Raw genomic sequence first — 57,671 nt, 5'->3', positions numbered from 1 at the left:
GAAAATACAGTTCCAACTCATTTTTAAAGTCAATATGCGCGAGCTCTGCCAGTCTAGCTTGTTGCTCTAACCTATCGATCTGCATTTTCTGCTGGTAAGGTGCGATGGTTTTATCTGGGCTGCTGTCTAGCGCCAAAAATACACAAGTAAGCAACTCGTCAAATTGACCCAATTCTTCATCACAGTTGACATAACTAGCCCTTGCACTGACCTCTATAATACAGTTACCAACATTGAAAGGTTTTAGCGTACTCTCGATTATTTCTGCACATAATTGTTCGTGAAGATGCTGCTGGTGAGCTAGGCTACACACAAATACAAAATGCAATCCACCTAGATGCGCTAATCGCTCAACATCATTGCCCATCGCGATGGGCATAATATCGTGGCATTGTAAATGTTGTTTCATGCGATTTGCGGATTGCGCGAGCAACAAGTCACCAAACTCACGACCAAGGTGAAAATTAACTTGTTGAAACCCTTCAAGCCTCACCATCACCAACATGGCTGTCCCAGGCTCACGCGCCCGATACTCATTAAATGCTTCTCGAATACCTGCTCTATCCGGTAGCCCCAATATATCCGCATTAGAGTCTAAATTAGACTCCATCGGGGCTCTGTCATCTAATCGCGGCCCTTCAAGAAATAATTCGCTGATAAACACAGGAAGCAGAGTTAAAACCACATAAACACTTGGTAAATGCCACCAAAAATGGCTGACCGTCAACAATGTCGCAGCAACTGCACACAGCGCACAGATCACAATATGACGGCCTTGACCCAATTTATCGCTTTGCCATATATGCAATAGTAAAATGGCAACTAAAACGTAAAGTGCGATATCGCCCATAGAGGCGAGTATAGCCAGTCCTGCCGCACCAAGTAGCGCGTGAAGAATACGATTGACAGCAAAGTGTGAACGGGCGATGGCAACTAAGCTCAAGCTCACCACCACCCCCGCATAAAATGCCACCGCCAGCGGAGAGTACATGACGGTATGCAGTGAGAGATCAGCTAGTTTCGTTGCTCCCCAAGTTGGAAATACCCAGCACATATTGAGCAATATAAAGAGATATTTTATCAACGAAAATTTAGCCATTACACGACCACTACTGACCTTTAATATTGAGTAAGTCTACCCGATATCCACAGATTTAACAGATCGTTTACGCCAAACTGGTAACTTAATTCAGCGGGATGTTGGATTTGCCACATCGCAATATCTGCTTTCGCGCCGACTTTCAGCACTCCTCTGTCGGAAAGCCCAAGCGCTTTTGCAGCATGTCTCGTGACACCTAACAACGACTCTTCTGGTGTCATTTTAAATAGAGTACACGCCATATTTAGCATTAGACGCAGCGAGCACAGAGGCGCAGTGCCGGGGTTAAAATCACTGGCGATTGCAATCGGAACCTGATGCTTTCGCAGCAATTCTACAGGTGGGTGTTGCGTCTCTCTTAGGAAGTAAAACGCACCAGGTAAGATCACAGCCACAGTGCCAGACTTAGCCATTGCCATCACGCCGCGCTCATCTAGGTATTCGATATGATCCGCTGACAGCCCACCAAATTCAGCAACTAACTCACTGCCATGTTGATTTGAGAGTTGCTCTGCATGGCATTTAACTTTTAAACCCAATTCCGTTGCACGTTCAAAAACACGTTTTGTTTGAGCGTGACTGAATCCGACATTTTCACAAAAAACATCAACTGCATCAGCCAAGCCTCGCTGTGCAACTAGCGGTAACATTTCGTCACACACTAGATCGATATAGCCATCACTATTGCCCTTATATTCAGGCGGTAATGCGTGTGCGCCTAAAAAGGTGCTTTGAATTTGAATTGGGTGATGGTCATCCAATATCTGGTTTACTTCGAGTAATTTAAGCTCGCTTTCTGTATCTAGACCATAACCGGACTTGCTCTCTACGGTTGTCACTCCCTCTTTTAGCAACGCATTTAGACGCTGTTTTGCAACAACAAAAAGCTCTTCTTTAGAGGCCTGCCTCGTTGCCTTAACCGTAGTGGCAATACCTCCACCTTGCTCAGCAATTTGCTGATAAGACACCCCATTTAAACGCTTTTCAAACTCCTCCGCACGTGAACCAGCAAATAAAATATGGGTATGACAATCGATCAATCCAGGCGTCAACCAGGCTCCTTTTGCCGACGTAACTGGCGTTGCAAGTGCATCGAACTCAGGCATTTCAGATTCTTTGCCTAACCAAAAAATGGTGTCGCCCTTTATCATTATCGCGGCATTTTCTATGATGCCATAAGCGCCTGTGACTTGGTCGTCCATTGTGGCTATATTTGCATCAGTTATTACTAAATCTACTTCAATCACTGTCTACACTCAGTTGGAGAAAATTGATACAAGTTTAGCAAGATTACTTGTATATACAAGATAGCTATGCCACCTTTATAAAAAGCTTTTATTACACGGTAGCAGACAGTGACAGAACAACCTAAGTTTGCACAAATTAAACAACACATTATTGATCAAATTCGCGCTGGAACTTGGCAAGAGCATCAACGTGTACCGTCTGAAAATGAGTTATCTGATCAATTTAAAGTAAGCCGTATGACCGCTAGGCGAGCGCTGAGCGAGTTAACCGAAGATGGCGTGCTCACCCGCAGTCAAGGGTTGGGGACGTTTGTTGCGAGTCTTAAATCTCAATCTTCACTGTTAGAGATCCGTAATATCGCAGATGAGGTGGAAGAGCGTGGTGGCAACTACAGTTGTGTTGTTTTATCACTGGAGTCAATGTCTGCTATCGCACCAATTGCAATCGCGTTGGGTGTAGAGATAGACAGTCAAGTCTATCGCAGTGTTATTGTACATCACGAAAATGAAGAGCCTATTCAAGTCGAAGAACGTTTCGTCAATCCGGCACTTGCGCCAGAATATTTACAACAGAACTTTACCACTTTGACGCCCCATGAATATTTGACCCATGTTGCCCCGCTCACTGAGGCTCGCCATACCGTTGAGGCCATTATGCCCAATGAAGAAGTCTGCCAATGGCTGAACATGTTTAACGAAGAGCCATGCCTACAGATGATCAGAAGAACATGGTCCTCTCAAGGCATCGTCAGCTTTGCACGACTTATATCGCCTGGCAGTAAGTACCGCCTTGGTGGTCACCTCACGTTCAAAAAGTAAGAGGCGCTCAAATCATATTGCGGTACTGAAAACCCAGCTCAGTGATCGCTGCGCCATCGATCACTCTAGACACAACCTCGTCGCTGGCAAAGTTGGGAAGTTCACTACCATAGGCCTCACAATGGTTTTGATAGTATTGCTGCTTGGTCGGGTGAGATGGATGGCACAAATTGTAAATTGACTGAGCTGTATGCCAATTTGTCAAAATGCACATGATCCCTTCTACCACATCTTGTTGATGCACCATATTGACCGTAGCATTGGAAGAGCTTGATAAATGTTTACCGGCAATAAAACGTCCCGGCTCTCTGCCTGGACCGACGAGGCCAGCCAAACGTATTACTTTGCCTTGTTGTGCCAGCACCATTTGCTCTGCGTTTTGTAAAATCTGTTGCCGTTTTGAATCTTGTGCTGCCAGTGGCGAATGTTCATCATAAGTACCCGCTTCAGTCCCATACACAGCTGTTGATGAGCACAGTAAAAACCCTTTGCCCTGCATTGATTTTGCCGCTTCAAGTGCGCACGTTAAAGTCTCTAAATATTGACTGTCGCTTTGGCGCATGCGCGGGGGAATGGCACACACCCAATACGCATCAGATAGCGTAAGAGAATGATGAAGTTTAGTATCAGTCACACAGAACGCTTGAATATCCTCTGATACATCAGCCTGCCTTCGCGTCGCTTGGACACTCCAACCGCAAGATTTAGCGCTGTGTGCTAGGGCATTGCCTAACCACCCAGCCCCTAAAACGATCAACTTATTATTCATCATATTTTCTTAATTTTACCTATAATGGGTCATAATGTTAGTACAGCATGATGAAAAACGCTATCGGCATTTCCTCAGCTTTAGGTTATAAATTTGCAACTGCAATTTGATGATTCTTTACTATTTTTTTATTTTTGTTGGAGCGATATGATAAATGCTCATGTCTCACCTTGCTCATACTCCGTGTAAATTAGGTAGATCTATCAATTGAGATATGGTTTTATTATGTTAGCGCTGTCCCAATAAAAAGAATATGTCATGTTTGAAAACTTATCTCTTCGTAAAAAAATTCTCATCTTAATCGGCGGCACAATCTCTGTGCTACTTATACTGGCTTCTACTTATTTTGTTAATCATATCGCAACAATATCGCGTCAAGGTATCGAGCGCGAAGCACAGAGTTATATTTACTCTGAAAAGTTGTCTATGGAATCTTTTTTCGCCCAATACGGCAAAGTAGTTGGCACATTCGTAACCAATCCGCACAACGTGAATTGGTTTGACAATTATTCTGTTAGGGAACAAAGCCTCACAGGAGATAAAGGCTACAGCGAAGTAAATGAAGACTTTCAGCGCATCAGCCAAAGCGATGAAAACATTCTTTCTGCTTTCATGGCTTCTGCTAGAACTGGTGAATATTTCAAAGAAAATGAGCGTACGTCCAATTTCGCCGATGGACGCCCTTATTACGCCTATAAACGCCCTTGGTGGCAAGACGCTTTGAACCACGGCAAGCTCTATGTCGGTGCGCTCTCTGTTGATATCAACACAGGGGATGTCTCTGCCGTCGTACAACAACCTATTTATAATAAGCAAGGTGAATTAGTCGCGGTAGGCGGCGTAGATTTACAAATAAATAAAATTAGCGCCATGGTCGAAGATATTCAGTTCGACGGTGAAGGCTACGGCTTTTTACTAGATAATGAATTAAAAGTCGTTCATCTATCAAAGCGTACTGGCCATAATTTGTCTACAACTGACGCAGGGCCACGAGGTAAAGAAGGATTAGCAGGCCTTGAGCAACAATTCCAAGATACCAGTGGTTTTACTGAATTAACCCGCCTAATTGACCGACAGGACGATGGCACAGCTACGGTAACCCTGCAGGGCCAAGAGTACTACGTGGTGTTCAACAGTGTAAAACTAGATACCCCTGTACTTGACTGGCATGTTGGTATTTTGATCCCGGTAAGCCTCATTGACGAGCCGGTCAATGAGGCCGTCATGAGCACGGTAACTGCGGTGATTGTGATTTTATCTATCATTGTCGCGATGATTTTACTCGCCACGCAAATGATCACACGCCCTATCATCACCCTAACTGACACAATGCGTGACATTGCATCGGGTGAAGGTGACTTAACGCGTCGTATCAATATTTCAAGTCAGGATGAAGTGGGTCAATTGGCCATGCATATGAACACCTTTATCGACAAGTTACGTGCCATGATGATTGATACCGCTGCGCAAGCCGAACAATTAAGTGGTGCATCAGCTCAACTGCGTGATGTCTCTAACAATACCAATGCCGAGATACAGCAAGAAAAAGAACAGGTCGATAGTGTCTCAGCAGCGGTGACCGAGATGGCTGCAACCGTTACCGAAATCTCTCGCAATGCCCATGAGACGAACCGCGCTTCAGATCTTGTACAATCCATGACAAATGATGGCGCACAGCGCTCTAGTCAAGCACAAGAAGTGATGACTGAACTGGCTAGCCACATTGGCGACGCAGCAAAAGTAGTGGCAGGGCTAGAGCAAGAAACCAGTAATATTGGCGCTGTTATTGATGTCATTAACGGCATTGCAGAGCAAACCAACTTACTTGCCTTAAACGCCGCGATTGAGGCTGCCCGTGCCGGAGAACAAGGTCGAGGCTTTGCTGTGGTTGCCGATGAAGTGAGAAGTCTTGCCAGCAGAACACAGGAATCGACAGATGATATTCGCAATATGATCTCACGACTGCAGCAAATTGCGCAACAAGCCTCAACCATGATGCAGCAAGGTCAAGAACGTGCACAAAGCTCTGTGGAACAGACACAAGAAGTGTTAGATGCACTACGCAATATCACAGATTCGGTTAATACTGTACAGGACCAGAGTCATCAAATTGCAACCTCTACGGAAGAACAGACAGTGGTAGCTGAAGACATCAACAATAGCCTTAACGCCATCAATGATCTCGTGAATAGCACTGCCAACCACGCGCACCTATTAGCAGATGAGGCAAGAGACTTAAATGACTTAGCCAAAGCACTTAATGCCACAGTAAATCAATTTAAACTTTAATCTCCAAAAAGTTTTGGTACGACATAACATGTGTCGTACCAAAACCACTTAAATTTTTCTCATATTGCAACACTTCAAACTTGCTCAATTAGCAAGCAAAAACAACTTGTTATCTCATCTATTGCAACGAGTATCATTAGTTATCAGCAGCTAAGAAATTAGATGTGACTATTGATCACAATCAAACAATTTCACTCACAAGCCTTTACTTGGGTATTTTTTTTCGCCAAATTAATAATAAAATATTAGAAAAGCAGTATATTTAAAAGAACTATTTTTTACCTTTATGCAATTAAACTCATAGCTCGTGCGAGCATGTAGGGTGTTATATGATAAAAAACTGGCGTTTAAGCCAACAACTTAACGGCGCCTTCGGCGTAATGATATTGATGATAATCGTACTCTCTATTACGGCTTTTTGGGGATTGAGCAGCGGATTCAATAATTTTGTCGAATACCGTACCAAAGCAAGAGACAGTAATTTGGCTGGACGGATTCAGGCGAATTTACTAGAGGTAAGGTTACAAGCCATTAAATACTTAAAGCATCAAAGCGATGCAAATATTGCCCAATTTGACCAGCGATTAGAACTACTAGAAACGCTGCTCGATAAAGCCCAAGCCCAATATTCTGACACCTCCCAACTCAGCATCATCACTGATAGCCAAAAACAAATAGAACGATATGAACGCAGCTTTAGACAAGTTATCACTTTATATGAGCGTCGCCACCAAATAGTTAACAGTACTTTGAATAAACATGGACCTGAGCTGGACAATCAATTGCGCACCATGATGGATAATGCGCAGTCCATTGAGGAAGTAAATAAAATCAGTGCGCTACGAAGCTTGTTACAACAAGGCCGTTTATCAACAAACCAGTTTTTAGTGGCCAATGCTGAGCGGGATTACCAGGTGGCGAAAGACACACTAAATTCGTTAAACGCGCAAGCAACACAACTATTGCAACAATCTCAAACAAGTCAATATCAGCGGTTTATAGCCCCCTTAGAAGCGTATCAAGCTGGGCTAGAAGAGGTTTATCAGGTCATCATCAAACGTAATACGGAAATAACACAGTCACTGGATAAAATTGGCCCAGACGTCGCAGCCCAAGTTGAAAATATCAAGTTAGATATCAAAGCATCACAAGATGAGTTAGGACCAATAGTGCAAGCAGCCAGCGCCAATGCCAAGTTTATTGTCATCACACTCGCATTGCTTATCATTGTATGTGGCGTATTTTTTAGCTGGTTTATTAGCCGAATTATCAAGCTACCAATTGGCGGGGAACCACGAGAAATCGAAGCTATGGCAAGAAAGATTGCCACAGGCGACCTAACTGTTCACTTCGATCAAAGCCAAACCAATAGCGGTATATACCAAGCGATGTCAGAAATGGTGTCGAATCTTCGGACATTTATCGAACAGATCCATCAGTCCACAGATACGCTGACTGCGACAGCGCACAATATGAGTGCCATCACGACACAGGCAATGCAAGGTGCTGAGCAACAAATGGCGCAGTTAGAGAATACCGATAGAGCAATGGATGAAATGGCTCAGACCGTTTCAAATATCACCCAAAGCACCCAATCTGCAGCGGATACAGCGACAGCCGCAGAAGAATCTTCGCAACATGGGCTGAATGCCGTTGCACAAACAACAACCTCAATCACCACATTAAAAGCAGACATTGACAATGTCAGCCAAACCATTTCAAAACTTGCAGAAGAAACTCAATCGGTAGGATCTATCCTTGATGTCATCCGTGGCATTGCAGATCAAACCAACTTACTTGCACTCAATGCTGCCATTGAAGCGGCCAGAGCCGGAGAACAAGGCCGCGGATTTGCGGTAGTGGCTGATGAGGTACGCAGCCTAGCAAGTCGCACGCAGCAAAGTACAGAAGAAATTCAAGCCATGATCTCTAGGCTTCAACAAGAAGCACAGCGCTCAGTAGAACTCATGGCAAGTAATGTCGACAATGCTGAAACCACAGCTGATCAAATTCACCAAGCAGGACAAACTTTGCAACAAGTATCAGACTCAGTCATCGCGATCCGTGATATGAGTATCCAAATAGCCAGTGCCACCGAACAGCAAAATGCCGTAACACAGCAGGTCTCCCAAGGGGTTCGCGATGTCACTGGGACAGCAAAGGAAACGGCGCAAGGCGCAGAAAAAGCGTCCACTGATGCTACTGTACTCGCCACACTGGCCGAAGATCTCGCTGCCACAGCCAAACGTTACCAACTTTAACGCACTTTTAGGCAATACGAGGCCTTCTGTATTGCCTAATAATCACCCCATTGCGTCAGATCAAACTCTGCTAATTTAGTAACACCTATACTGAACAAGTGTAATATTTTTTGAGTGCGATCGTGATTAAACTACCTCATTGGGAAGATTCCCTGATCCAGAAGTATAATATTTCTGGTCCAAGATATACCTCTTACCCCACCGCTTTATCATTGACCTCCGGATATGATCAAACTGCATTGACCAACGCCATTGCCAATTCATCTAACCGTGCGTTGTCGCTGTATATCCATATCCCCTTTTGTCATCAGCTATGTTACTACTGTGGCTGCAATAAGATTATTACCCGCCACCAGTCCAAAGCCGATGTTTATCTTGATCATTTAGTCCAAGAAATCGAGGCGCAAGCACCATTGTTTAAGGATTATCATGTCGAGCAACTACACCTAGGTGGTGGTACACCGACATTTTTAACCGCAGCTCAAATGGTGCGGCTCATTTCAGCCCTCGAGCAGCACTTTGAATTTACCCATCTTGCACAACGCAGCATTGAAATAGACCCGCGCTCTCTGGCTGATGGCATGTTAGTGTCGCTAAAAGAGATGGGGTTCAACCGCGTATCATTTGGTGTTCAAGACTTTAATGACGAAGTACAAGCTGCTGTTAATCGCCCGCAGCAACTTGACGAAGTACTCACGGTTTTGCAGCAAGCGCGCGCTCTGGGCTTTAAATCCATTAATATGGACATGATATACGGCTTGCCACATCAAACCCCGGAGACTTATAAGGCAACCATAGAGCAACTAATCGATCTGGCACCAGATCGTGTTTCTCTCTTTAACTATGCTCACCTGCCAGATAGATTTGCAGCCCAGCGAAAGCTCAAAGAGCAAGATATGCCAACGCCAGATCAAAAACTGACGATCTTCAAGGCGACTCTTGAACGTATGACACACGCGGGATATCAATACATTGGGATGGACCATTTTGCAAAACACGATGATGAGCTAGCAATTGCACAGCGCGAGGGTCAATTGCACCGAAACTTTCAAGGGTATACCACCCATGGTAACTGTGATTTATTAGGCTTGGGTGTGTCATCCATTTCGCAGATTGGCAATGCCATATTACAAAACGAGAAAGAGTTAAGACCCTATTATCATGCTGTCTCAGAACAAGGTAATGCAATTTGTAAAGGGATATCACTGACCCAAGACGACCTCATTCGAGCGGCAGTTATAAAGCAGCTAATCTGCCATTTTGAACTAGACAAATCATCTATTAGTGAGCAGTTCAATCTCGATTTCGATGAGTATTTTGAGCATGCATGTATCGCACTTGCGCCATTGGAAAAAGATGGCCTTGTTATCAACGATCAGAGCACCATCACAGTGACAGCCAAAGGCACATTATTTATCCGGATCATCTGCATGTGTTTTGACGCTTACTTACAACAACAGATTAAAAATACCCGCTTTTCACGTGTCATTTAGACTAACGCAGCCCGCCCTACTCAGTGCGGGCTTTACTGCTCTTCTGCTATTTAGATAGAAACTAATCTGTTTAATTGACAGTATTCATCGCACACTTGCTTTTATTCGGCTAAAACATAACAAGGCTACTGGCAGTCTGCTGTGTTGTGTTTGAAAATCCTTTCTCATTCCACCTTGGCGTACTCTCTTATCGGAACTATTTACGTTACCTTAGCTTATATTAAACCTTCTCGTTTTGCTCATTTTAGATATTTATCAAGGGATTGTTTCAACAGAGATTCGTTATTTGAGAGTTCACCTGGGCAGGGTCTACCAGAAGATGAAGGGAGTCCAGCTTGAGCCATCTCTGATGTATCTTCAAACAAATAACACTTACCCTTCCATTTCACTAGACGCCTGCCTTGGCTACGATAGATCTCTTCTGTTTCTCCAGAAAAAAATTGAGTGTGTGCTTGGGGTGTGTTCATTCGCTCTATCGGTGCGCCTGACTGTGTATCAAATTGCTTGGAACCAAAATAAGCCTCTTGCTCTTTCTGTTGAAGCTGCTGAAGACCTTTGTGCGGGTTAAACTTGAACACTTTTACTTTGTTTAAAGCATTTACATTTTGATTATTCTCTGGTTGAAGCGCTTCATACGCTTGCACCGCTTCCGAATGCTCTGGAGATTTTTCAATAGCGTTATACTTAGGCTCGCCCTCAGAACTTTTAGGCAGCTCATCTGATATGGGTTCACTTACTTTATCTTCACTTGAGTGAGTATCAACGGCCTCGACAGCAGGTTGATGCAGTTCATCCATTGACACCACATATACTTTGAGTGACTTTTCTTGATTTACTATGGGTAATGGTGGTGTTACTGAATACAGTATATAGCCAATTACACCATGTATTGTCAGCGACCCCAGCACAGCCACCTGTATAGAGCGCATTCCATATCTTCCTTTAATTTATTGCCTTTGGTGCTTGGAGGGGCTTTTTCGATGAAAGTTCAAAGTCTAAATAAAGAGAATCAGCAGAGGTATAAGGTGGGCATAAAAAACAAAAACCCCGACCAAGGCCGGGGTTTTAATAAGTAAACTTAATTAAAAATTAAGCTTTCTTAGGACGTTCAATCACGTCAACTAGCGTCCAAGATTTTTTCTTAGAGATTGGCGCACATTCGCGAATAGTCACGACGTCACCTGCTAGTGCTGTGTTGTTCTCATCATGTGCGTGCAACTTAGTTGTACGCTTGATGAATTTACCGTAGATCGGGTGTTTAACCTGACGCTCGATAGCAACAACGATTGACTTGTCCATTTTGTCGCTAACTACACGACCTTGAAGAGTACGGATCTTATCGCTCATTATGCACCTGCCTTCTGGTTAATAACCGTTTTAACACGCGCAATACTGCGACGTACTTTTCTCAGCTCGTGAGTTTGAGCTAGCTGACCAGTGCTCGCTTGCATGCGCAGGTTGAACTGCTCACGAAGAAGCTCTAGAAGTTCAGCTTTAAGCTCTTCTACGCTTTTGTCTTTTAATTCGCTAGCTTTCATTACATTACCGTCCGAGTTACAAATGTTGTTTTGAAAGGTAATTTACGAGCAGCTAGGTCGAATGCTTCACGAGCAAGCTCTTCTGAAACACCTTCCATCTCGTAAAGTACTTTACCAGGCTGAATTTCAGCAACCCAGTATTCAACAGAACCTTTACCTTTACCCATACGAACTTCAAGCGGTTTCTCTGTAATTGGCTTATCTGGGAATACACGAATCCAGATTTTACCTTGACGCTTGATATGACGCGTCATAGCACGACGAGCTGCTTCGATTTGACGAGCAGTCATACGGCCACGGCCAGTCGCTTTCAAGCCGAAAGAACCGAAGCTAACTTTGTTACCGCTAGTAGCAAGACCACGGTTGCGGCCTTTGTGTACCTTGCGGAATTTTGTACGTTTTGGCTGTAACATTAGTCGCTACCTCTTACTTAGCACTTTTCTTAGCTTTCTTCGGTGCACGTTTAGCTGGCTTCTCTTGCTCTTGTTTCAGTGGAAGACCACCGATAACTTCGCCTTTGAAGATCCAAACTTTAACACCGATGATGCCGTAAGTAGTCAAAGCTTCTGAAGTAGCGTAATCGATATCAGCACGTAGAGTGTGTAGAGGTACACGACCTTCACGGTACCACTCAGAACGTGCGATTTCAGCGCCGCCTAGACGACCACTAACTTCAACCTTGATACCTTTAGCACCTAGACGCATTGCATTTTGAACTGCGCGCTTCATAGCACGACGGAACATAACACGACGCTCTAGCTGTGAAGAGATACCGTCAGCAACTAATTGTGCATCTAGCTCAGGCTTACGTACTTCTGCAATGTTGATTTGTGCAGGTACACCAGCAAGCTTAGTTACAGCTTGGCGAAGCTTTTCAACATCTTCACCTTTTTTACCGATAACAACACCAGGACGAGCTGTGTGAATTGTTACACGGATCGATTTAGCTGGACGCTCGATAACGATTTTAGACACAGAAGCGTTTTTCAATTCCTTAGTAAGGTATTGACGCACTTTGTGATCGCCAAAAAGCTGCTCAGAGAAATCTTTTGTATTCGCGTACCAAGTAGATACCCAAGGCTTTGAGATACCTAGGCGAATACCAGTAGGATGAACTTTTTGTCCCATTACTTATATCTCCTAGCTATCTGAAACCACAACAGTGATGTGGCTTGAACGCTTAAGGATGCGGTCTGCGCGTCCTTTAGCACGTGGCATAATACGCTTCATTGTAGGACCTTCGTCTACAAATACTTTAGCCACTTTAAGCTCATCAATGTCAGCACCTTCGTTGTGCTCCGCATTCGCGATAGCAGACTCAAGTACTTTTTTAACCAATACAGCCGCTTTCTTTGGGCTATACGCTAGGATTTCTAGCGCGCGATCAACCGGAAGTCCGCGGATCTGATCAGCAACTAGACGTGCTTTTTGCGCCGAACCAGAGGCGAATTTGTGTTTAGCTAATGCTTCCATCATACCCTCCGATTAACGCTTTTTAGCTTTCTTATCCGCAGCGTGACCGCGGTAAGTACGTGTAGGTGCAAATTCACCTAGTTTGTGACCGATCATTTCGTCTGTAACGAATACAGGTACGTGCTGACGACCATTATGGACAGCGATGGTCAATCCGATCATGTTAGGGATGATCATTGAACGACGGCTCCAAGTCTTGATAGGCTTCTTGTCACCGCTTTCCAACGCCTTCTCTACCTTCTTCAGCAAGTGTAGGTCAATGAATGGACCCTTCTTGAGAGAACGTGGCATGGCAATTCCTCAACTATTACTTAGTACGACGACGTACGATAAATTTATCAGTACGCTTGTTCTTACGTGTCTTAGCACCTTTAGTAGGCTTACCCCATGGAGACACAGGGTGACGACCACCAGATGTACGACCTTCACCACCACCGTGTGGGTGGTCAATCGGGTTCATGGCAACACCACGAACTGTAGGACGGATACCACGCCAACGGTTAGCACCAGCTTTACCTAGTGAACGTAGCATGTGTTCAGCGTTACCTACTTCACCGATAGTTGCGCGACAATCCGCTTCAACTTTACGCATTTCACCTGAACGTAGACGTAGAGTCACGTACTGGCCTTCACGCGCTAGGATCTGTACATATGCACCAGCAGAACGTGCAATCTGAGCACCTTTACCAGGCTTAAGCTCAACATTGTGTACTGTAGTACCTACTGGGATGTTACGCATTGGTAATGTGTTACCAGCTTTGATTGGTGCATCAACACCAGACTGGATTGCATCACCTGCTTTAACACCTTTAGGTGCGATGATGTAACGACGCTCACCGTCTGCATATAATACAAGAGCGATGTTTGCGCTACGGTTTGGATCATACTCTAGACGCTCAACAACAGCTGGAATGCCGTCTTTAGTGCGTTTAAAGTCGATTACACGATAGTGATGCTTGTGACCACCACCGATGTGACGAACCGTGATACGACCGTTGTTGTTACGACCACCTGATTTAGAGTTCTTCTCTAGTAGCGGAGCGTATGGCTTACCCTTATGTAGATCAGGGTTAACCACTTTAACGACGTGACGACGACCCGCAGAAGTTGGTTTACACTTTTGAAGTGCCATAATTCTAACTCCCCTTATTACTCGGCGCCGCCGACAAAGTCTAGCTCGCTGCCTTCTTTAAGAGTAACGTAGGCTTTCTTCCAGTCTGAACGACGGCCGAAACGCATGCCTGTACGCTTTGTTTTACCCTTAACATTTAGAGTGCGAACACCAGTTACTTCTACTTCAAAAAGCTTTTCAACAGCTGCTTTAACTTCAGCTTTGTTTGCATCTTTTGCTACTTTGAACACAATAGTGTTGTTCGCTTCAGCAGAGATAGTGCTTTTCTCAGAGATGTGTGGAGCAAGAATTACTTTTAAAAGACGTTCTTCACTGATCATGCTAATGACTCCTCAAGTTGCTTCACAGCACCTGCAGTAATTAGAACCTTATCGAAAGCGATTAGGCTTACTGGGTCGATGCCAGCTACGTCACGAGTATCAACCTTGTACAGGTTACGAGATGAAAGGAATAGATTCTCATCTACTTCTTCAGTCACGATTAATACGTCTTTCAGCTCAAGCTCTTTAAGCTTAGCTACTAGCTCTTTAGTCTTAGGTGCTTCTAAACCGAAGTTTTCAACAACAACAAGACGCTCTTGACGAACTAGTTCAGATAAGATGCTCTTGATCGCACCGCGATACATCTTACGGTTAACTTTTTGGCTGTGATCTTGCGGCTTAGCTGCAAAGCTCACACCACCGCTGCGCCAGATTGGGCTGCGGATTGTACCAGCACGTGCACGGCCAGTACCTTTTTGGCGGAATGGTTTCTTACCACCACCACGTACTTCAGAACGCGTCTTCTGAGCTTTAGTACCTTGACGAGCACCTGCTGCGTAAGCAACAACTACTTGGTGTACTAATGCTTCGTTAAACTCACGTCCAAAAGTAGCTTCGGAAACTTCAAGCGCACCAGCGCCTTTAATTGCTAATTCCATCACTAAATCTCCAGGACTTATGCTTTAACAGCAGGTTTAACGATAACGTCGCCGCCGATAGCGCCAGGTACTGCACCTTTAACTAAAAGCAGGTTACGCTCAGCGTCAACACGAACTAGTTCAAGGTTCTGTGTCGTAGAACGAACATTACCCATTTGACCGGCCATTTTCTTACCTTTGAAAACTTTACCAGGAGACTGGTTTTGACCGATTGAACCAGGAGCACGGTGAGATAGAGAGTTACCGTGTGTAGCGTCTTGCATGCTGAAGTTCCAGCGCTTAACACCACCTTGGAAACCTTTACCTTTTGAAGTACCAGTAACGTCTACTTTTTTCACTTCAGTGAAAAGTTCAACAGTTAGTTCTGAACCTACTTCAAACTCACCTTCTCCGCCGTTAAGACGGAATTCCCACAGGCCACGACCCGCTTCAACGCCAGCTTTAGCGAAGTGACCCGCTGCTGGTTTGTTTACACGGCTTGCTTTTTTCTCGCCTGCAGTAACTTGAAGCGCGTTATAACCGTCTGTAGCGTCAGATTTGATCTGAGTTACACGGTTAGGCGTCGCTTCGATAACTGTCACAGGGATAGATACACCATCTTCAGTGAAGATACGTGTCATACCCACTTTACGACCGACTAGACCTAATGCCATTTTCCTAAAACCTCTCTAATCTTTCGATTAACCCAGGCTGATTTGAACATCAACACCAGCAGCAAGGTCTAGGCGCATTAGAGCGTCTACAGTCTTGTCAGTTGGTTCTACGATGTCGATCAGACGTTTATGGGTGCGGATTTCATACTGATCACGCGCGTCTTTGTTTACGTGCGGAGAGATCAATACAGTGAAACGCTCAAAACGTGTAGGTAGTGGGATTGGACCACGTACCTGAGCACCAGTGCGCTTCGCAGTTTCCACGATTTCCGCCGTTGATTGGTCAATCAAACGGTGGTCAAAAGCTTTTAGGCGAATACGAATGCGTTGATTTGACATTCTTAAACCTCAATTAAAAGAGCATTTAAAAAGAGCATAAAAAAACCGCCGAAACTATCTTAAAATACCTAAGAAGTCGGTTGTTCTTTTATTTCTACCATCGAACTCCAAATCGGAGTTCCTGTTTAATAGCCTGAAATCCAGACTTTCATTTATACTTTCAGCGGCCAGAAGCCGAGAAAGTTCGCACATTATAATGATACTGGTGATAAATGCAACAACTAAATGCAATAAATTTGCCTCACCTAACTAACAGTCTGACTCTCTAATATAAGGTAACTCTATTGCTTCGAATTATTGTCACAGCTTAAAGAAATAAAGGGTCACTACGTCCTAATTAATAAATGTGTTCTACTGTGCATCTACTATACTAATCAACACATTGGCTACACAGGACTTATGCTAATCAGCAACCCTGCCAATACACAAAGGTAGCAAACATCTGGGGACGGAGCACACTGGACAATGGTCAGTCCAGTTAATCCTTGATATTCTATTGCAAAAATTACTATTTGGTACTGCGTATGCGCTTTATATCCCAAAGTCTCAACGTGCTTGCACGCTGGACTAATTGGCTTTTAGTTAAAAGTAAACTGTTGCCAGAAAACCCGGTCGAGCAATTCGATTTAGATCCAAACCTGCCAACTTTTTATGTCACGAGATTAAACTCACATTCAGATCTCGCAGCCATTGATCGCATGTGCCAAAAACTGGGGCTGCCTAGTCCAATGCAAATGCAAAAAATTGGTAATTCAGAAGTCCCGCGTTTTATCGCGATGCAAAATCCTACGCCACTTTTTTCAAAGTCAGCAAAACCCAGTAACGCGCTGCAATTAAGTAAAGAAATTTTTCACGCTTTGAAAGCGAACCCGGAAACACAAGCACAAATATTGCCTGTATCGGTGTTTTGGGGTCGAGATCCCGGTAAAGAAAAACCGGGGTTGGCAACATTATTAGGCCACTCTCTTACACCGAGTTGGTTGCGAAAAGCACTGGTCGTTTTGTTCTCAGGTCGTGACAATCTAGTGCGATTTTCAGCACCCATCGCCATCGAACAGCTGATGAACGACAAAGCCGATGTCGAAGAATTGCCACAAAAATTACTGCGCGTTGCTCGGGTTCACTTCCGCCGCCAGCAACTCGCTGCCACAGGCCCTAAACTGCCGTCACGCGAAGCGCTGTTTAATTCAATTCTCGCAGCCCCGAGTATTAAAAAAGCCATTGCCGAAGAGGCCAAAGCCAAAGGTTTAAGCCACCACGAGGCAAGACTCAATGCTCAGGAGTTACTTGACGAAATCGCCGCAAACTATTCCGATGCTATGGTGCGCGTCGCAGATCGAGTACTCACCTGGCTATGGAATAAACTATATAACGGCATTGATGTAAAAAATGCAGATGAAGTCCGTACACTCGCAGATAAAGGTCACGAGATCATTTATGTGCCATGTCATAGAAGTCATATGGACTACCTGTTACTAACGTATGTTATCTATCATCAAGGTCTTGTTCCACCGCATATTGCGGCAGGTGTGAATCTCAACTTTTTCCCAGCAGGGGGGATCTTCCGTCGCTCAGGGGCTTTTTTCATCCGCCGCTCATTTGCAGGCAACAAACTCTACTCAGCCGTATTTAAAGAGTACTTGAGCCAGCTATTTATTAAAGGCTACTCTGTAAAGTTTTATACCGAAGGTGGACGCAGCCGCACAGGTAGATTGTTGCCACCCAAAACGGGCATGTTAGCCATGACCATGCAATCTATGCTCAGAGGCATAGATAGGCCTATTTCTATCGTGCCAGTCTATATTGGTTATGAGCATGTTATGGAGATCAATACTTACCTCAAGGAACTTGCCGGCAATCATAAAAAGAATGAATCTGTGCTTGGGGTTTTCAAAGCAATTAAAAACCTCCGTAATTACGGCCGAGGCTACCTTAATTTTGGTCAACCTATACATCTAAACCAGTACTTAAATGAGCATCAACCAGACTGGCGTCAAGATATTAGTGCCGATGAGACAACCAAGCCCCATTGGCTGAATAGCCAAGTGGCAAATGTCGCTGATCAAATCATGACCAACATCAACGCCAGCGCCGCACTGAACGTCATTAATGTGCTCGCAACAATCCTACTTTGCAACGAGCAATTTGCGCTGAGCAAGCAAAAACTACTTGAGCAACTGCGTTTTTATTTGGCGCTGCAAAAGCACGCCAAATACAACGAGCACATCACACAGCCAGATGAAGATGCTGAGGCGCTGCTAGCCCATGCATTAAAGCTTGAAAAATTTGACATCTTGCAAGATGAGCTTGGTGAGATCATCACCATTAAGGAAAAAGAGCGCACCCTATTCAATTATTATCGCAACAATATTTTGCATCTTTTTGCGGTGCCAAGTGTACTGGCCCAAATGCTCTTCAACCGCTACAGCATGAGTGTAAAAGACGCTGAACAAAAATTGAAAACGCTGTATCCACTGTTTGCCAAAGAGTGGTTTTTAACCCCTATGCGAAACGGCTATATCACCGAGATATTAGAAAGCTTTGCACAGCATGAGTTGATCACTTTTGACGGAACAAATGCCGTAGCCAGTAAAGATAATCGTGCGCTGGCAAAACTCGAAATGCTTGGCAAGGTGTGTCATTTAACACTAGAGCGCTATGCCATTACCAGCAGTTTAGTGATCAATAACCAAGGGATAAAGCGTGTTGACTTAGAGCGTGAGAGCGATATTTTGGCTAATCGCTTAGGGACGTTACATGGTATTAAGAGCCCAGAGTTCTTCGATAAGAAGGTTCTGAGTAACTTCATAAATGCACTGCGCGAGCAGGGGTTTATCAGTATTTCTGAGCAGCAAACGATTCAGGCAGAAACACAGCTGGAAGAGCTGCAAGCCTTCCTTACTGAGTTACTGCCAGCGCGGATCTGGCAGTCTATCAACGATACTGTGTAGCTTTAGATAATGCGCCAAACTATCGTTGGCGCATTACGCCCTCTTGGATCGTCGATGCGACCAACTCTCCTGTGCGGGTAAAGAATTGTCCGCGCACCAAACCTCTGCCATTACTCGCACTTGGACTATCCACACTATAAAGCATCCACTCATCTAATCTAAACGGACGGTGGAACCACATTGCGTGATCAATCGTGGCAACTTGCATGTTGGGCTGCATAAATGACAAGCCATGGGGCTGTAGTGCAGTGGGTAAAAACTCGAAATCAGACGCATAGGCCAGCAAGTAATTATGGATCCGCCTTTCGTCAGGCATTTTACCATTGGCTTTAAACCACACATGACGCTTCGCTTGCGCCTTTTGCGGTTGGAAAGGGTTTTGAAAGTTCACAGGCCGCATATCAAGGGGCATTTCTTGCGTAAACTTCGGCCTCAACGCCTCAGGGATCAAATGTGCATTGTCTTGATAAAACTGTAATGCCGATTTGAGTGTTTCTGGCTCTGGTACGTTGGGCATTTCCGCTTGATGAGATAACCCAGGCTCGTCGCCTTGAAAAGACGCAGTCATATAAAATATCGGCTTACCATACTGGATAGCACTCACTCGGCGAGTACTAAAGCTGCGCCCGTCACGAATATTTTCAACATCATATACGATAGGTTTGCTCGCATCACCTGGACGTAAAAAGTATGAGTGCAAAGAGTTTATATAACGGCCTTCAGGCAATGTGTATTTTGCGGCTGACAGCGCTTGGCCCATCACTTGGCCACCAAAAACCTGAGGAAAGCCTAAGTCTTGACTTTGTCCGCGATAAATCCCCTGCTCAATCTCTTCTAAACTTAATAAATCAAGCAAATTTTGTAAAACCTGACTCATTCGCTACCTCACCATTGTAGTTACTGCGATTAGTGATAATAATACACTAATCTACTTTTAATTGAGTACTTATAATGGCTTATTGGTTATTCAAAACTGAACCTGACGCATATTCTATCGACGACTTAAAAAGTGATGTACAACAGAGTACGTTTTGGGAAGGGATCCGCAACTACCAAGCGCGCAATTTTATGCGCGATCAAATGCAAGTAGGAGACAAGGTCTTTATTTACCATTCAAGTTGCAAAGTCCCTGCTGTAGTAGGAATTGCACAAGTAACCAAAGCTGCCGAAACAGACCCCTATCAGTTTGATGCCAGCAGTGATTACTATGATCCAAAGTCCACACCAGACAAGCCTAGGTGGATAGGTGTGACCGTGCAATTTGTGGAGCTGCTTTCGTCACCGGTGACACTCAAAGCGATTAAGGCAGATGATGCGATTTTCGATCTTGCACTGAAAAAAGCCGGAAGACTCTCAATTATGCCAGTGACAGAGCAGGAGTGGCGTCACATCATTGAAATGTCAAAAAGATGACCCTAACTATGCTTTTTGCCACGAGGTTTTACTCGTCCTGTTTTGGGGATCATGGTGACATATAACAACAAGGCTATCCACGAGAAGAACAAGGTACCGATTAACCAGCCATTCTTCTCATGGCCTTTGGAGCGTTTACTGCCAGCAACCAGAGCAATGGGTACTAGATAAACACACACAACCCCCACCATCAACATCAATTCGCTCATAACTGCTCCCAAGCTACCTCTTTCTCTAAAACCCGTTGAGGTGCAATATAGTGAATAATATCCCCGCCCGTCAGCCCATAACTCAACGGTGGGTTCAAATCCATATTTTGACCACTTCGGTCGTGCGCAACTCCTAGCAAAGTGGCATTGTGATGCTCTTTAAAAAACATAAACAACTGGCCAAACTTACAACTCGTTACCGAGCTTGGTATTTGCAGACTAAACTGTGTATCACCACGCAGTGTTGACAACAATTCTTCTTGAATACGACTCGAACCAGGATCTTGCATAGAACGCACCAATATTTCGGCTGACATGGCCGTTGAGCACTCTACATTTTCGCAATGTAAACGCAGTAGCTCTGCCTTAGTCTCATCGATGAAGTGGGCACAAATGTGTGCGCTAGCCTGCACAATTGGACTCAACTTGAGTGCAGTGGTGAATGTGTGATCATCATCTTTGCCGTCAACTATCACTTTAGCAGCAGCGCCGATAGCAGTGCGAGACAATTCAATATCATCGGTAAAACTGGCAAGACGCACAAAGTCCACTTGAGGGTAACGCAGTAAAGGGTGCTCCATATCTTCATGCACAGCAAGTACAATTCGCCGTTCAATCCGTTTGTTGTCGGCAAGAATAAACTCGATCATTTTTTCGGTGCGCGTTGGGTGCCAGCCAAAAATGATGATGTGATCGTTTAAATGAGAGAAATCTTTATCGCCTTTCATTGCTCTTTTTACCCATATTGTAATTTCTTGACCAACTTTCCCTAGCAAAACACCAAATAGCGCTAACCCAAATGGAATTTGCACCAATGCAACAGCCCACCTACCCATTTCAGTAGTAGCACTGAAGTCGCCGTACCCCACTGTCGATGTGGTCACGACATAATAATAAACAAAGGTACTAAACGGTAACAGCGCGTGCTCTTGTGCAAACCATAACATTCCCCAAGTCAGCAGCATATGGCATGCTGTGGCGAGTACAAGGATTTGCCAGCTGGCGCGATTGATGTGATTTTGGATTTGTAACAGCATGCGCTTTATTACGATCGGCATTTATTATCCCAAAACTGTGTATTGATCCCTGTATGACATCATCTATCAGTCAAGCAACAAGTCAATGCTTTCAAGGGAAAAAGTTGATTTATTCAGAAATTTTCAGCAAATATTGCATTTTTGCATTACTGTGGTAAAGAACTCGTAATTTTAACAGTTATATGTGTATACTTTGAAAAGCAGCTAGATGACGAGGTGAAAGTATGGCGGGTGTGTTAGCTTCAGTTGATCAACGCACACAGTTAGTGGGTGAAAACCGGCTTGAATTATTGCTATTTCATTTACACAGTAGACACCTGTTTGCATTGAACGTTTTTAAAGTTAAAGAAGTTGTTAAACTACCTCACCTGAACAAAATGCCCAATGCACACCCCAAAGTGGCAGGGGTAACCAATATTCGCGGTGAGTCGATCCCGGTTATCGATTTGCGCCAAGCCATCTGCATGCCCCCCACAGAGTATGACGATGACAGCAACTTGGTTATCACCGAATACAATCGTACCGTCCAAGCCTTTTTAGTTGGCAAAGTAGATCATATCGTCAATACGACATGGTCAGACATTATGCCAACCCCGAAATCTGTTGGCCGCAATCACTACTTGACAGCATTGACGAAAGTTCAGCGAGATGGCGCTGAGCACATCGTCGAAATCATTGATGTTGAAAAGGTTTTGGCAGAGATCATTGATTACGATGTCGAGATCCCAGAAGGCGTGCTAGACAACACCATTTTGAGTGAGTTTAAGGGACGTAAAATCCTCCACGCAGATGACTCCCCCACTGCACGACGCCAAGTATCTGATACGCTTGCGCAAATTGGTATTGAAATTATTCCCGCAACCGACGGACAAGAAGCCCTAAACTTGCTCAAGCACTGGGCTGATGAAGGCATTGATGTTAACAAAGAGCTCATGGCGGTAATCACAGATGCTGAAATGCCTGTGATGGATGGCTATCGGCTCACCTATGAAATTCGCAATGATGAACGGCTCAAGGACCTATATGTCATATTGAATACCTCATTGAGCGGCAGCTTCAACCAAGCCATGGTTGAAAAGGTGGGGTGTAATGCATTTCTGTCTAAGTTTCAGCCCGATTTATTAGTTCAAGAAATGCAAAAACGGTTAAAAGAGATTTTAGGCTAAAAAACTGTATAAAAAGACAGTAAATAAAAAATTAAATCTCTTTTAATTTCAATTAACTAACTAACACCCTTGTCAAATTACACTTTGAAAACTGGGCTTTAAATAAGACGCTAGGTATACTTTGCCCTCACTTTTCGAATTAGGCGCAAAGATGGACGTATCTGAATTACTTGATGGCTTGAATGACAAGCAGCGTGAAGCGGTTGCTGCACCACTGAGCAATATGCTTATTCTGGCTGGTGCTGGCTCCGGAAAAACTCGGGTGTTAGTGCACCGAATCGCGTGGCTTATGCAGGTAGAACACGCCTCTCCTTACAGTATTTTTGCCGTGACTTTTACTAATAAAGCCGCCAAAGAGATGCGCTCACGTGTCGAAGAAACTCTACAAAGCCCAGCCGGAGGTATGTGGATTGGTACTTTCCACGGCTTGTCTCATCGTATTCTGCGTGCCCATCACCGCGAAGCAAACTTACCTGAGTCATTCCAAATATTGGACTCCGACGATCAACAACGCATGATCAGACGCTTGCTCAAGGCCATGAACATTGATGAGAAAAAGTGGCCAGCAAAGCAGCTGAGCTGGTATATCAGCGCGCGAAAAGATGAAGGCTTACGCCCCAAAGATATCCAAGCCTATGATGCCAGCGAGCAGCTTATGCTCAATGTTTATACTGCCTATCAAGAGGCTTGTGATAGAGCGGGTTTAGTTGATTTTGCGGAGATATTGCTGCGTTGCTATGAATTACTACAGCAGCAACCTACTCTACTACGCCACTACCAACAGCGCTTTAAACATATGCTGGTAGACGAATTCCAAGATACAAATAGCATTCAATATCAATGGCTGCGTTTGCTTGCCGGTGGCGACAATAACATCATGATCGTTGGCGACGATGATCAAAGTATTTATGGATGGCGTGGCGCAAAAATTGAAAACATCAAACGCTTTTTAAAAGACTTTGATGCCGATACAATACGCCTTGAGCAAAACTACCGTTCCACAGGTACGATTTTGAAAGCGTCCAATGCCCTCATTCAAAATAACTCTGAACGCATGGGTAAGAGCCTTTGGACCGACGGCACGCAAGGCGAACCCATCTCAATTTACGCCGCATTTAACGAATTAGACGAAGCACGCTTCACCATAGGTAAAATTAAGTCTTGGCTGCAAAATGGTAACGCACTGACAGACTGTGCCATTTTATACCGCAACAATGCCCAATCTCGTGTACTGGAAGAGGCACTTCTCCAAGAAGGGCTCAAATATCGTATTTATGGCGGCATGCGCTTCTTCGAGCGACAAGAAATCAAAGATGCCCTTTCATACTTGCGCCTGATCAGCAATCGTAATGACGACGCTGCGTTTGAACGTGTTATCAATACACCAGCGCGTGGGATTGGCGACAAAACATTGAGCCATATTCGCGACTGCGCTCGTAATGAATCTCTCCCGCTGTGGTACGCAGCTAAAGCCGTTATTGATCAAAAACATTTAGCAGGGCGTGCTGCAACAGCCGTAACACGCTTTATTGAATTGATTGAACAACTTGATGAAAATTTAGTCGAGTTGGCGCTTGCTGAGCAAGCAAAAACCACCATAGAGCACTCTGGGCTATTGGCTATGTATCAAGCTGAAAAAGGTGAAAAAGGCCGCGCACGAGTGGAAAACTTGGAAGAATTGATCAATGCCTGTGGTCAGTTTGAATTACCAGTTGAAGAAGAGTTTACTTCACCACTGCAAGGTTTCTTGGCCTATACATCACTGGAGTCTGGCGAAGGGCAGGCCGACGAGCACGAAGATGCGGTACAGATGATGACGCTTCACTCTGCCAAGGGCTTAGAGTTCCCACTGGTATTTATGGTGGGCGTGGAAGAAGGCATGTTCCCTTCACAACAAAGCCATGAAGAATCAGGCCGCTTAGAGGAAGAGCGTCGCCTATGTTATGTTGGCATGACACGTGCGATGCAAAAGCTCTATATCAGCCATGCCGAAAGCCGTCGTTTGTATGGCCAAGAGAAATACCATAGTCCCTCTCGATTTTTGCGCGAACTGCCTGACGACTGTACTGAAGAGATCCGCATTAAAACCCAAGTATCTAGGCCAGCTAGCACCAATCGCTTCAGCGCATCAGTCAGCCATGCCGCATTTGAAGACAGTGACTTCAACCTAGGACAACGGGTGCTGCACGCAAAATTTGGTGCAGGTAACGTACTCAATTACGAAGGTGTTGGTGCACAATCTCGTATACAAGTGAACTTTGATGACGTCGGTACCAAATGGCTCGTAACAGCGTATGCAAGATTGCAAGCCATTTAGTCTAAAACCCCAACTGGCAGGGTTAAAAATAGCAAGGCATCGTCAATTACTACTGTTGTGTGGAAGCAGGGATTGGGGGGTGCGTTGCTTTTTGCAGCTTGCTCAATCCGCTGAGCAATTGATACTCAGCGATGATGCTAGTTGGCCTGAGGCTTTGTGGCCACAACACTTGCACCAAATACTGGGGCAAGAGTTCGAGTTTGTTCTGTATGATGGCTATAGCGGTATTATTCCCAACAAACTGGCTGCTTGCACAGGCACAGTCAAAGCTGGCGGATTACTCGTATTATTGCTACCAGAATTATCAGCACTTTCAACATGGTGCGATCCAGCCCTAGCACGCTGGCTCTCTGAAGGTGAACAAACACACAAGAGCCCTTTTTTGGCACGCTTAGCCCACCATTTGCAGCGGCAGCAATGCTGGCTGTTCAGTGAACAAGGTGGGCCCAAATTACCCACCACATACAGTGCCTCGTGTCAGACCTTGAACTTAACGTCACAATCTCAAGCTGTCAGCCAAATAGTCACCCATCTGCAACAACATCCAAACACACCCGTCTTATTGAGTGCAGACAGGGGTCGAGGCAAGTCAGCCGCACTTGGATTGATAGCAGCACAGTTTGCCGGCAAAAATATCGTTTTGTGTGCTCAGCAGCGCCGTGCAGTGCAAAATGGCTTTATCCATTTTTGCAATGTGCTTGGATTGACACCACCAGAAATAAATAAAAATCAAGTTAGTACGCTGAGTTATATTCCACCTGATATTTTATTAGCTACACAGCCTGCAATCGATATCTTGTTGGTTGATGAAGCGGCAGCCATTCCCGTGCCGCTCCTAAAGCAATTGTTGGCGCGCTACCCTAGAGTGATTTTTGCGAGTACCCTAGTTGGCTATGAGGGCAATGGCCGCGGTTACACACTACGATTTCAAGACTACTTAAAGTCTAAACACCCCGGCTATTTAGATCTGCATTTGGCTGAACCCATACGTTATGCCCAAGGCGACCCATTGGAGCAACATATGCGCCAATTGCTGGCTCTCGACTGTCAATATGCAGCTCTTTCGCCTCAGCTAGACAAAATTAGCTACCTCAGCGTCGACAACAATGCCCTCATTGAAAATGAGGCACTCCTTGAGCAAGTCTTTGCATTACTTGTATTGGCCCACTATCAAACGTCGGTTAATGATCTGCGACAGCTGCTCGACAGCCCAAGTAATCGCTTATTTATTGCTTTTCAAAATAACCACCCTGTCGCGGTTTGCTTGGTAAATTTAGAAGGGGCTCTTGATGGCGACTTGGCCGCCCATATTGCACTGGGAACTCGACGACCAGCAGGCCATTTAATGGCGCAACAACTGAGCCAATTAATGGGGAACAGTGAGTTTTGCACTCATCGAGGGGCGCGTATAGCACGTATCGCTGTGGCCCCATCCCACCAAAAGTACGGTATTGGCAGTGCCTTGATCCGCTTTTCTATGCACCAACTTGCCGACAAAGTCAGTTATTTCGGCAGTAGTTTTGGCGCGCAAGCGAATTTACTCGATTTTTGGCAAAACTTAGGATTTAAGCCGTTAAAGCTCGGCTTCAAACAAGATAAAGCCAGTGGAGAATTTGCAGTCTTGGTGGTCCACAAAGATAGTCAAATCGACATAAAACTAGAGTTGAGTACATTTGCGGAACAGTTGTATTTTGCGCTCAGTGGATTGTATGCGCAGCTTCCCTGGCAACTGGTACGCAGCTTTCTCTGCTCAGCGCCAAACAAAGACCTCAGTGAATCGCAGCTCAAACAACTCGCCTATCTGAAATCTAAACTTGCCAATGAGCAACAAATTGCACCATTTGTAGAGCAGATCATAAAAACACAACCTAGCATCATAAATTCCTTGTCAAAGATTGCCCAACAATATGTAATTCTACTATTATTACAGCGACATCAGCCAAAAGAATTACCTCAAGAACTAAGGTTACAATCTAAGAAGCAAGTGCAACAGGCCTATCAGTCACTGTTATCGGAAGTTTATGCTGAAATTATTTCTAAAAGCGATCCTCATTAGTGCAGCTCTATTACAATCATTGCTGTGTTTCGCGACCCCCGCTAAAACAACCATAAAACTGGGAATGAGCGTCGCTCTGAGCGGTCCAGCGAGTCATATTGGCCAACAGCTTAAACAAGGCCATGAACTCTACTTCAATTATGCAAATCAGAAAAAACGACCTGAACAACCACATATTAAATTACTGGTTTTAGACGACGGATACGAACCAAGTCGTGCCGTCGATAATACTCACTATTTAATAAAACACCAAAACGTTGATGCCCTCATTGGTAATATGGGCACGCCCACCACCCATGCAATTAAAGACATATTAAAAAAGCACCAACTGCCGTTATTAATGCCTTATACTGGCGCTGAATTTTTATATCAAAATCCAGGTTTTCCGATCTTCAAACTTCGGGCGAGCTATTTGGATGAGGCCAAGGATCAAGTGAAATATCTTGTAGAAGAGTTAGGACACAAAAACGTAGCCCTTTTTATTCAAGCAGATGAATTTGGTTTAACGCTAGAAAAAAGCCATCGCCAAGCGCTCAAGAACCAAGGGATTGAACCAGTCGTGATTGCGCGCTTTAGACGTAATACCAATGATGTTGCCAAAGCCCTAACACAGATATTAACCACCCAGGTCACAGCCATTGCAATGATAGGTACTTATGAACCGTTATCTGCATTCATTAACCAAGCCTACAGAGCGGGCTTTAGAGGCTCCTATACCAGCGTTTCATTCGTCTCTTCAGCGTCCCTGTTCGAGCATATCACTGTACCTGCCAATATTATGGTTACCGAAGTACTGCCTGATCCTCAAACCTGTCAAAGCCAAATCTGTACACTATTTCGCGCGCAAGCCACCGCACATTCAAAGCCCATCAGCTACCAATCGTTCGAAGGATTTATAAACGCTTATCTGTTTACCACAGCTTTGCAATACTGCCAGCAAACTCCATTGTCAGATTGTATAAGCTCAGCCATTTCACGCACGTTAAAGACCGACCCAGCGCTGCAAGACCTACTCAAATTACCACAAAAAAACACGCCTCAAAGGCAGGTATATAGATCTTATTTGAAATATTGATCTATGCTTAGCTCATGCAACTATTGTTTGAGGCGAACATGGACCTGATTAACTTTCGAGTAGGAAAAAAAACAATATCACTCAAAATTTTAGATATCCTATTAACTGAGCGCTACGAGGGCAATCTCACATCACTGCCAAATGACAACCCAAGCTTTTTAGGTGTCAAAGACTATATGGGCACACCCACTCCCATTTTTGATTTAGGTCTGATCTTGAATAACAAGTCTTCGTATGAAACCAACCAATCTTTGGTTGAACTGTTACAACAAAAAGAGCAAGACCAAAAAGCATGGCTAGCAGAGCTTGAGCTAAGTGTGCACAATGACGTTCCATTTACCAAAGCCAGAGACCCTAAACAATCTGAGTTTGGCATGTGGCTATATAGTTTTAAAACGGACAATGAAGATTTAAAAGCCATTCTAGCGCGTTTTGAAGAACCTCACTCTAGGCTGCACACTGTAGCAGATGAAATATTATCTCTGTGCAGCAAAGGTAAAAAGGAACAAGCAATTGCCCTGTTAGACAAAGAAAAGCTCACTACCTTTACAAAGTTAATTCGGTTGTTTGAGTCAGCAAGGGATCAAATCATACTCGACCACAAACCAATCATCGTCTTTACCACTGAGAATGGGCAGCAGCCCCATATTGGCTTACTTGTAGACAGAGTGGAAGACAATATTCACTGTGAAGCGTCAGACATCAAACCACTACATGAAATGACCAATGTTGGTTTTGATATTGATCCGCAAACCAAGAAAATGATGAAGGGATTGATAAAACAAGGGGATAATCACAGTTTGGTGTTAGATCCAAGCGCGATTTTTAGGCCAGAGCATCTACAAGGCTATGCGCCCGAAGAAACCGAAGAGTACGGTCTGTTTTAAAGCAAATAGCTTAAAAACAAAAAACGCCGCTAGAGAGCGGCGTTTTTTTATCGTATTGGCAATTAAGCTTTTGCTTGACGGCTAGCGCGCTTACGCTCACTTTCAGTCAATAGCTTCTTACGAATACGGATGCTCTCAGGCGTTACTTCTACCAGCTCGTCATCATCGATGAACTCGAGCGCTTGCTCAAGTGTCATAACGATTGGTGGTACAAGGTTTTGCGCTTCATCAGTACCTGATGCACGAACGTTAGTTAGCTGCTTACCTTTAAGCGCATTAACTGTTAGGTCGTTATCACGTGCGTGAATACCGATGATCATACCTTCGTATACTTCAACACCGTGACCGATGAATAGCTTACCACGATCTTGTAGATTGAATAGCGCGTTAGTCAGTGCTTTACCTGCCGCGTTTGCGATAAGTACACCGTTCTTACGCTGACCAATATTACCGCCTTTGTGTGGTCCGTAGTGATCAAATGTGTGATACATCAGACCAGAACCAGACGTCAGCGTCATAAAGTCAGTTTGGAAACCGATAAGACCACGTGAAGGCATCATGAAGTCCATACGAATACGGCCTTTGCCATCTGGTGCCATGTCAGTCATTTCTGCTTTACGAAGACCAAGTTGCTCCATGATAGAACCTTGGTGCTCTTCTTCAACGTCAACCGTTACTGTTTCGTAAGGTTCTTCTAATTGGCCGTCTACTTCACGAAGGATTACTTCTGGACGAGATACAGCTAACTCGTAGCCTTCACGACGCATGTTTTCGATTAGGATACCAAGGTGAAGCTCACCACGACCTGATACACGGAAACTATCTGGGTTGTCTGTTTCTTCAACACGTAGAGCTACGTTGTGTACAAGCTCAGCTTGCAGACGCTCAAGGATGTTACGTGAAGTAACGAACTTACCTTCTTGGCCTGAGAACGGAGAAGTGTTTACAGAGAACGTCATCGTTACTGTAGGCTCATCAACAGACAGTGCTGGCAGTGCTTCAACTGCATTTACATCACATACTGTGTCAGAGATCTTAAGCTCACCAAGACCTGTGATCGCGATGATATCACCCGCTTGCGCTTCTTGTGCTTCGTGACGGTCTAGACCTAGGTAAGTAAGTACTTGGCCAACTTTGCCATTACGTGTTTTACCATCAGCGCCAACAATCGTTACCTGCTGGTTTACTTTAACAGTACCGCGCTTGATACGACCAACACCGATTACACCGATGTAAGAGTTGTAATCTAGCTGAGAGATCTGCATTTGGAAGTCACCAGCTGGATCTGCGTCTGGCTGTTCTACCTGCTCTACAATCGCTTCAAACATAGGTTGCATGTTGTCAGACGGCTCGTCTAAGTCAAGCGTTGCCCAACCGTTGATTGCTGATGCATAGATAACTTGGAAGTCAAGCTGCTCGTCTGTTGCACCTAGGTTATCGAATAGGTCAAAGACCTGATCCATTACCCAGTCAGGACGTGCGCCTGGCTTGTCAATTTTGTTGATAACAACAATAGGCTTAAGGCCAAGAGCAAATGCTTTTTGCGTTACGAAACGCGTCTGAGGCATAGGGCCTTCTTGTGCATCTACTAGTAGAAGTACAGAATCAACCATTGATAGTACACGTTCTACTTCACCACCAAAGTCGGCGTGTCCCGGGGTGTCTACGATATTGATATGGTAGTCGTTCCACTCAATGGCGGTGTTTTTCGCCAAGATTGTGATACCACGCTCTTTCTCAATATCATTTGAATCCATTACACGCTCTTCGTTGCCACCGCGTGTCTCTAACGTGCCAGACTGTTCTAGCAGCTTATCGACTAGGGTAGTTTTACCATGGTCAACGTGTGCGATAATCGCAATATTTCTTAACTTTTCAATGCTCATTACTGTTACTCAGAGAAGTTGGCCTTCAGTGATCCTAGTCGATCCACGCAAAATTGCGCACCTAAGATACCGTTCCACAATTAAAGGTCGCGTATTATCCCCTAATAATGTGACAGATGAAAGTTTATCCAGAGGATTTTTTTCCCCTTTACCGCAATTTACCACCGAGATCAGGTACTTTTTTGTCTATTGTTTGTTCCCGTACAAAGTACTAAACTGCGTGACAAGCCCATAGCAAAATGGGTGGTAAGAAAAACAAAGGAACGAAACATGAAATCACAGTCTTTAATTCTGATTGTGGAAGATAATCGCGAAGTTAGACTCGCAGCGCGCTTTGTCTTGGAAGATTTTGGCTATCAAGTCGAAGAAGTGGAAAACCCCGTACAAGCCCATGAGTTTCTCCGCCATACACAGCCAGCCTTGATCATGCTCGACATGAATTTTGATTTAGACTCCACTTCAGGTGAAGAAGGATTGCGTTTCTTGCGCGGTCTAAAAAGAGAGGCTATCGATATCCCTGTCATTGCGATAACAGCCTGGTCAAACACTGATTTAGTAGTGCAGGCAATGCAACTTGGGGCGGTCGATTTTATTGAAAAGCCTTGGCAAAACCAGCGCCTCGAACAAGTTATTCAGCAACAACTGACCATATCAGGACTGCAAAAAAATAACACCGCGCTCAAACAAGTACTCAAGCCCAACTGTGATAAACCCATATGGCAAAGTACTGTCATGCAACAACTGATGGCGCAACTCAACGCTGTGGCACAAACCGATGCAAATATTCTTATCACAGGTGAAAATGGTGTAGGAAAAAGTCACATTGCAACTTGGATCCACAATCAATCGCAGCGCAATGCACAGCCATTTATTTCACTCAATATGGCTGCCATTCCAGAACAACTATTCGAAAGCGAATTATTTGGTCACGTCAAAGGCGCATTTACCGATGCAAAATCAGAACGAGTTGGCCGTTTTGCATTGGCACACCAAGGTACCTTATTTTTAGACGAAATAGGCACCTTACCACTGGCTCAGCAAGCAAAATTACTCAGAGTATTGGAAACAGGTGAATTTGAAATGGTGGGGTCGAGCAAAACCCTAACCAGTGATGTTCGGCTTATCAGCGCAACCAATGCGGAGTTTGAAAAACTTATTGCGAAGAGTGAGTTTCGACAAGACCTGTATTATCGTCTCAATACATTCGCTTTTACTATCCCCGCTTTACGTGAACGCATTGATGATATTGTACCACTTGCCGAACACTTTTTAACTCACCATGGCGCCAAATATAATAAGCCAAACCTCACTATCGCGCCCTGTGCTAAGCAGGCATTGATACAATATGACTGGCCCGGCAATACACGAGAGCTAAGTCACTTAATAGAAAGGGCTGTATTGCTCTGCCAAGATGGTGTCATTCTCGCTCGTGATTTACATCTACCCCATGCCCAAGTAAATAGCCTCGAAAGTACACTGCCAGAGATGACGCTGGAAGAAGCGGAAAAACACCTTATTGTGCAAGCACTGAATAAATTTGAAGGCAATAAGAACAAAGCAGCTCAACAGCTAGGGATCACCAAACAGGCGCTGTATCGGCGGTTAGAAAAATATGCATTGGAAGAATAATAGCCTAGAAGGCTTTTGGAAAAGGCAATGCCTAATGTTAATCCTAGTGCAAATAAGCTTACTCACTATTTGCTGGCAATTTGGTCTGGTTCAGGGAAAGCCTCTTTTAAACATTGTAACCATAAGCTGTTTAGTAACTTGGATCGGCATAACTATTTGGATATTTTACCGTATTATCACCCAAGTAAAGTCCTCCTATTTACGCAGCACATTTCAATTGGAGTCATGTCGAAATCAAGACTTTAGCCAACAGGCAAAAGCCCACTTCTCTGCCGGGGTCGTTGGTCAGTTTCACCACCAGCTCAACAATTTAAGTAATGACTTACTTACATCAAAAGAGAGTGAAAACAAAGATTCAATATTACTACTTCGGCTGGTGAAACAGCTAAACACCCCTATTTTAGTATTCGACGAACGCTTACAATTAAGTTTTGGCAATCAGGCCTGTGGCGCATTATTTGACAAACCTTGGCAAACACTGCGTTTTACTACTGCCGCTCGACTGGGCTTGGAGCACCAGCCCGATTGGCACTTTAAAGATGAAAAAAACCAACAACGTTGGCAAGTACGTCATAGTAACTTTAATCACAACGGACACACCTATCACTTGTTGGTCATGACAGATATCCAAATTGCATTAAGAGGGCAAGAGCTCAAAGCGTGGCAGAGGTTGATCCGGGTCATTAGTCATGAGATCCGCAACTCCTTGACACCTGTCAGTACAATGCTGGAAAGGCTCAAACACAGAGCAACGAGCGAACGTGATAGCGCCGCTTTCGAGGTAATTGTAGAACGTTGCCAACACCTCGCTGAGTTTGTCAAAAGGTACGCGCAATTACAGCAAAGTGTCACAGTTAAAGCCTATGAGCAGCCTTTTGAGCGGGTATGCACGGAACTCACATCTTTATTCCCCCAAGCAAATTGGCACCTCGAAGGTCAACATTTACAACTGTATTGCGATGCAACACTCCTTAAACAAGTACTTATCAATTTAACCAAAAATGCATTGGAAGCCTGTACAGATCGACCGCAACTGACCCTATCATTGAAGCTTAAAAACCAATCTGCGACGATAAGCCTCACTGACAATGGCCATGGCCTAAGCAATCCTGATAACCTTTTTGTTCCCTTTTATTCCACCAAAGAGCGCGGTGAAGGTATTGGTTTGATGTTGTGCCAACACCTCACGGAACAAATGAATGGCCAGTTACTGTTAATGAATCGCACCGATGGACATCGCGGCGCTTGTGCTGTGATCTCATTGACGCAACCTACTTCTTGAGTGTCCGAATTTAATATAGTGAGGTCCAGTTTCGGACCTAACTATATTAAAACAAAAAAGAAAAAACAAAAACAACAACTAAATCAATGCTTTATATTTTGGCATATGGCTTGCTCAATCCTTTACATCATCAATAAATAATAAAGATAAATATGGACATCGTTAGATCAAAAACAGTCTCGCCAAAACTCTCTCTCAAGAGAAAGATCACGGCACTAGTCATCTGTGCCTCTGTGCTAGGCGGTGTATTTCACTTCTCTTCATCATCGAACTCCACCAGCTTACAACGGAGTAGCTTAATTGTCGCGACGGTACATCGGGGTGATTTGGCTATCCAAGTTGATGGATATGGCGTACTGCGTTCCAACCAACAAAAGCTGTTAACAGCACAAAGTAGTGCCACTGTCAGCGAAATACTACTGCGCCCAGGTGCGGTTGTAACACCGGACTCTGTGATTTTAAGAATGCAAGATCCCGACCTCAAGCAGTCGATCGAAACTGCACGTATGGCACTGGAAGAGCAAGAAGCAAATTTGCGCCGTCAAAAGCTTGCCAATCAGCGCGAGCGCCTCTCAGAAAAAGCCACTCAAGCTCAGCTTGAGAGCGAGCATCAATCGCTGGTATTGCGCCGCCAAGCACAGCAAGTGCTGCGCGACCAAGGCGTGATACCAGCCTTAGATGTGCAAACCGCAGAGCTAGAGGAACAACAGTTAGGTGCACGTGCCGAATTGCAGCGCCAACGCATAGCGCAGCTGGCACAATTACATCAAGAAGATATTGAAATATCTCAACAACAAGTGAACCAAGCGCGCTCAAACTTAGTCAGATTGGAGCAACGCGCTCAGCAGCTAGAAGTCACAGCGGGGATCAGCGGTACCATCCAACGTCTCGCCGTTGAGCTCGGTCAAAGTGTGTCAGCGGGCCAAGAGTTAGCGCAAGTAGGGAGTAACTCTGACTTACAAGCGCTGATCCGCGTACCGCAATCAAAAGCGGAGCAAATCAAAGTAGGACAAACTGCCACAATCGATACGCGTCGTGAACGCGCTCCCGCTACCGTCACTCGGATCACGCCACAAGTGCAAGATGGCACCATCGAAGTGGAACTGTCTTTTACCGAGGGCGTACCTGAGTCGGCCAGACCGGAGTTAAGCGTCGAAGCTGAAATCCTCACTAGCCAATTAAGCAACACTTTATATGTAGAGCGCCCAGCGAATAAGCAAGCCCATAGTGCGACTGAGATTTACATCATCGACGGGGATCAAGCTGTTGCAACCACAGTACGATTCGGCAAAGACGCAGGTCGACACTTGCAAATTCTGCAAGGTGCGCAAGAAAACCAGCGCGTCATTCTCTCTGATATGACACAGCACAGTGAACATAAAGCCATCACGTTACTTTGAACCCAATAACAAGAATTAAGCAAAGGATTTAGACATGAAAGAAAGCGTACTAACAATGTCAGATGTGACCAAAGTATTCAACACCGAAGAAATGGAAACCCATGCATTAAGGGGCATAGATCTCACCATTTATCGCGGTGACTTTGTGTCAATCTGTGGCCCTTCAGGCTGCGGTAAATCAACTTTATTGTCCATTTTAGGGCTACTGGATATGCCTAGCTCAGGGAAATATCAAATTGAGGGTGAAGAAGTCAGCCAACTTACTTTGGCGCAATCAGCTTATATCCGTAATGAAAAAATCGGTTTTATATTCCAGTCATTTAACCTGATTGATGAACTGACTGTATACGACAATGTAGCGCTGCCTCTAAGATACCGAAAAGAGCCGCTGCCAGAGCAGCAGATCAAACAAGCCGTGGAAACTTGCCTTGCCAAAGTAGACATGAGCCACCGTGCAAACCACAAGCCCAACCAACTTTCCGGTGGTCAACAGCAACGTATTGCCATTGCCAGAGCACTGGTTGGACAGCCAAGCATGCTGTTGGTCGATGAACCGACAGGTAACCTCGATTCAATCAATGGCGATGCCGTGATGGCAATGTTGCAACAACTTAATGCTGAAGGCACCACTTTATGCATGGTGACTCACGATCCACGCTATGCCGACATGGCTACTCGGCAGCTACATTTGCTCGATGGCAAAATTATCGACAGTGAAGAGCATAGCGACCTTGAGCATGCGTTTAAAATTCCACTTGCACAGTAAGTAGGTGTCATTATGCTGAAACACAATTTATTAATCGCTATCAAAAGCCTAGCAAGAGTTAAAAGCTATGCACTAACCATCATCATGACCTTAGGCGTCACTTTGGGTGTGATGGTGGCTATGTATAATTTGAACTACCAAATTATCGCTGCACCACTGCCTTATCCTGATCAGGATAGGCTGTTCTTGGTCCAAGGCCAACTGCTGGCTGACGGTGAAGTAAAGCGTGAAAATTACCTGCCCTTTCTCGGCGCAATTGAAGCCTATAAAGATCAGCACCCAGGTATCGAGACTTTTGCCCTGCACAATATCAGTATTGATGTTGAGCAAAGCTTACCGAACAGCCCCACCTTTAATATGGGTGCTATCACACCTGAGTTTATGCAGATCATTGATGCACCGCTGGCATTAGGGCGTCACTTTACAAAAGATGAGGGGCTCGACAGCAATCAACCGGTTGCCATTATTTCATACGATGTCTGGCAATCTCACTTCGGTGGCAGTAGTGAAGTACTGTATCGCTCGGTTACTTTCAAAGGCATTAGCTTTGTCATCATTGGCGTAACAGCTGAACACTTCGCAGAGCCGGTATTGGCAACTCCCACTTGGCGCACCGATGTCTGGCTACCATACGATTACCGTGATACTCAAGAGCCACTATGGACATTTTCATCTAATCAGGTTCACTTGGTCGGTAAATTAGCCAAAGATACGGATCTCAACCGCACTCAGCTAGCACTCAATAACTGGGTGATGGCACGCTATCCAGCAGCAGTTGCAAATGATCCTACCGTCGCCAATACCGAAGTTAAATGGCGCTTTACCACTTACAAATCACGTATTATTGGCGATGCAGGCAATACCAGTGTCATGATGCTCGCAGGCAGTGTAGTACTGCTGCTTATTGCCCTCAGCAATGTCGGCAACCTCGTTCTATCCCGTGCTGTTGAGCAACAACGTGCTTTTGCTATTCAAGCCGCATTAGGTGCGCAGCCTCACCACTTATTCAAACAAGTACTGGTTGAATTATCCTTGCTATTCGCTGCCGCACTCATTGTTGCCACCGCTATTGTAAGCCTTATTTTGGGCTTATTAAAAGCTGGATATGCAGGTCCACTTGCACGTTTAAATGAACTCAGCCTCAACATAAACACTGTGCTATTTGCGATTGTCTTAACACTCATTCTTAATTTCGCACTCGCTTGGGCGGTCAGCAAGCAACTGAATTACAATGCCATTATTGGTGCATTGCAAAGCAGTGGTAAGGGTTCTGGCGTACAAGTCTCTAAGCGTACGCGCCAAGCACTGGTATCAATGCAGGTATTTTTTTGCATCTCTCTGCTTGTATTATGTGTGAGTATTTTCAAGCAAAGCTGGGCACAACTCACAGCACCAACGCACATCAATACTGAAAATACTTCACAGATCGCCCTGAACGTTGGGACCTTACTCAATGACATGTCTACTGAGCAACGTGCCACACTGGTACTAGAAGCAACAGAGCGACTTAACCAACACAGTGACATTGTGCGTGCAGGGATTGGCGGCTATCCACCTATCGCCTATTGGCTAGAGCAATTTGCTTCATATCACTCACAATTAGAGCCCGGTATGGATAAGCCTATCGTGACACACAAACTCGTCTGGGGTACACGCGTTTATTTTGAAACATTCGGATTGACCTTGACTCAAGGGCGACACTTTACTGATGCTGAAGCCAGAGATAGAGCACCTGTGGTGATCATCAATGAATATATGGCAGATGTGATTAAAGCCTCAGGGCAAGAGCCTATTGGCGCCAAATTGTATGCACGAAACTCAAGCGACCCTATCACGGTAGTAGGTATCGTAGGTAACTTGAACCTGCCCAACCAACCACCGATCTCACGTATATACCGCCCTCGAGTGAATACCGGGTACCCAACTATTGTGGTCGAAACAAAACCCAACGTGCAACTCACTCGACAAGGCATTAATGATTTGCTGGCGGAAGTACATTCACAAATACGCGTTTATGACTTACAAACCACAGAGCAAATTTTGTCCTCGCACCTTAAATCACAGCGCGTTGCCAGTATTTTTACTATTGTGCTTTCAGTGGTCGCGGTGATATTAGCAGGTATTGGTATTTACGGCGTATTTCGTTATGCCATTGCATTAAGACGCTATGAGCTAGGTATTAGAATGTCAATTGGCGCAACCCCTGTAGCAATTTTCAAGCTGGTACTGATAGAAAATATGCAGCCATTTTTAATCGCAGCCGCTGCGGCCACCTGCGCATTACTTATCGGATACGTTAGTGCTGCGTCTTCGCCCATCATGCAAATGATGAATGTGTGGAGTTGGTTTATCCCAGTCGCCCTAATAGCAAGTCTAGTCATAGGTATCACCCTGCTATCTACTTGGACAATCATTCGCCAACCAGCGCAATATGCACTAAAAGGTGCCTAACTATGATTCAAACCAGCCGCCAGCCAAAGTATGGCGTTACGATAATTTCCTTCCTGAGACGTTACTTTTGGCTTGTCGTGGCGGCTGGTTTATTTGTACTGATAATAAGCCACATAGATATGCTACACATCATTTGTAAATATGACTCTGCTGCTCAGCCAACATGTACTAGTCATGTATTTTTGCATACACTCAAAGTATTGGAGTGGCTGGAATAGCCAATGGCACAACCAGTCACAGCAAACGCACCAAAATAGTGCAAACCGTACTTAATTGGTGCACCCATTTAGTTCAATTTTCAGTTGTTTATTATCAAGAAAACAATTAACTCATATTTTTCAAACACTTGAAATTTTGGCACAGATCACGCTTAGAGAAACGCAGTTAAGCAAATTATTGCAGCAAAAAATAACCCACGAGTCGGAGGACACATGTCACAATCGGTTTTAGATTTTATTAAAGAGAATGAAGTTAAGTTTGTAGATTTACGTTTCACGGACACAAAAGGTAAAGAGCAACACGTTTCAATCCCTCATCACCAAGCCGATGAAGACTTCTTTGAAGACGGTAAAATGTTCGACGGTTCATCAATTGCTGGTTGGAAAGGCATTAACGAATCTGACATGGTATTAATGCCAGATGCAAGCACAGTTAAGCTTGACCCATTTGCTGAAGAAACAACTATGATCGTACGTTGTGACGTATTAGAACCTGCAACAATGCAAGGCTATGAGCGTGACCCACGTTCAGTCGCTAAGCGCGCTGAAGATTACATGCGCTCTACTGGTATCGCTGACACAGTACTATTTGGCCCAGAACCTGAGTTCTTCTTATTCGACGATGTTAAATACAAAACTGACATGTCAGGCTCTATGTACTCAATCGATTCAGAAGAAGCATCTTGGAACTCTGACAAGAGCTACGAAGAAGGCAACACTGGTCACCGCCCAGGCGTTAAAGGTGGTTATTTCCCAGTTGCACCAGTAGACTCTTCACAAGACTGGAGAAGTGCAACTTGTCTAGTACTTGAAGAGTTCGGTCAAGTTGTCGAAGCACACCACCATGAAGTAGCAACAGCGGGTCAAAACGAAATCGCTACACGCTTCAATACCATGGTTATCAAAGCGGACGAAATCCAAGAGATGAAGTACGTTATCCACAACATGGCACACCACTACGGTAAAACAGCAACATTTATGCCTAAACCAGTGGTAGGTGACAACGGTTCTGGTATGCACTGTCACCAGTCACTAGGAAAAGATGGTCAAAACATCTTCGCAGGTGACAAATATGGCGGCCTATCTGAAGATGCACTTTACTACATTGGTGGTATTATCAAGCACGCTAAAGCAATCAACGCGTTTGCAAATGCTTCAACTAACTCATACAAGCGTCTAGTACCAGGATTTGAAGCGCCAGTAATGCTTGCATACTCTGCACGTAACCGTTCAGCGTCAATCCGTATTCCGGTTGTACCTTCAGAGAAAGCACGTCGTATCGAAGTGCGCTTCCCTGACCCAACAGCTAACCCATACCTTGCGTTTTCTGCAATGCTTATGGCTGGCCTTGACGGCATCAAAAACAAAATCCACCCTGGCGATGCAATGGACAAAGATCTTTACGATCTACCAGCTGAAGAAGCTGCAGAAATCCCAACTGTTGCCGCATCTCTTGAAGAGGCGTTGGCATCTCTTGACGCTGACCGTGAGTTCTTAACTCAAGGCGGTGTATTCACTGATGACTTAATTGATGCATACATTGCACTTAAGTCTCAAGAAGTTGAAAAACTGAACATGACAACTCACCCTGTTGAGTTTGAAATGTACTACAGCGTATAACGAAAAATATGCTCGCAGTGAACAGAGGTAACTCGTTACCTATGCGCAATGTTCGCTGCATTTTATAGTGTAAATGCGCGCTTAAATCATATGTGTTCTCAAGCCCGCAATAGCGGGCTTTTTTATGGCAAAATCGCGGTAAAACCTCTACAGTTAAACAGTGAGTATTAGCGCTTGTACAATGTTGAGAATGAGACAATGATAATGTGCTTTAACACTGTTCAATTTTTAGGGTGAGGTTGTGGTGAGTCGACTGTGGTTAGTAATAATATTATGTCTAGCGAGCCATACTGCCTATGCTGATAAAAAGGTGTATCGCTGGAAAGATGAAAATGGTAACTGGGTATACTCAGACACACCAAGAAAAGGTGCAGCGGAAGTCAAAATTAATACGCACTTCTTAACGATGCCAGCGACAGACACTTCCGTGTTAGGAAACAGCTCAGCACAGCAAAACGCAACTGAATACAAAGCGACCATTATTGCCCCCAATCACAAACAGACACTGCGTGATAACACGGGTAGCGTGTATGTAAGTGGACAGATCACACCTAGATTTGCAAAAGACTTTACTGTGCAACTTTACCTAGATGGCAAACCGACAGGGCCAAAGCAACATACGATCACTTTCGCTTTACGTAACGTGCCACGAGGTGAGCATTCAATCCAACTGATGGTATTTAACTCCAAAGGAAAGGTCGTAACAAAAAGTGATGAAACCATTTTCTATTTGCACAAAGCCAGAGCAAACCAATAAAAATAAACACAAAATTGATACCACAGCGTGAATAAGCCAATAACAACAGCACACTGTTAATTTTTGTGTTAAATTACAATGCACCAACTTGGTGCAAGGCGACCCATAATGGAACATCTCAATTCATCAATATTGCCTGAACTATGGCAAAATTTATCAACGTCTGTCATTTTACTCGACGAAGACTTTAAAATTCACTACGCCAATAACAGCGCCAGCGAGTTATTAGGCCTAGGACAAAAGCGTCTTATCGAACAGCCCTTTGAAAGCATCTTCCATCATCACTTAATCGATTTAAAACGGCTCAAGCGCTATGTGCTTGAAGATGGTATCGATTGCCAGCAACACAAAGTAGACGTTGTATTCATTGACAATAGAGCCAGTACTATCAATTTATTCGCTCGCAAATTACATATTAACAATCGCGATTTCATTCAATTGGAATGCCGCCGAATTGATGAAGAGCTACGCTTTGACAAAGCATTTAATCAAGACCACCAATACCAAGCAGCTCGCAATCTGATCCGTGGATTAGCGCATGAGATTAAAAACCCACTCGGTGGTATACGAGGAGCGGCGCAATTATTGCAGTATGAAGTTGAACAACAAGAGCGAGATGAGTGCGCACAGTTGATTATCGCACAGGCAGATCGATTGAGGGAATTGGTTGACAGGTTACTTGGACCAAATGAATTGCCAAAGCGTACACTGTGCAATATTCATAAAGTGCTTGAGTCTATATTGAAGCTCAGTGCATTAGAAACCGAGCATGCACTCACGCTGCGCAAAGATTACGATCCCAGTATTCCAGATATTTGTGTGGACGAATCAAAAATTCAACAAGTGGTGCTAAATATAGTGAGAAACGCCCAGCAAGCCTTGCAAGGCAAAGGAGAGATCTGTGTCACAACCCGAATTTGTCACAGGGTTAGGCGCGGTAAATTAATCCTCAGAAAAGCGTTGCTCATAAAAATTGCCGATAACGGACCTGGCATAGATGAAGCGTTAAAAGCGACGCTTTTTTACCCCATGGTTACCAATAAAGAAGGTGGATCAGGCCTTGGATTATCCATCGCGCAAACCTTAGTCGAACAGCATAACGGCTTCATCGAATGCGATAGTTGGTCTGGACATACAGAGTTTTGTATCTACTTACCCTTTGAAAATGAGTTAGGGAGCAAATAATGAAAAGTGTGTGGTTAGTTGATGACGATGCTTCTATCCGATTTGTATTGGAAAAGGCTTTATCTAGAGCAGGCTTTGCTACGGAAAGCTTTGCCAATGGCCAAGACGTCTTAACGGCCCTCGAATATGGTCAGCCTGCGGTCTTAATGTCTGACGTGCGCATGCCAGGTCTCGATGGAATGGCACTACTTGAAGAAGTAAACCGTCTGTACCCTTCACTACCTGTAATCATTATGACTGCCCACTCCGATTTGGACTCCGCCGTCAATGCATTTCAAAAAGGCGCATTTGAATATTTAGCGAAACCATTCGACTTAGATGAAGCAACATCACTGGCTGATAGAGCTTATAGAGCGGCACAACAAAACGCCAAGACTAAACCACAAGATGCCCTAACCGATCGTCCCGATATCATCGGCGAAGCCCCAGCTATGCAAGAGGTATTTAGAGCCATAGGGAAACTGTCTGCATCCAGTATGAGTGTGTTGATCAATGGTGAATCAGGCACCGGCAAAGAACTCGTCGCAGGCGCATTACATAATCACAGCCCACGCAAAGACAAAACATTTATTGCGCTCAACATGGCTGCTATCCCCAAAGACTTAGTAGAGTCCGAGCTATTTGGTCATGAAAAAGGGGCATTTACCGGTGCGGACAGTGTTCGCCGTGGCCGCTTTGAACAGGCAAATGGCGGTACACTATTTTTGGACGAAATAGGTGATATGCCGTTGGATGTGCAAACACGATTGTTGCGAGTATTGGCTGATGGTGAGTTTTACCGCGTGGGTGGTCACCAAAGCGTTAAAGTTGACGTACGTATTCTCGCTGCAACTCACCAAGATTTAGAGAAACTCGTCAGTGAAGGTCAGTTTCGTGAAGATTTATTTCACCGCCTCAATGTTGTGAGATTGCGTATTCCTCCTCTGAGAGAAAGAAGCGTTGATATCGCAAAATTGGCAGAGTATTTTCTCGCCAAAAGTGCAAAAGAACTTAAAGTTCCAAGTAAAGTACTCACTGATAAAGCACTGACACACATGTGTGCATTTCATTGGCCAGGCAATGTTAGACAGCTAGAAAATACCTGCCGCTGGCTAACTGTCATGGCACCCGGTGACATGGTCGGACCTCAGGACTTACCACCAGAATTGATGCAAACAACCGATGCAGAGACACTTGAGCAAAACCAAGACTGGCTGGATGCATTTCAACTATGGCTAGATCAACAACTTAAGCTAGGAGAAGATCACATTTGGCCACAAGTGCAGGCACAGCTTGAAACTAGGCTTATTAAATCGGCACTTGCGGCATGCCATGGCCATAAACAAGACGCAGCCTTAAAGATAGGCTGGGGACGTAATACATTGACCAGAAAGCTGAAAGAGCGCAATATGCTAGAAAATGACTAGTAGGTCGACTGAGCATGAAACTATTAGAAAATATAACTACCATAAAGCAACTTGAAATTATCAATCGCTTGGATTTTTTTACTGAGTTCACACTGGCTGAGCGGCAAGTGCTATTGGAGTCATTCAGTCACTTATATTTAATTAGTAAAGACCGCTACGCATTTAAACGTTTTGAACAAGATAATCGACTTTACATTATTTTAAATGGTGAATTACGTATTTTTGCCGAAAAAGATCACGTTGATATTGGCCATGTTGGACCTGGCGAGTTCGTCGGAGAAGGGGCTTTTATCTCCAATCGCGAGCGAAGCACCAGTGCACAAGCTATCTCAGATACCATTGTACTCGCTATCACCTCTGAAGCTCTGACAAAGCTACCAGCCGTCATACGAGAAAAAATAAAAGACAAAATTATTGCGGGAATGAGTGAACGTATTCACAAACTCAATCACTTCATCGAAGAAAAACTGTAAGTAAGTTGATTATTGACTACAGAACATAGCCTGCTCTGTAGCCATCTTCAGCTTAACAGTTATACATTGAATTACATGTCCAGCCGTTGTAAGAAATACAGCCAGGTACATGTGGTGAACTTGCGTACATACCACCAGCAACTTGCGGTGTTTGCTCTGCATTTAGCTTTTTATTATTACTTGTTAACTGTTTTACCGAACGTTTATTAAGTGCGATTTTCATCGTTATTTCCTTTTATATGTTGATCTTTTGCACACAGGATTGCGCTTGCATCCTGATTAATAAATAACCACCAACACAGCTTAAAAGCAACGATTTCAATCTGGATATTATTTCATTACAAACGGTAATAATTGTGTGAGATAGTAAAAGGTTAACCTGTTTAAAAATCAAACACCTAACCCGATGCTTGCTGACAAAAAAAGGGTGCGAGGCACCCTTTTATTAGTTTAGTAGTTCGCTAAACAGATCAAACAACCTGTCTAATTCCTCAATGGTGTTGTAATGCATACAGCCAATGCGCACTACACCGCCTTTGTCCATTACACCCAATTGCTCACACAAGCCTTGAGCATAAAAGTTACCATCCCAAACACAGATATGATGCTGACCAAGAAATTCTGATACTTCTCGTGGTTCTATACCTTCAAACGTCAATGCAAACGTAGGTGTACGTTGTGCCAAACGAGATAGCTCATTGATCCCATGCAAGGTGATCTGAGGAAAATCTGCAAGTTTTGAGAGGAAATGTTGGCTCAGGGCCATTTCATGTGCTTTGGAATTAGCAAATGCTTGCTCTAATCTTACTCTTAGCGGCTCCGAATCAGGCAGTTCACTGAGTGATGCAATATATTCAATCGCAGCTATCACACCCGCGAGTCCTTCAAAGCTTTGTGTGCCCGTTTCCCAACGACCAGGGATCACATCTTTTGCAGGCTCTACTTTATAAGGTGTGAACCCTTCTAAATGCTCGCGCTTACCGTATACAATACCAACGTGTGGGCCAAAGAATTTATAAGCCGAACAAGCCAAAAAGTCGCAGTCTAAAGCTTGAACATCGATCAGCTCGTGTGGTGCAAAATGCACGGCATCAACATATACTAAAGCACCCACTTGATGGGCCATCTCAACAATTTTCTTAATATCATTGATAGATCCCGTTGTATTTGAAGCATATGTCACCGCAACAAGTTTGGTGTTGGCATTCAATAAAGATGCATAATGCTCTAGGTCAAGTGTGCAATCCGCTTCATCGATGCGCACTGCGTGTACCTGTGCACCTTTATCTTCTGCTGCCTGGCGCCAAGACGATACATTTGAATAATGATCTGCATTAGTCACTATCACTTCATCACCAGCTTGCCACTGTCTTGATATCGCTCGGCTAAAGCTAAACGTCAAGCTTGTCATATTCGCACCAAATACGATTTGGTCACTGCTTGGGGCATTAAGCAACTGTGCTACAACGTGCCTAGCTCGGCCCATCAGTTCTACAGTTTTATCACTTGAGAAAAAAGCACCACCTAAGTTTGAGTTAAAATAACCAAGGTATGCTGACATTGCACTCAGCACCGACTGAGGTACTTGAGAGCCACCCGGGCCATCTAAAAATACTGGAGCGATGCCTGATACTTCTTGCATCAACGCAGGAAATTGGCGGCGAATTGGCATTAGATTCATAGAGACCTCTTTATGCGGTAAATACGAAACAATCTAAATAGCCAATCTCTTCGGCATTTAGCTTATTCATTGGCGTTGCGTTGTGCCAGACTTCACGATCGTTCACAAGCGCAAACAAACCATCTTTTATTTCCATTTTAAAACATGGCTCAGCTTCTTTGTGTTCGTAGACTAGCAACTCACCACCAGCAATATTTTCATGTGAAACACCGCATACGCACACGTGATCAAAGCCATCTTGGTGCACACCTTCTGGTGCAGGAGGTGTATCACTTTCAATCGCCAACATTCTAAATTGATGCACTTCAATGTCAGCATCGTCTGCAATACCAGTCATCACTTTGAACTCTTGCAATAAATGCTTAAATCCTTCACTTTGTAGTAAGTCCGCTTCCAAGTTCTCGTAAACACGCTCAACATTGCCTTGGAATTGATTGATTGAGTCATCTTGAACAAAAGCTTTTGCGGGCTGTATTGAGATATTACCTTCGGCAAACTTCAACACCGAATAACGACGTTTACGAAATGCACCGTCAGCGTAAGGATTGTCCGGCAAACGGGAAAAAAATGGTTTGACTGAGTCAATATGCGATTGTTGAATAAAACGAAGTTGAAGCAAATTCTGGTTGTTTACTGCTGTCATGCTTGCTCTTGCCTGTAGATGTAAAATTGGCAGAGATCTTAATCTATTTAGATGGAAATTTTGATTTTGAATAGCTTGTTTTTATCAAAAGACAAGAATAAATATACCTTCTAAAAACAATTGTTAGATTAATATGCCAATAATTTCAAATTTGGCAACTATTGCCTTATGAGGAGCGTAGCATTTTTGCTTATTCAGTCGTTCCCAGTGCATGAATATTTACGTCAAGCATGGTACCGCATCAACAGAAGTTAACTGAGTACCATGCCTTAGCAAACAATCACGTATTAAAGCTTTTCTTTGACTGCTGCAAGCTGCTCGGCAAAGGTTAAATGCCGCAGATCTCCCAGCCCTGCTTTTTCTGTTAATGCAAGTAGCTGGCTTTCAAGTATCAGTAGCTGTTCTTCCACTTGGTTATTTGCCAATGCCTGTTTACGAACAAGATGCTCCTGATATAAGTGCTCGATCCTTTGTAGTTGCAATTGAGCTTGCTTCACTTTCGCTTCGATCTGCTCATAATTCCGTACATTGCTGTGGATGTATTGTTTTGCATAATCACTGGTATTATTGGCATCCATAGTAACACTGGGCAGTACTTCAGCTTTAGGGGAAGCTGCAATGGCACGGAGTTGAGCGACGATTTCTCCCAAGTAGTGCAGCTCAACAGCACTGATCTCCAATGCAGTAAGCAAAGCGGTGTACTCAGGCAACATCGCTTCGACTTCAAGCTGCTTACCATTTACCAACATCGCTTTAAACTTATTATGCCTCTCACTGAGCTTGCGATAACGTGTAGAAAAATGTTCTTCCGTTGCAAATTTATCCAGTACAGCAAAATGCGAACGTACAGGTTCTAGCACAGATAAAATCAATTGTTTTGCCGCTTGTGCGCCAGCTACAAGTGCCAACACTTCTTGGCTGAGCTCAATTATCTCCCCACTCACCGTCTGAGACGAAAAAAAAGATGCACTATCAAGTGCTTCAAAAGGCTTGGATTTTAAATCTGAAAAGTTTTCCTCCAACTCCTTCCATTCTTTTTGGGCTTTTTGAATGCGCTCGCTATCATAGTCAATCAATGATTCAACATTTGCCAGATACATGGCTTGTTGTGCTTCTTTATAGGAAGCTTCCGCTCTACTATACGCCGCTTGAACCTGTTCAGTCGTAGGCGAAGAGCCTCCCAGTGAGTTTTGCACTGAGTCCAGTGTTTTACAGCCTGTAATGTTCAAAAGCAAGGCCCCAAAAACCAGGCCGACTTTCATTCGCATTAGTAACTCCATTGTAATCCTGCGGTCAAAGAAACGTTAGTGTATTCTATTTCAGGAACTCGCAAACGTCGACCATTCACTTCCTCCGTTACGGTATCTCTCTCTTTGTAGTAAGCATCTACCCCAAACATCACAGCAACATGCTCAACAACCTGATATCTCACTCCCGTCCTTGCCATCATCCCCCAACCATTAAAATTATCAGTCAAGGTTGTTGTTTCAAATTGCGTATTCTGAATTCGGCTGTACACAGGGCTACTCAGCTCGCCTTCAATATACCAACTAAATTTATCTTCTGGACGCACCAGCTTGCTATCGTAACGCGCACCAATTGTGGCTAAAATTCCCATTTGATCTTCTGTCACAGAAATCACAGGCACTAACGAAGCAGGGTTATTTTGCAATACGTCATCCCCATCTTTGGTTTGACCAGGTAAATCAAAACGAGGCACAGGATCCCCGTCTTCACGCGGCAGCGCTTTGAGTGCGTCGTCAAATCTTGTGGCACCCGGATTAACGAATTTAAAATTTGAACGAGTAAAACTAGAAGTAAAAATTTTCATCCCAAACGTCAACTGAAGCGCACGTTGGTAGTTGTATGCTGCGGTAAACGCTAATTCGTTAGCTTTGACTTTAAAGTCGTTCTGCTGGATTGCACCAAAGTCTTTTAATGACCAGGTTTCTTGATCTATCTCTGTCGAAATTGTCGCGGCACTACCAATATAAAAACCCCAACGTTCATCAATCCCTGTATATGATAGCTGCCTGACCGCAGGGTTAGTCACTGAGATCGATTGAGACAACTGGCCAAAGCCTGCAACATCTGCAAGTGATTCATTGTAATCAATAGACTCAAACCCCAATCGAATTTCACTGAAAGAAGGCAGTGGAGCAGCAGATACGCAGCCGCTAAATATCCCCAGCAAGGCAAATGTATATTTCATGGTATTCCTCGATAATGTTCTTGTCTTGTATAACAAGGCACAACATTACAACCCCTTGCTTACAGGCCGATTGAAACGGTTTCACACTAACTATTGCATGTCAGTGGATGATATAAACATTAGTACAGACGTCTTTATAGTCAAGGACATAGACACGATTGCAGCAAGCCACAGGGAGAGTTTAACAGGCCTGATATACGAAAAAAGCTCGCCAAATGCGAGCTTTTTACACCTTTACACCGCTTGTTGAATAATCACTCTATCGGCTTTTTTCGTATAGTGCGACATTTTATGGAAGTTTAGATACCGATATGTATCCGCCGCTGTTGCATTGATCTTCGCGGCAAACTCTTGGTATTCCTCTGGCGAGGGTAACCGACCTATGATGGCTGCAACAGCTGCCAGTTCAGCCGAGGCCAAAAATACATTTGCACCAGTTCCCAAACGATTCGGAAAGTTACGGGTCGACGTGGATACGACCGTTGCGCGATCAGCGACTCTTGCTTGGTTGCCCATGCATAGCGAGCACCCTGGAGTTTCAATTCGCGCGCCAACACGGCCATAAATTCCGTAATACCCTTCATCGGTCAATTGATCTTTATCCATTTTGGTTGGAGGTGCTATCCACATTCTAGTGGGTAATTGGCCAGTGAAATTATCAAGTAGTTTGCCAGCAGCTCGAAAGTGTCCAATATTGGTCATGCACGACCCGATGAATACTTCATTAATTTCTTCGTTTTGAACTGTTGATAATAATCGGGCATCATCAGGATCATTGGGGGCGCATAGTATCGGCTCTTTGATCTCGTTTAAATCAATCTCCAATACATGTGCGTATTGAGCATCCGCATCCGCTTCCATTAAGTGGGGCTGCTCCAACCAAGCCTGCATTTTTGCAATGCGACGCTCAATGGTACGCACCTCACCATAACCTTCAGATATCATCCATTTCAACATCACAATATTTGAATTGAGGTACTCCTCTACCGACGTTTGTGACAACTTAACAGTACATCCAGCTGCCGAGCGCTCTGCTGATGCATCAGATAATTCAAACGCTTGCTCTACAGTTAGATGTTCAACCCCTTCAATTTCAAGGATCCGACCTGAAAATTCATTGACTTTGCCTTTTTTCTCTACCGTCAATAAGCCTTGTTGGATGGCGAAATATGGAATGGCGTGAACAAGATCGCGCAGTGTGATCCCAACTTGCATATCACCTTTAAAACGCACCAAAATAGACTCAGGCATATCCAGCGGCATAACCCCAGTCGCGGCCGCAAATGCAACGGCGCCAGAACCTGCCGGGAATGAAATCCCTAAGGGGAAACGAGTGTGGGAATCACCACCGGTTCCAACTGTATCAGGCAGCAACATACGATTGATCCATGAGTGAATAACACCATCGCCAGGGCGAAGAGAGACCCCGCCCCGATTCATCATAAAATCAGGTAGCGTATGGTGAGTATTCACATCAATAGGTTTAGGATAAGCGGAAGTATGACAAAAAGACTGCATCGTGAGATCAGCTGAAAAACCAAGACATGCTAAGTCTTTCAATTCATCACGTGTCATTGGGCCTGTGGTATCTTGGGAACCAACAGTGGTCATCACGGGTTCGCAATATTGCCCGGGTCTTACGCCGTCAACACCACATGCTTTACCCACCATTTTTTGTGCCAGCGTATACCCTTTTCCTGTTTCACCTGCTCGAGCAGGTTTTTTGAAAATACGCTCTTGCTCTAGACCCAGAGAAGCCCTAGCTTTATCTGTCAATCCTCGGCCAATGATCAGGGGAATACGCCCACCTGCCTGAACCTCATCTAAAATCACTTCTGATTTGAGCGTAAATTGAGAAATGACTTCATCCGTACCAAAACGTTTAACTAGGCCTTCGTAGGGGTAAATGTCGATTTGATCACCCATGTTTAGCTTATCGACGGGCAACTCTATGGGCAGTGCACCAGAGTCTTCCATGGTGTTGAAAAAAATAGGCGCTATTTTACCACCCAGACAAATTCCACCTACGCGCTTATTGGGCACAAAAGGAATATCTTCACCCATAAACCAAAGCACTGAATTCGTCGCTGATTTACGAGAAGAGCCTGTACCGACGACATCACCTACGTATGCCAGCGGCAAACCTTGTCTTTTTAGCGCTTCAAGTTGTGATATGGGGCCAATCTCTCCTGGTTTTTCAGGTACGATCCCATCACGTTCAATTTTCAACATCGCCAGCGCATGCAATGGAATATCGGGGCGAGACCAAGCGTCCGGCGCAGGCGAAAGGTCATCTGTATTTGTTTCACCTGTTACTTTGAATACAGTGACCGAAATTTTCTTTGCTACAGCAGGCTTTTCAGTAAACCAATCAGCTTTTGCCCAAGACTCTAGCACTTGCTGCGCAAATTGATTACCCTGTTTCGCTTTTTCTTCAACATCATAAAACGCGTCAAACATTAATAATGTATGCGACAACCCCTTAGCTGCAATTGGAGCTAACTGTTTGTCGTCAAGCAGCTCTATCATGGGTGCTATATTGTAGCCACCCAGCATTGTACCTAACAGTTCTACCGCATACACTTTTGAAATTAGAGGTGATGAAGTTTCACCTTTGGCGATGGCGGCAAGAAAACTCGCTTTTATATAGGCTGCATCATCAACGCCGGGCGGAACTCGATTGACCAATAGGTCTAAAATAAACTCTTCTTCTCCTTCTGGGGGGCTTTTTATTAAGGTAATTAAGTCTGCGGTTTGCTGGGCATCTAATGGTTTAGGAACGATTCCATTTTCCGCACGCTCTTCAACATGATTTCGATACTCTTGAAGCACGGTTTTATCCTCTTGGTGACGTGTTTTAATAAGCATTTTAGTATTTTTGTATATAACTGCTTATCTTTTAATCTAGCTATTTGATTATAAGGGCTTTAAACCAAGATGAAAATCTTGCAAGTTGTAGTCGGAAGGAATAACGGATATTAATTTAATGAATACGCTTGAGTGCAACACATATTTTGGTGTAACGATTATTCAACACTGAATATGAAAGCTGAGCAACAGGTGCCGCCCAGCCAACTTAACAGCACTATCGCTTAACTTTCACTCTTTCTATAGAAATAACCTTTGCTTCAACGCGGCGGTTCGCTGTATGCGCTTCTTGTGTATTACTGCTATCTAATAAACGCTCTTCTCCATAACCAATGGTGGAGATCCGAGATCGAGCTACCCCTTCGTCAACTAGTTGCGCCGCTACCGCATCTGCACGCTTTTTAGATAACCACATATTGTAGTCTGCTTTTCCTAAACTCGATGTATGCCCTTCAAGAACTACAGTAGTCTCTGGGTGAGCACGTAAAAACTCTACAACCGCATTGATATCATCTAGGTATTGCTGAGAAACCTGCGAATTATTGTTCGGGAAACGCACTAACAAGCTGACCGTCACTTCTTTATCTTCATATAAACTACAGCCCATCGCATCTACAGCATCACTCATTGGTGTATTTGCACAACGATCGTCACGGTCCCATACACCGTCGCCATCACTGTCTTTTGGCTTGTCGACTGCAACAGGTTGCGGTGCTGGCTGAGGGGCTGGTTCAACTTTAGTTGGACTGCTCGCTGTTTTACCAAACATATAATTGATACCAAGTTTTGCTCCAACATCGGTATAACCACGCTCTAGCCCTTGATAAATAGCGGTTTCAAAATTAGCTGCAAAGTTGTCAGTGAAATGATGACGATAACCAACCCCTGCATTGGCAAATAAATTGCTATCGAATATATCTATCGATTTCAAGCCTGCAAGTGCATAAAATGGCCCACCATTAAAATGGTATAAACCATCAATGCCGAGTCGGTCACCATCTTGAGAACCAACGCCTGCACCTTCTAAATCAAAGTCCATGTCGGCATACTCTATGCGCGCACTCCAATACTTGTTAAAGCGGTAACCTAGCTCAGCTCCCCAACCAGTGGAATTGTCAATGCCTACGCCGCCGTTCGCAACTCCGCGGATATTTTCCCAGTTCGCGTCGTAGTAGTCACCAAATACCCCAATATAAGCACCTTCCTCTACTTCTCCTGCCTGTAACGAAGATGCTGTCGCCATTGCCACAATAATACTTAGCATTTTAAGTTTCATCGCTTTTTTCCCTCTAAAATCTAGACTGATTAATTTTGATAGCCTGATAATAGTAGTCGATGTCTTAATAATTACTTAACACTAAATAAGTATTTTTAATTAAGAAATGAAGCTGAATCTAGCCTTGATGGCCAAACAAAACTTGATATAAACCATCTTCTTCAAGCAATGAGTGATGGTCTCCCGATTGTGTTACACGGCCATCATCTAAAACATAAATTATGTCCGCTTGACGGATAGCACTTAGCCGATGGGCAATAATTAAAGTTGTACGCCCACTGAGAAATTGATTCAAGTTTTTGTGGATCCGCGCTTCAGTTTCTACATCTAATGCGGAAGTTGCTTCATCTAAAATAACCATTTTAGGGTCTGCTGCTACCATACGTGCAATAGCTAGGCGTTGTTTCTGTCCACCAGACAGTTTAACGCCGTTTCGCCCTACAATGGCATCTAGCTTGCCTTCCATCGCCCTGACATTGTCTGCCAACTCAGCAATTTCTAGCGCATGCCACAACTGCTCATCAGTACATAGCTTGCCTAAACTCAAGTTTTCACGAATGGTGGAATTAAATAGGATAGGCTGTTGTAACACGGTGACTGCATGCTCCCTAACTTGATCATAGCCTACATCTTCTATCGCCGTACCATTGATCAGAATATCACCGCTAGACTTTTGATAGAGGCCAAGTAACAACTGAACTAAAGTTGATTTCCCACCTCCCGACACGGCCACTAAAGCGACTTTCTTCCCCTTGGGAATATGCATGCTTACATTATTTAGTATGGGCTGACCATCATTGTATTCAAAGTTCACATGTTTAAACTCAATGGCTATTTTCTCGGCACTGAATACATTCTGAGTCTTGTCATTGCGCTGTGCTTTAGATGATTCTGTTTCAAAATCTAGTACTTGGTTCAGTCTTTGTAGTGCAGCAGACGCACTGTAATAAGAATATTGAATGCTCAAGATTTCCTGTACAGGCCCCATCATAAACCAGAGGTAACCAAACACGGCAAAAATTTGGCCAACAGAGAGACCGGAGAACACCACCATTAACATAGCAATCGCGCGAAATACTTCAAACCCAAGTAAAAATACTGTGAAACTCAAGCGGTTTACAGCATCTGTTTTCCATTGGGATTGTACAGAGTGATACCTGAGCTCTTTGGCAGCATTTAGAACATTGTCAAAGTAGCCATGCTCGCGCCTCATTGCCTTTAACTGAGCAATAGCGTCCAATGTTTCGACCAAGGCTGTCTGAAATGCTTCAAATGCATTGTTTTTTTCTTTAGTCAGGTGTTTTACCTGTTTGCCAAACTGGCGTGAAAAATAGATTACCGCTGGGTTTAAAGTCAAAATAATTAAGCCTAGGGTAAAATCGATCCACAGTAATACGATGGCAGTCCCTACAATGGTTAATAGGCCAATCAGAAAGCGTGACATTGTCTGGCTGATAAACCCATCCAACGTCTCGATATCTGTGACACACCTAGAACTGATTGCGGCACCGCCCTGTGTTTCGAATTCCTTTAATTGCACTTTGGATAGGTGTGATAGTAAGCGCTGACGAATATTCAGCGATACATCTTTACCTATAATTGTAAACTGACGCGATTGAGCGACACCAAGCAATAACGCGCATATACGCATCAACATGACAGCAAATAAAATCGATAAGATATACCCTGTCGGCTCTTGCCAGTCAGGCGGCAATAACCCATCCATAAACTCAACCGCCACACCGGGCTTTTCAAGCAATACTTCATCAACCAGTAAAGGCATCATAAGTGGAATAGGTACACTCACCAAAGCAGCCATCAACGCTATTAAATGCGCATAGATCAATGGTTTTTTATGTTTTAATACTTGTCTTTGGATCTCTTTCCACGTCAATAGGCCTGTCATATTTGTATTCAGCATTTAGGTACCACAAAAAGTTTGATAGCTCTTGGTATTGGTTTGAGATAACAACCACTTTTCAGGATAATTATCATAGTTATATGGCACGCTTAAAGCTTCCAACCAACTATCCAAAATGTCGCTATTACCATACTGATAAAAATCACGAATTACTTCTTCCAATACATCATTGCGAGGAATGATAGCCGGGTTATGCTGCTGCATGACTGCCGCGACCTCGCTGGACTCATGATCTTGAATACGTGCCTTCCATTTGTTTACCCACTCGTCCAATTCGGGTGGAATTGGGTATTGAAGCTGCTGGCGATTGATTTTTATCGCAGTTAATGAAGCAAAAGTGTTCGTAAAATCGAGTTCATGACGAGTCATGACTTCCAATAACGCCGTTATTAAGTCCTGATCACCTGGCTGTTCGTCGAGTAATCCCAGTTTATTATGCCAAAGTTGCTTGTAACCTTGGTTAAAGCGCTCCGAGAACCCGGCTAATATTTTAGAAAAGCGTTCTATTGCTACTTGCTCATCCTCAATAAGCAACAATAGAGACTCAGCCAATCGGCCACAGTTCCAACTCGCCATATTAGGCTGCTGGCCAAATGCATAGCGCCCCTGTCGATCTATAGAACTAAAGACACGGTTAAACGAAAATGATTCCATCATTGCACACGGGCCATAATCTATGGTTTCTCCGTTAATAAGGGTGTTATCAGTGTTCATCACGCCGTGAATAAAACCGACTTGTAACCACTTCAGTATCAAATCACATTGAGCGTCACATACAAACTGAAAGAATGAAAATATATCTTCTTCTGCAAGGCCATTACTCTCTAAGCCGACATCTTTCATTGCCAATTCTAACAACTTCAACATCGCTTCTGAGTCTTGTTGCACCGCCAAATACTGAAAGGACCCAACTCGAATATGACTATGTGCAACACGCGCCACAACAGCTCCTGGTAATTCGCCTTGGCGATACACAGAGTCGCCAGTCGATAACACAGCCAAACATTGTGTAGAAGGCACACCTAAACTCGACAACGCTTTACTCATTACAAATTCCCGAATAGCAGGGCCTAGCGCACATAACCCATCACCGCCTCGAGAAAATACTGTTGCACCTGATCCTTTGAGTTGAATATCAAAAGTCTCTCGATCACGTGCTTTAAACGAACCAATTAAATGAGCTCTACCATCCCCTAAAGTTGGATTAAATTGACCAAACTGATGTCCAGAGTAAGCTAAGCAAACACTTTGTGCTCCGGGTAAAGGTCGGCTACCCGATAAATAGTACTGTGCAGTCTCTAAATTCCAATTCAACCCTAACTGAGTATTCAGCTCAGTATTGAACACTGTGACTTTGGCATTGTTAAAATCATTAGGTATCGCAGGTACTGCAAATTTTTCACCTATTGGAGCATATCGTGAATAAAACATAACTTAACTACTCTGTATTATATTATCACCGACACTGAAGGCGATAAGCTGGCTAAGTGCAGTCATTGAGAGACCGCTTGATTGTTGAAGCTCATTAAAATGCTGCTGAGCAGCCTTTAATGATTTAAGCGACTGTAAGCCCCCATCAATTATATGATTTGCACGTAAGTAAGACTCAACATCTTTTGTAAGTAAAAAGGTATCCTTGCCGAGTGCTCGTAATGCAAATGGCCCTGTATTACCTCCTAGGCGGTTTCCTCTTTTTCTAAGTAATAGCCATAAATTAATAATGTCGCTACTTGGCCAATTAGCTATCAGCGAAGAAAATGATCCGTGCTCTTGTTGTAATTCATAAATCATATGGCAGTTTCTAGCGATACTTTGCACTTTTTTATAGTTCCGAATAATACGCTCATCTTGTGCACGCTGTTCATACATCTCTGGCGACATGTAAAGCAGCTTATCGATTGAAAAATCCCAAAATACCTCTCTAAATCCACCCCATTTGGCATTTACAACTGACCAATAAAATCCAGATTGAAAAATTTTACGCGTGAATTCTTCTAACCATTCATCGTCAGTACGCAAATTAAGCGCTTTATGCGATTGCGGTTCTTCCAACAAAATATGTATATTCGCTTCGCCTCCTTTTCTTTCGCACGCTCTGTCATAAATTTCGTTAAATTGAGTCAATGGGGCCCCTCTATCACACTAATTCAAATCTCTATATTAATAATAGTCTCACATATTGTGCCTACTAAACACACTAAAGATATAAGGATATTATTAGCGCCTTATCAATAGCTGAGCGGTCTAATAACAACGAATTAAGTGAAGTGGTTACCTCGCACAAATTGGTAACTTAGGCACACTTAGTAACGGCCCAGTGCAAAATGTTGATAATGGCGAGCAATGCAAGTTCATTCGCTTTGCGCAAGGTGAATAACGTGCAAAAGGCTACCGACTGCGAACGCAGTGAGTACGGTTCTTTTGCGCAAGGTGAAGTGAGCTGTTTTAACTATTGCTGAGACTGTCATCTCCAAAACCTACCCAGCATCAAAAACATGGATCCTGAAAAGAGTTCAGGACGACGGTATTAAACAACTGAGCTGTATTTACCCTTTTCGTCACCCTGAACTTGATTCAGGGCCTATGGTGCAAAAGGTTAGCGACAACGATCGAAGTGAGTACTCTTCTTTTGCGCAAGGTGAATATCGTGCGAAAGGTTTATGACACAGCGCGAAGCGCTGGCATTCTTTTCGCGCAAGGTGAAGTGAGCCGTTTTAACTATTGCTGAGACTGTCATCTCCAAAACCTACCCAACATCAAAAACATGGATCCTGAAACGAGTTCAGGACGACGGTATTAAACAACTGAGCTGTATTTACCCTTCTCGTCACCCTGAACTTGCTTCAGGGTCTATG

51 protein-coding genes (1 of these 51 running past the window's edge) are annotated in these 57,671 nt (G+C 44.1%); 22 read left to right on the top strand and 29 right to left on the bottom strand.

The genetic code is table 11. From position 1 onward, the window contains the following. On the bottom strand, positions 1–1,099 hold the 5' portion of the coding sequence (locus J8M00_RS23860) for an EAL domain-containing protein (RefSeq protein ID WP_211012926.1). The gene continues 746 nt to the left of window position 1, outside the view; only the first 1,099 of its 1,845 coding nucleotides appear in the window; the start codon lies at positions 1,097–1,099; its stop codon lies off the left edge, out of view. A gap of 20 nt (positions 1,100–1,119) precedes the next feature. Continuing rightward, positions 1,120–2,301, bottom strand: a complete 1,182-nt coding sequence (gene hutI / locus J8M00_RS23855; RefSeq protein WP_247687541.1) for an imidazolonepropionase — start codon at positions 2,299–2,301, stop codon at positions 1,120–1,122. A gap of 153 nt (positions 2,302–2,454) precedes the next feature. Here hutI and hutC point away from each other — a divergent pair, with 153 nt between their 5' ends. After that, the gene (gene hutC / locus J8M00_RS23850; RefSeq protein WP_211012924.1) at positions 2,455–3,165 is read left to right on the top strand and encodes a histidine utilization repressor; all 711 of its coding nucleotides are present in this window, start codon (positions 2,455–2,457) and stop codon (positions 3,163–3,165) included. 7 nt (positions 3,166–3,172) lie between these two features. Here the strand turns inward: hutC and J8M00_RS23845 are convergent, their stop codons facing one another. After that, entirely contained in the window at positions 3,173–3,937 is a 765-nt protein-coding gene (locus J8M00_RS23845; protein ID WP_211012923.1) for an NAD-dependent epimerase/dehydratase family protein, read from the bottom strand. 255 nt (positions 3,938–4,192) lie between these two features. On the opposite strand from J8M00_RS23845, the gene J8M00_RS23840 reads away from it, so the two are divergent. The 3 genes from J8M00_RS23840 to hemN all read left to right on the top strand — a co-directional run bounded on the left by J8M00_RS23840 (position 4,193) and on the right by hemN (position 9,977). Further along, positions 4,193–6,223 (top strand): methyl-accepting chemotaxis protein, encoded by a 2,031-nt coding sequence (locus J8M00_RS23840; protein WP_211012922.1) that lies wholly within the window; start codon positions 4,193–4,195, stop codon positions 6,221–6,223. A gap of 329 nt (positions 6,224–6,552) precedes the next feature. Further along, a complete protein-coding gene (locus tag J8M00_RS23835; RefSeq protein WP_211012921.1) occupies positions 6,553–8,484 on the top strand; it encodes a HAMP domain-containing methyl-accepting chemotaxis protein in 1,932 nt (643 codons plus the stop codon). Between the two features lie 122 nt (positions 8,485–8,606). After that, positions 8,607–9,977 (top strand): oxygen-independent coproporphyrinogen III oxidase, encoded by a 1,371-nt coding sequence (hemN, locus tag J8M00_RS23830; RefSeq protein ID WP_211012920.1) that lies wholly within the window; start codon positions 8,607–8,609, stop codon positions 9,975–9,977. A gap of 239 nt (positions 9,978–10,216) precedes the next feature. Here hemN and J8M00_RS23825 read toward each other — a convergent pair whose 3' ends face one another. The 12 genes from J8M00_RS23825 to rpsJ all read right to left on the bottom strand — a co-directional run bounded on the left by J8M00_RS23825 (position 10,217) and on the right by rpsJ (position 16,031). Next, positions 10,217–10,906, bottom strand: coding sequence for a hypothetical protein (locus J8M00_RS23825; RefSeq protein WP_211012919.1), 690 nt, complete (start codon positions 10,904–10,906; stop codon positions 10,217–10,219). A gap of 160 nt (positions 10,907–11,066) precedes the next feature. Further along, complete coding sequence (gene rpsQ / locus J8M00_RS23820) at positions 11,067–11,324, bottom strand: 30S ribosomal protein S17 (RefSeq protein WP_023398452.1); 258 nt, start codon at positions 11,322–11,324, stop codon at positions 11,067–11,069. Further along, on the bottom strand, positions 11,324–11,515 hold the full coding sequence (gene rpmC, locus J8M00_RS23815; RefSeq protein ID WP_046358406.1) for a 50S ribosomal protein L29: 192 nt from the start codon (positions 11,513–11,515) through the stop codon (positions 11,324–11,326). The genes rpsQ and rpmC overlap by 1 nt, the downstream gene beginning before the upstream one ends. Beyond that, positions 11,515–11,928, bottom strand: a complete 414-nt coding sequence (gene rplP, locus J8M00_RS23810; RefSeq protein ID WP_023398454.1) for a 50S ribosomal protein L16 — start codon at positions 11,926–11,928, stop codon at positions 11,515–11,517. The genes rpmC and rplP overlap by 1 nt, the downstream gene beginning before the upstream one ends. Before the next feature lie 13 nt (positions 11,929–11,941). Beyond that, positions 11,942–12,643: a 30S ribosomal protein S3 gene (gene rpsC, locus J8M00_RS23805; RefSeq protein ID WP_023398455.1), complete on the bottom strand. Its 702-nt coding sequence runs from the start codon at positions 12,641–12,643 to the stop codon at positions 11,942–11,944. A 12-nt stretch (positions 12,644–12,655) separates the two neighbouring features. Continuing rightward, the gene (gene rplV / locus J8M00_RS23800) at positions 12,656–12,988 is read right to left on the bottom strand and encodes a 50S ribosomal protein L22 (RefSeq protein WP_010386167.1); all 333 of its coding nucleotides are present in this window, start codon (positions 12,986–12,988) and stop codon (positions 12,656–12,658) included. A gap of 12 nt (positions 12,989–13,000) precedes the next feature. Beyond that, a complete protein-coding gene (rpsS, locus tag J8M00_RS23795) occupies positions 13,001–13,279 on the bottom strand; it encodes a 30S ribosomal protein S19 (protein WP_010367084.1) in 279 nt (92 codons plus the stop codon). Positions 13,280–13,295: 16 nt separating this feature from the next. Next, a complete protein-coding gene (gene rplB, locus J8M00_RS23790) occupies positions 13,296–14,120 on the bottom strand; it encodes a 50S ribosomal protein L2 (RefSeq protein WP_023398456.1) in 825 nt (274 codons plus the stop codon). Between the two features lie 17 nt (positions 14,121–14,137). Continuing rightward, entirely contained in the window at positions 14,138–14,440 is a 303-nt protein-coding gene (gene rplW, locus J8M00_RS23785) for a 50S ribosomal protein L23 (protein ID WP_023398457.1), read from the bottom strand. Next, positions 14,437–15,039 carry a 50S ribosomal protein L4 gene (gene rplD / locus J8M00_RS23780; protein ID WP_023398458.1) on the bottom strand — a complete coding sequence of 201 codons (603 nt, stop codon included), beginning with the start codon at positions 15,037–15,039 and terminating at the stop codon, positions 14,437–14,439. Before rplD ends, rplW begins: the two co-directional genes overlap by 4 nt. Positions 15,040–15,056: 17 nt before the next feature. Further along, positions 15,057–15,692, bottom strand: a complete 636-nt coding sequence (rplC, locus tag J8M00_RS23775; RefSeq protein ID WP_010376387.1) for a 50S ribosomal protein L3 — start codon at positions 15,690–15,692, stop codon at positions 15,057–15,059. Positions 15,693–15,719: 27 nt separating this feature from the next. Next, complete coding sequence (rpsJ, locus tag J8M00_RS23770) at positions 15,720–16,031, bottom strand: 30S ribosomal protein S10 (protein ID WP_005495349.1); 312 nt, start codon at positions 16,029–16,031, stop codon at positions 15,720–15,722. 524 nt (positions 16,032–16,555) lie between these two features. On the opposite strand from rpsJ, the gene plsB reads away from it, so the two are divergent. Then, positions 16,556–18,982: a glycerol-3-phosphate 1-O-acyltransferase PlsB gene (plsB, locus tag J8M00_RS23765; protein ID WP_211012918.1), complete on the top strand. Its 2,427-nt coding sequence runs from the start codon at positions 16,556–16,558 to the stop codon at positions 18,980–18,982. 19 nt (positions 18,983–19,001) lie between these two features. Here the strand turns inward: plsB and tesB are convergent, their stop codons facing one another. After that, positions 19,002–19,859, bottom strand: coding sequence for an acyl-CoA thioesterase II (tesB, locus tag J8M00_RS23760; RefSeq protein WP_211012917.1), 858 nt, complete (start codon positions 19,857–19,859; stop codon positions 19,002–19,004). A gap of 74 nt (positions 19,860–19,933) precedes the next feature. On the opposite strand from tesB, the gene J8M00_RS23755 reads away from it, so the two are divergent. Continuing rightward, positions 19,934–20,395 (top strand): EVE domain-containing protein, encoded by a 462-nt coding sequence (locus J8M00_RS23755; RefSeq protein ID WP_211012916.1) that lies wholly within the window; start codon positions 19,934–19,936, stop codon positions 20,393–20,395. Between the two features lie 2 nt (positions 20,396–20,397). Here J8M00_RS23755 and J8M00_RS23750 read toward each other — a convergent pair whose 3' ends face one another. Both J8M00_RS23750 and J8M00_RS23745 read right to left on the bottom strand, forming a co-directional pair. Then, positions 20,398–20,604 (bottom strand): hypothetical protein, encoded by a 207-nt coding sequence (locus J8M00_RS23750; protein ID WP_023398462.1) that lies wholly within the window; start codon positions 20,602–20,604, stop codon positions 20,398–20,400. Then, positions 20,601–21,662 carry a potassium channel family protein gene (locus J8M00_RS23745; protein WP_211012915.1) on the bottom strand — a complete coding sequence of 354 codons (1,062 nt, stop codon included), beginning with the start codon at positions 21,660–21,662 and terminating at the stop codon, positions 20,601–20,603. The genes J8M00_RS23750 and J8M00_RS23745 overlap by 4 nt, the downstream gene beginning before the upstream one ends. A 203-nt stretch (positions 21,663–21,865) precedes the next feature. Between J8M00_RS23745 and J8M00_RS23740 the strand changes: the two genes are divergently transcribed. The 5 genes from J8M00_RS23740 (at position 21,866) to J8M00_RS23720 (ending at position 29,142) form a co-directional block, all read left to right on the top strand. Beyond that, positions 21,866–22,807, top strand: a complete 942-nt coding sequence (locus J8M00_RS23740) for a chemotaxis protein CheV (RefSeq protein ID WP_211012914.1) — start codon at positions 21,866–21,868, stop codon at positions 22,805–22,807. A gap of 151 nt (positions 22,808–22,958) precedes the next feature. Further along, complete coding sequence (gene uvrD / locus J8M00_RS23735; RefSeq protein WP_211012913.1) at positions 22,959–25,124, top strand: DNA helicase II; 2,166 nt, start codon at positions 22,959–22,961, stop codon at positions 25,122–25,124. Further along, positions 25,102–27,180, top strand: coding sequence for a GNAT family N-acetyltransferase (locus J8M00_RS23730; protein WP_211012912.1), 2,079 nt, complete (start codon positions 25,102–25,104; stop codon positions 27,178–27,180). The genes uvrD and J8M00_RS23730 overlap by 23 nt, the downstream gene beginning before the upstream one ends. Then, a complete protein-coding gene (locus tag J8M00_RS23725; RefSeq protein ID WP_211012911.1) occupies positions 27,146–28,255 on the top strand; it encodes an ABC transporter substrate-binding protein in 1,110 nt (369 codons plus the stop codon). The genes J8M00_RS23730 and J8M00_RS23725 overlap by 35 nt, the downstream gene beginning before the upstream one ends. 38 nt (positions 28,256–28,293) lie before the next feature. Then, positions 28,294–29,142, top strand: coding sequence for a chemotaxis protein CheW (locus J8M00_RS23720; RefSeq protein ID WP_211012990.1), 849 nt, complete (start codon positions 28,294–28,296; stop codon positions 29,140–29,142). 62 nt (positions 29,143–29,204) lie between these two features. On the opposite strand, the gene typA is transcribed toward J8M00_RS23720, so the two are convergent. Then, positions 29,205–31,028 (bottom strand): translational GTPase TypA, encoded by a 1,824-nt coding sequence (gene typA / locus J8M00_RS23715; RefSeq protein ID WP_023398469.1) that lies wholly within the window; start codon positions 31,026–31,028, stop codon positions 29,205–29,207. Between the two features lie 270 nt (positions 31,029–31,298). Between typA and J8M00_RS23710 the strand changes: the two genes are divergently transcribed. The 11 genes from J8M00_RS23710 (at position 31,299) to J8M00_RS23660 (ending at position 44,215) form a co-directional block, all read left to right on the top strand. After that, positions 31,299–32,657, top strand: a complete 1,359-nt coding sequence (locus J8M00_RS23710) for a sigma-54-dependent transcriptional regulator (protein ID WP_211012910.1) — start codon at positions 31,299–31,301, stop codon at positions 32,655–32,657. Positions 32,658–32,691: 34 nt separating this feature from the next. Continuing rightward, positions 32,692–33,939, top strand: coding sequence for a sensor histidine kinase (locus tag J8M00_RS23705; RefSeq protein WP_211012909.1), 1,248 nt, complete (start codon positions 32,692–32,694; stop codon positions 33,937–33,939). Between the two features lie 152 nt (positions 33,940–34,091). Beyond that, a complete protein-coding gene (locus J8M00_RS23700) occupies positions 34,092–35,339 on the top strand; it encodes an HlyD family secretion protein (protein ID WP_211012908.1) in 1,248 nt (415 codons plus the stop codon). 34 nt (positions 35,340–35,373) lie between these two features. After that, positions 35,374–36,105: an ABC transporter ATP-binding protein gene (locus tag J8M00_RS23695; protein ID WP_211012907.1), complete on the top strand. Its 732-nt coding sequence runs from the start codon at positions 35,374–35,376 to the stop codon at positions 36,103–36,105. Between the two features lie 12 nt (positions 36,106–36,117). Further along, on the top strand, positions 36,118–38,556 hold the full coding sequence (locus tag J8M00_RS23690) for an ABC transporter permease (RefSeq protein ID WP_211012906.1): 2,439 nt from the start codon (positions 36,118–36,120) through the stop codon (positions 38,554–38,556). Positions 38,557–38,558: 2 nt separating this feature from the next. After that, positions 38,559–38,774: a hypothetical protein gene (locus J8M00_RS23685; protein ID WP_211012905.1), complete on the top strand. Its 216-nt coding sequence runs from the start codon at positions 38,559–38,561 to the stop codon at positions 38,772–38,774. A gap of 213 nt (positions 38,775–38,987) precedes the next feature. Further along, the gene (gene glnA / locus J8M00_RS23680; protein WP_211012904.1) at positions 38,988–40,394 is read left to right on the top strand and encodes a glutamate--ammonia ligase; all 1,407 of its coding nucleotides are present in this window, start codon (positions 38,988–38,990) and stop codon (positions 40,392–40,394) included. Between the two features lie 241 nt (positions 40,395–40,635). Continuing rightward, positions 40,636–41,151, top strand: coding sequence for a DUF4124 domain-containing protein (locus tag J8M00_RS23675; RefSeq protein WP_348772566.1), 516 nt, complete (start codon positions 40,636–40,638; stop codon positions 41,149–41,151). Positions 41,152–41,259: 108 nt separating this feature from the next. Then, positions 41,260–42,336, top strand: coding sequence for a nitrogen regulation protein NR(II) (glnL, locus tag J8M00_RS23670; RefSeq protein ID WP_211012903.1), 1,077 nt, complete (start codon positions 41,260–41,262; stop codon positions 42,334–42,336). Beyond that, positions 42,336–43,742: a nitrogen regulation protein NR(I) gene (ntrC, locus tag J8M00_RS23665; RefSeq protein WP_211012902.1), complete on the top strand. Its 1,407-nt coding sequence runs from the start codon at positions 42,336–42,338 to the stop codon at positions 43,740–43,742. The genes glnL and ntrC overlap by 1 nt, the downstream gene beginning before the upstream one ends. 14 nt (positions 43,743–43,756) lie before the next feature. Next, complete coding sequence (locus tag J8M00_RS23660; protein WP_023398480.1) at positions 43,757–44,215, top strand: Crp/Fnr family transcriptional regulator; 459 nt, start codon at positions 43,757–43,759, stop codon at positions 44,213–44,215. 52 nt (positions 44,216–44,267) lie between these two features. On the opposite strand, the gene J8M00_RS23655 is transcribed toward J8M00_RS23660, so the two are convergent. From J8M00_RS23655 to J8M00_RS23610, 10 genes are all read right to left on the bottom strand, one after another. After that, positions 44,268–44,438 (bottom strand): hypothetical protein, encoded by a 171-nt coding sequence (locus J8M00_RS23655; RefSeq protein ID WP_023398481.1) that lies wholly within the window; start codon positions 44,436–44,438, stop codon positions 44,268–44,270. Positions 44,439–44,660: 222 nt separating this feature from the next. Next, positions 44,661–45,896 (bottom strand): cysteine desulfurase-like protein, encoded by a 1,236-nt coding sequence (locus J8M00_RS23650; RefSeq protein WP_211012901.1) that lies wholly within the window; start codon positions 45,894–45,896, stop codon positions 44,661–44,663. 10 nt (positions 45,897–45,906) lie between these two features. Beyond that, entirely contained in the window at positions 45,907–46,539 is a 633-nt protein-coding gene (locus J8M00_RS23645) for a 2OG-Fe dioxygenase family protein (protein ID WP_211012900.1), read from the bottom strand. A gap of 287 nt (positions 46,540–46,826) precedes the next feature. Beyond that, complete coding sequence (locus J8M00_RS23640; protein ID WP_211012899.1) at positions 46,827–47,807, bottom strand: hypothetical protein; 981 nt, start codon at positions 47,805–47,807, stop codon at positions 46,827–46,829. Then, positions 47,807–48,751, bottom strand: coding sequence for an autotransporter outer membrane beta-barrel domain-containing protein (locus tag J8M00_RS23635; protein WP_211012898.1), 945 nt, complete (start codon positions 48,749–48,751; stop codon positions 47,807–47,809). Before J8M00_RS23635 ends, J8M00_RS23640 begins: the two co-directional genes overlap by 1 nt. A 234-nt stretch (positions 48,752–48,985) precedes the next feature. Continuing rightward, a complete protein-coding gene (gene acnB / locus J8M00_RS23630; protein WP_211012988.1) occupies positions 48,986–51,583 on the bottom strand; it encodes a bifunctional aconitate hydratase 2/2-methylisocitrate dehydratase in 2,598 nt (865 codons plus the stop codon). 253 nt (positions 51,584–51,836) lie between these two features. Further along, the gene (locus J8M00_RS23625; protein ID WP_211012897.1) at positions 51,837–52,895 is read right to left on the bottom strand and encodes an OmpA family protein; all 1,059 of its coding nucleotides are present in this window, start codon (positions 52,893–52,895) and stop codon (positions 51,837–51,839) included. A gap of 118 nt (positions 52,896–53,013) precedes the next feature. Continuing rightward, positions 53,014–54,816 (bottom strand): ABC transporter ATP-binding protein, encoded by a 1,803-nt coding sequence (locus J8M00_RS23620; RefSeq protein ID WP_247687537.1) that lies wholly within the window; start codon positions 54,814–54,816, stop codon positions 53,014–53,016. After that, positions 54,817–56,247, bottom strand: coding sequence for a protein adenylyltransferase SelO (locus J8M00_RS23615; RefSeq protein ID WP_211012896.1), 1,431 nt, complete (start codon positions 56,245–56,247; stop codon positions 54,817–54,819). 3 nt (positions 56,248–56,250) lie between these two features. Beyond that, complete coding sequence (locus tag J8M00_RS23610; RefSeq protein ID WP_211012895.1) at positions 56,251–56,940, bottom strand: DNA-3-methyladenine glycosylase I; 690 nt, start codon at positions 56,938–56,940, stop codon at positions 56,251–56,253. Positions 56,941–57,671 lie beyond the last annotated feature (731 nt).

It is taken from the genome of Pseudoalteromonas luteoviolacea (assembly GCF_018100925.1).
GTDB classification, from domain to species: domain Bacteria; phylum Pseudomonadota; class Gammaproteobacteria; order Enterobacterales; family Alteromonadaceae; genus Pseudoalteromonas; species Pseudoalteromonas obscura.
The sequence above is the reverse complement of the archived record's forward strand: the minus strand, read 5'-3'. Positions and strand labels throughout refer to the sequence as shown.

What these genes read in the sequence shown, in the direction of transcription:
- J8M00_RS23745 (WP_211012915.1), bottom strand. Translation starts at nt 21,662, where the DNA reads ATGCCGATCGTAATAAAGCGCATGCTGTTACAAATCCAAAATCACATC.
- J8M00_RS23685 (WP_211012905.1), top strand. Translation starts at nt 38,559, where the DNA reads ATGATTCAAACCAGCCGCCAGCCAAAGTATGGCGTTACGATAATTTCC.
- J8M00_RS23725 (WP_211012911.1), top strand. Translation starts at nt 27,146, where the DNA reads ATGCTGAAATTATTTCTAAAAGCGATCCTCATTAGTGCAGCTCTATTA.
- J8M00_RS23845 (WP_211012923.1), bottom strand. Translation starts at nt 3,937, where the DNA reads ATGATGAATAATAAGTTGATCGTTTTAGGGGCTGGGTGGTTAGGCAAT.
- J8M00_RS23635 (WP_211012898.1), bottom strand. Translation starts at nt 48,751, where the DNA reads ATGAAATATACATTTGCCTTGCTGGGGATATTTAGCGGCTGCGTATCT.
- uvrD (WP_211012913.1), top strand. Translation starts at nt 22,959, where the DNA reads ATGGACGTATCTGAATTACTTGATGGCTTGAATGACAAGCAGCGTGAA.
- J8M00_RS23690 (WP_211012906.1), top strand. Translation starts at nt 36,118, where the DNA reads ATGCTGAAACACAATTTATTAATCGCTATCAAAAGCCTAGCAAGAGTT.
- J8M00_RS23720 (WP_211012990.1), top strand. Translation starts at nt 28,294, where the DNA reads ATGGACCTGATTAACTTTCGAGTAGGAAAAAAAACAATATCACTCAAA.
- glnA (WP_211012904.1), top strand. Translation starts at nt 38,988, where the DNA reads ATGTCACAATCGGTTTTAGATTTTATTAAAGAGAATGAAGTTAAGTTT.
- J8M00_RS23660 (WP_023398480.1), top strand. Translation starts at nt 43,757, where the DNA reads ATGAAACTATTAGAAAATATAACTACCATAAAGCAACTTGAAATTATC.
- rplV (WP_010386167.1), bottom strand. Translation starts at nt 12,988, where the DNA reads ATGGAAGCATTAGCTAAACACAAATTCGCCTCTGGTTCGGCGCAAAAA.
- J8M00_RS23840 (WP_211012922.1), top strand. Translation starts at nt 4,193, where the DNA reads ATGTTTGAAAACTTATCTCTTCGTAAAAAAATTCTCATCTTAATCGGC.
- tesB (WP_211012917.1), bottom strand. Translation starts at nt 19,859, where the DNA reads ATGAGTCAGGTTTTACAAAATTTGCTTGATTTATTAAGTTTAGAAGAG.
- hutI (WP_247687541.1), bottom strand. Translation starts at nt 2,301, where the DNA reads ATGGACGACCAAGTCACAGGCGCTTATGGCATCATAGAAAATGCCGCG.
- rpsC (WP_023398455.1), bottom strand. Translation starts at nt 12,643, where the DNA reads ATGGGACAAAAAGTTCATCCTACTGGTATTCGCCTAGGTATCTCAAAG.
- J8M00_RS23640 (WP_211012899.1), bottom strand. Translation starts at nt 47,807, where the DNA reads ATGCGAATGAAAGTCGGCCTGGTTTTTGGGGCCTTGCTTTTGAACATT.
- plsB (WP_211012918.1), top strand. Translation starts at nt 16,556, where the DNA reads ATGCGCTTTATATCCCAAAGTCTCAACGTGCTTGCACGCTGGACTAAT.
- J8M00_RS23825 (WP_211012919.1), bottom strand. Translation starts at nt 10,906, where the DNA reads ATGCGCTCTATACAGGTGGCTGTGCTGGGGTCGCTGACAATACATGGT.
- J8M00_RS23835 (WP_211012921.1), top strand. Translation starts at nt 6,553, where the DNA reads ATGATAAAAAACTGGCGTTTAAGCCAACAACTTAACGGCGCCTTCGGC.
- rplC (WP_010376387.1), bottom strand. Translation starts at nt 15,692, where the DNA reads ATGGCATTAGGTCTAGTCGGTCGTAAAGTGGGTATGACACGTATCTTC.
- rplD (WP_023398458.1), bottom strand. Translation starts at nt 15,039, where the DNA reads ATGGAATTAGCAATTAAAGGCGCTGGTGCGCTTGAAGTTTCCGAAGCT.
- rpsQ (WP_023398452.1), bottom strand. Translation starts at nt 11,324, where the DNA reads ATGAGCGATAAGATCCGTACTCTTCAAGGTCGTGTAGTTAGCGACAAA.
- rpmC (WP_046358406.1), bottom strand. Translation starts at nt 11,515, where the DNA reads ATGAAAGCTAGCGAATTAAAAGACAAAAGCGTAGAAGAGCTTAAAGCT.
- J8M00_RS23655 (WP_023398481.1), bottom strand. Translation starts at nt 44,438, where the DNA reads ATGAAAATCGCACTTAATAAACGTTCGGTAAAACAGTTAACAAGTAAT.
- J8M00_RS23645 (WP_211012900.1), bottom strand. Translation starts at nt 46,539, where the DNA reads ATGACAGCAGTAAACAACCAGAATTTGCTTCAACTTCGTTTTATTCAA.
- rplW (WP_023398457.1), bottom strand. Translation starts at nt 14,440, where the DNA reads ATGATCAGTGAAGAACGTCTTTTAAAAGTAATTCTTGCTCCACACATC.
- rplP (WP_023398454.1), bottom strand. Translation starts at nt 11,928, where the DNA reads ATGTTACAGCCAAAACGTACAAAATTCCGCAAGGTACACAAAGGCCGC.
- rplB (WP_023398456.1), bottom strand. Translation starts at nt 14,120, where the DNA reads ATGGCACTTCAAAAGTGTAAACCAACTTCTGCGGGTCGTCGTCACGTC.
- ntrC (WP_211012902.1), top strand. Translation starts at nt 42,336, where the DNA reads ATGAAAAGTGTGTGGTTAGTTGATGACGATGCTTCTATCCGATTTGTA.
- J8M00_RS23755 (WP_211012916.1), top strand. Translation starts at nt 19,934, where the DNA reads ATGGCTTATTGGTTATTCAAAACTGAACCTGACGCATATTCTATCGAC.
- J8M00_RS23710 (WP_211012910.1), top strand. Translation starts at nt 31,299, where the DNA reads ATGAAATCACAGTCTTTAATTCTGATTGTGGAAGATAATCGCGAAGTT.
- rpsS (WP_010367084.1), bottom strand. Translation starts at nt 13,279, where the DNA reads ATGCCACGTTCTCTCAAGAAGGGTCCATTCATTGACCTACACTTGCTG.
- J8M00_RS23620 (WP_247687537.1), bottom strand. Translation starts at nt 54,816, where the DNA reads ATGCTGAATACAAATATGACAGGCCTATTGACGTGGAAAGAGATCCAA.
- glnL (WP_211012903.1), top strand. Translation starts at nt 41,260, where the DNA reads ATGGAACATCTCAATTCATCAATATTGCCTGAACTATGGCAAAATTTA.
- J8M00_RS23705 (WP_211012909.1), top strand. Translation starts at nt 32,692, where the DNA reads ATGTTAATCCTAGTGCAAATAAGCTTACTCACTATTTGCTGGCAATTT.
- rpsJ (WP_005495349.1), bottom strand. Translation starts at nt 16,031, where the DNA reads ATGTCAAATCAACGCATTCGTATTCGCCTAAAAGCTTTTGACCACCGT.
- J8M00_RS23695 (WP_211012907.1), top strand. Translation starts at nt 35,374, where the DNA reads ATGAAAGAAAGCGTACTAACAATGTCAGATGTGACCAAAGTATTCAAC.
- typA (WP_023398469.1), bottom strand. Translation starts at nt 31,028, where the DNA reads ATGAGCATTGAAAAGTTAAGAAATATTGCGATTATCGCACACGTTGAC.
- J8M00_RS23730 (WP_211012912.1), top strand. Translation starts at nt 25,102, where the DNA reads ATGCAAGATTGCAAGCCATTTAGTCTAAAACCCCAACTGGCAGGGTTA.
- J8M00_RS23700 (WP_211012908.1), top strand. Translation starts at nt 34,092, where the DNA reads ATGGACATCGTTAGATCAAAAACAGTCTCGCCAAAACTCTCTCTCAAG.
- J8M00_RS23740 (WP_211012914.1), top strand. Translation starts at nt 21,866, where the DNA reads ATGGCGGGTGTGTTAGCTTCAGTTGATCAACGCACACAGTTAGTGGGT.
- J8M00_RS23615 (WP_211012896.1), bottom strand. Translation starts at nt 56,247, where the DNA reads ATGTTTTATTCACGATATGCTCCAATAGGTGAAAAATTTGCAGTACCT.
- J8M00_RS23750 (WP_023398462.1), bottom strand. Translation starts at nt 20,604, where the DNA reads ATGAGCGAATTGATGTTGATGGTGGGGGTTGTGTGTGTTTATCTAGTA.
- J8M00_RS23650 (WP_211012901.1), bottom strand. Translation starts at nt 45,896, where the DNA reads ATGAATCTAATGCCAATTCGCCGCCAATTTCCTGCGTTGATGCAAGAA.
- J8M00_RS23625 (WP_211012897.1), bottom strand. Translation starts at nt 52,895, where the DNA reads ATGAAACTTAAAATGCTAAGTATTATTGTGGCAATGGCGACAGCATCT.